General features: G+C 69.7%; 48 protein-coding genes, 5 tRNA genes and 1 other RNA gene (2 of these 54 cut by a window edge). 29 read left to right on the forward strand and 25 right to left on the reverse strand.

Annotated features, from left to right (window positions below):
- Positions 1-93: the beginning of a hypothetical protein gene (locus ACIHCQ_RS03500; RefSeq protein ID WP_399657341.1), read on the reverse strand. 450 nt of this gene lie to the left of the window's left edge; 93 of the gene's 543 nt are visible here — the first part of the coding sequence; its start codon is at positions 91-93; its stop codon lies off the left edge, out of view.
- Between the two features lie 217 nt (positions 94-310).
- On the opposite strand from ACIHCQ_RS03500, the gene upp reads away from it, so the two are divergent.
- Positions 311-946 carry a uracil phosphoribosyltransferase gene (upp, locus tag ACIHCQ_RS03505; protein ID WP_399657343.1) on the forward strand — a complete coding sequence of 212 codons (636 nt, stop codon included), beginning with the start codon at positions 311-313 and terminating at the stop codon, positions 944-946.
- A gap of 38 nt (positions 947-984) precedes the next feature.
- Here upp and ACIHCQ_RS03510 read toward each other — a convergent pair whose 3' ends face one another.
- The 4 genes from ACIHCQ_RS03510 to ACIHCQ_RS03525 form a co-directional block, all read right to left on the reverse strand.
- Positions 985-1,611, reverse strand: coding sequence for a LytR C-terminal domain-containing protein (locus ACIHCQ_RS03510; protein ID WP_399657345.1), 627 nt, complete (start codon positions 1,609-1,611; stop codon positions 985-987).
- Between the two features lie 145 nt (positions 1,612-1,756).
- Positions 1,757-2,053, reverse strand: coding sequence for a type II toxin-antitoxin system VapB family antitoxin (locus ACIHCQ_RS03515; protein ID WP_003955420.1), 297 nt, complete (start codon positions 2,051-2,053; stop codon positions 1,757-1,759).
- Between the two features lie 158 nt (positions 2,054-2,211).
- Positions 2,212-3,678 (reverse strand): M28 family metallopeptidase, encoded by a 1,467-nt coding sequence (locus ACIHCQ_RS03520; protein WP_399657347.1) that lies wholly within the window; start codon positions 3,676-3,678, stop codon positions 2,212-2,214.
- 8 nt (positions 3,679-3,686) lie between these two features.
- Positions 3,687-4,283, reverse strand: a complete 597-nt coding sequence (locus ACIHCQ_RS03525) for an HhH-GPD-type base excision DNA repair protein (RefSeq protein WP_399657349.1) — start codon at positions 4,281-4,283, stop codon at positions 3,687-3,689.
- 95 nt (positions 4,284-4,378) lie between these two features.
- Between ACIHCQ_RS03525 and ACIHCQ_RS03530 the strand changes: the two genes are divergently transcribed.
- Positions 4,379-6,529 carry an autotransporter-associated beta strand repeat-containing protein gene (locus ACIHCQ_RS03530; protein WP_399657351.1) on the forward strand — a complete coding sequence of 717 codons (2,151 nt, stop codon included), beginning with the start codon at positions 4,379-4,381 and terminating at the stop codon, positions 6,527-6,529.
- 212 nt (positions 6,530-6,741) lie between these two features.
- Here the strand turns inward: ACIHCQ_RS03530 and ACIHCQ_RS03535 are convergent, their stop codons facing one another.
- From ACIHCQ_RS03535 to ACIHCQ_RS03550, 4 genes are all read right to left on the reverse strand, one after another.
- Positions 6,742-8,502 carry a sigma-70 family RNA polymerase sigma factor gene (locus tag ACIHCQ_RS03535; RefSeq protein WP_399657353.1) on the reverse strand — a complete coding sequence of 587 codons (1,761 nt, stop codon included), beginning with the start codon at positions 8,500-8,502 and terminating at the stop codon, positions 6,742-6,744.
- Between the two features lie 30 nt (positions 8,503-8,532).
- Entirely contained in the window at positions 8,533-9,801 is a 1,269-nt protein-coding gene (locus tag ACIHCQ_RS03540) for an alginate lyase family protein (protein WP_399657355.1), read from the reverse strand.
- A gap of 109 nt (positions 9,802-9,910) precedes the next feature.
- Positions 9,911-11,203, reverse strand: a complete 1,293-nt coding sequence (locus ACIHCQ_RS03545; protein WP_399657357.1) for a sensor histidine kinase — start codon at positions 11,201-11,203, stop codon at positions 9,911-9,913.
- Positions 11,200-11,856, reverse strand: coding sequence for a response regulator transcription factor (locus ACIHCQ_RS03550; protein WP_399657359.1), 657 nt, complete (start codon positions 11,854-11,856; stop codon positions 11,200-11,202). The genes ACIHCQ_RS03545 and ACIHCQ_RS03550 overlap by 4 nt, the downstream gene beginning before the upstream one ends.
- Before the next feature lie 268 nt (positions 11,857-12,124).
- Here ACIHCQ_RS03550 and ACIHCQ_RS03555 point away from each other — a divergent pair, with 268 nt between their 5' ends.
- The 8 genes from ACIHCQ_RS03555 (at position 12,125) to ACIHCQ_RS03590 (ending at position 19,634) form a co-directional block, all read left to right on the forward strand.
- Positions 12,125-12,646 carry a hypothetical protein gene (locus tag ACIHCQ_RS03555; protein WP_399657361.1) on the forward strand — a complete coding sequence of 174 codons (522 nt, stop codon included), beginning with the start codon at positions 12,125-12,127 and terminating at the stop codon, positions 12,644-12,646.
- 242 nt (positions 12,647-12,888) lie between these two features.
- Positions 12,889-13,923 (forward strand): efflux RND transporter periplasmic adaptor subunit, encoded by a 1,035-nt coding sequence (locus tag ACIHCQ_RS03560; RefSeq protein ID WP_399657364.1) that lies wholly within the window; start codon positions 12,889-12,891, stop codon positions 13,921-13,923.
- Entirely contained in the window at positions 13,920-14,624 is a 705-nt protein-coding gene (locus ACIHCQ_RS03565) for an ABC transporter ATP-binding protein (RefSeq protein WP_399657366.1), read from the forward strand. The genes ACIHCQ_RS03560 and ACIHCQ_RS03565 overlap by 4 nt, the downstream gene beginning before the upstream one ends.
- Entirely contained in the window at positions 14,624-15,865 is a 1,242-nt protein-coding gene (locus ACIHCQ_RS03570; protein WP_399657369.1) for an ABC transporter permease, read from the forward strand. Before ACIHCQ_RS03565 ends, ACIHCQ_RS03570 begins: the two co-directional genes overlap by 1 nt.
- A gap of 499 nt (positions 15,866-16,364) precedes the next feature.
- On the forward strand, positions 16,365-16,769 hold the full coding sequence (locus tag ACIHCQ_RS03575; RefSeq protein ID WP_399657627.1) for a MerR family transcriptional regulator: 405 nt from the start codon (positions 16,365-16,367) through the stop codon (positions 16,767-16,769).
- Between the two features lie 294 nt (positions 16,770-17,063).
- On the forward strand, positions 17,064-17,267 hold the full coding sequence (locus ACIHCQ_RS03580; RefSeq protein WP_031090619.1) for a cold-shock protein: 204 nt from the start codon (positions 17,064-17,066) through the stop codon (positions 17,265-17,267).
- A 440-nt stretch (positions 17,268-17,707) separates the two neighbouring features.
- Positions 17,708-19,258, forward strand: coding sequence for a DEAD/DEAH box helicase (locus ACIHCQ_RS03585; RefSeq protein WP_399657373.1), 1,551 nt, complete (start codon positions 17,708-17,710; stop codon positions 19,256-19,258).
- A 67-nt stretch (positions 19,259-19,325) separates the two neighbouring features.
- Positions 19,326-19,634: an SCO5918 family protein gene (locus tag ACIHCQ_RS03590; protein WP_399657376.1), complete on the forward strand. Its 309-nt coding sequence runs from the start codon at positions 19,326-19,328 to the stop codon at positions 19,632-19,634.
- Positions 19,635-19,698: 64 nt separating this feature from the next.
- Here the strand turns inward: ACIHCQ_RS03590 and ACIHCQ_RS03595 are convergent, their stop codons facing one another.
- Both ACIHCQ_RS03595 and ACIHCQ_RS03600 read right to left on the reverse strand, forming a co-directional pair.
- A complete protein-coding gene (locus ACIHCQ_RS03595) occupies positions 19,699-19,827 on the reverse strand; it encodes a hypothetical protein (protein WP_399657379.1) in 129 nt (42 codons plus the stop codon).
- 24 nt (positions 19,828-19,851) lie between these two features.
- Positions 19,852-20,220: a hypothetical protein gene (locus ACIHCQ_RS03600; protein WP_399657382.1), complete on the reverse strand. Its 369-nt coding sequence runs from the start codon at positions 20,218-20,220 to the stop codon at positions 19,852-19,854.
- 145 nt (positions 20,221-20,365) lie between these two features.
- Between ACIHCQ_RS03600 and ACIHCQ_RS03605 the strand changes: the two genes are divergently transcribed.
- A complete protein-coding gene (locus tag ACIHCQ_RS03605) occupies positions 20,366-21,151 on the forward strand; it encodes an Fpg/Nei family DNA glycosylase (RefSeq protein ID WP_399657385.1) in 786 nt (261 codons plus the stop codon).
- 40 nt (positions 21,152-21,191) lie between these two features.
- Here ACIHCQ_RS03605 and ACIHCQ_RS03610 read toward each other — a convergent pair whose 3' ends face one another.
- Positions 21,192-24,401 (reverse strand): BTAD domain-containing putative transcriptional regulator, encoded by a 3,210-nt coding sequence (locus tag ACIHCQ_RS03610; RefSeq protein ID WP_399657629.1) that lies wholly within the window; start codon positions 24,399-24,401, stop codon positions 21,192-21,194.
- Between the two features lie 103 nt (positions 24,402-24,504).
- Here ACIHCQ_RS03610 and ACIHCQ_RS03615 point away from each other — a divergent pair, with 103 nt between their 5' ends.
- Positions 24,505-25,407, forward strand: coding sequence for an NAD(P)-dependent oxidoreductase (locus ACIHCQ_RS03615; protein ID WP_399657387.1), 903 nt, complete (start codon positions 24,505-24,507; stop codon positions 25,405-25,407).
- 117 nt (positions 25,408-25,524) lie between these two features.
- The gene (locus ACIHCQ_RS03620) at positions 25,525-26,760 is read left to right on the forward strand and encodes an alpha/beta hydrolase family protein (protein WP_399657390.1); all 1,236 of its coding nucleotides are present in this window, start codon (positions 25,525-25,527) and stop codon (positions 26,758-26,760) included.
- 310 nt (positions 26,761-27,070) lie between these two features.
- Here the strand turns inward: ACIHCQ_RS03620 and ACIHCQ_RS03625 are convergent, their stop codons facing one another.
- Positions 27,071-28,030 carry a hypothetical protein gene (locus tag ACIHCQ_RS03625; protein ID WP_399657393.1) on the reverse strand — a complete coding sequence of 320 codons (960 nt, stop codon included), beginning with the start codon at positions 28,028-28,030 and terminating at the stop codon, positions 27,071-27,073.
- Between the two features lie 573 nt (positions 28,031-28,603).
- Here ACIHCQ_RS03625 and ACIHCQ_RS03630 point away from each other — a divergent pair.
- Positions 28,604-29,560 carry an SMP-30/gluconolactonase/LRE family protein gene (locus ACIHCQ_RS03630; protein ID WP_399657396.1) on the forward strand — a complete coding sequence of 319 codons (957 nt, stop codon included), beginning with the start codon at positions 28,604-28,606 and terminating at the stop codon, positions 29,558-29,560.
- Between the two features lie 63 nt (positions 29,561-29,623).
- Here ACIHCQ_RS03630 and ACIHCQ_RS03635 read toward each other — a convergent pair whose 3' ends face one another.
- From ACIHCQ_RS03635 to ACIHCQ_RS03645, 3 genes are all read right to left on the reverse strand, one after another.
- A complete protein-coding gene (locus ACIHCQ_RS03635; RefSeq protein ID WP_399657398.1) occupies positions 29,624-31,270 on the reverse strand; it encodes a multicopper oxidase family protein in 1,647 nt (548 codons plus the stop codon).
- Between the two features lie 168 nt (positions 31,271-31,438).
- Positions 31,439-32,335: a phosphorothioated DNA-binding restriction endonuclease gene (locus tag ACIHCQ_RS03640; protein WP_399657401.1), complete on the reverse strand. Its 897-nt coding sequence runs from the start codon at positions 32,333-32,335 to the stop codon at positions 31,439-31,441.
- A 99-nt stretch (positions 32,336-32,434) separates the two neighbouring features.
- Positions 32,435-32,522 (reverse strand) — tRNA-Ser (locus tag ACIHCQ_RS03645).
- A 72-nt stretch (positions 32,523-32,594) separates the two neighbouring features.
- On the opposite strand from ACIHCQ_RS03645, the gene ffs reads away from it, so the two are divergent.
- The 6 genes from ffs (at position 32,595) to ACIHCQ_RS03675 (ending at position 40,923) form a co-directional block, all read left to right on the forward strand.
- Positions 32,595-32,691: signal recognition particle sRNA small type (gene ffs / locus ACIHCQ_RS03650), an RNA gene on the forward strand.
- Between the two features lie 119 nt (positions 32,692-32,810).
- A complete protein-coding gene (locus ACIHCQ_RS03655; RefSeq protein WP_399657405.1) occupies positions 32,811-34,895 on the forward strand; it encodes a DNA polymerase III subunit gamma and tau in 2,085 nt (694 codons plus the stop codon).
- A 95-nt stretch (positions 34,896-34,990) separates the two neighbouring features.
- Positions 34,991-36,241 carry a phosphoribosylamine--glycine ligase gene (gene purD / locus ACIHCQ_RS03660; protein WP_399657408.1) on the forward strand — a complete coding sequence of 417 codons (1,251 nt, stop codon included), beginning with the start codon at positions 34,991-34,993 and terminating at the stop codon, positions 36,239-36,241.
- Between the two features lie 212 nt (positions 36,242-36,453).
- A complete protein-coding gene (locus ACIHCQ_RS03665) occupies positions 36,454-38,250 on the forward strand; it encodes a hypothetical protein (protein WP_399657410.1) in 1,797 nt (598 codons plus the stop codon).
- A 228-nt stretch (positions 38,251-38,478) separates the two neighbouring features.
- Entirely contained in the window at positions 38,479-39,942 is a 1,464-nt protein-coding gene (locus tag ACIHCQ_RS03670) for a N,N-dimethylformamidase beta subunit family domain-containing protein (RefSeq protein ID WP_399657413.1), read from the forward strand.
- Positions 39,943-40,023: 81 nt separating this feature from the next.
- Entirely contained in the window at positions 40,024-40,923 is a 900-nt protein-coding gene (locus ACIHCQ_RS03675) for a phosphoribosylaminoimidazolesuccinocarboxamide synthase (RefSeq protein WP_399657416.1), read from the forward strand.
- Positions 40,924-40,985: 62 nt separating this feature from the next.
- Here ACIHCQ_RS03675 and ACIHCQ_RS03680 read toward each other — a convergent pair.
- The 4 genes from ACIHCQ_RS03680 to ACIHCQ_RS03695 all read right to left on the reverse strand — a co-directional run bounded on the left by ACIHCQ_RS03680 (position 40,986) and on the right by ACIHCQ_RS03695 (position 41,849).
- Positions 40,986-41,058 (reverse strand) — tRNA-Gly (locus tag ACIHCQ_RS03680).
- A 135-nt stretch (positions 41,059-41,193) separates the two neighbouring features.
- Positions 41,194-41,266 (reverse strand) — tRNA-Gly (locus ACIHCQ_RS03685).
- A 53-nt stretch (positions 41,267-41,319) separates the two neighbouring features.
- Positions 41,320-41,391: transfer RNA gene (locus tag ACIHCQ_RS03690), tRNA-Gly, on the reverse strand.
- A 122-nt stretch (positions 41,392-41,513) separates the two neighbouring features.
- Positions 41,514-41,849, reverse strand: coding sequence for an Lsr2 family protein (locus ACIHCQ_RS03695; protein WP_399657419.1), 336 nt, complete (start codon positions 41,847-41,849; stop codon positions 41,514-41,516).
- Between the two features lie 330 nt (positions 41,850-42,179).
- Here ACIHCQ_RS03695 and purS point away from each other — a divergent pair, with 330 nt between their 5' ends.
- From purS to purM, 7 genes are all read left to right on the forward strand, one after another.
- Positions 42,180-42,425 (forward strand): phosphoribosylformylglycinamidine synthase subunit PurS, encoded by a 246-nt coding sequence (gene purS / locus ACIHCQ_RS03700; protein ID WP_399657422.1) that lies wholly within the window; start codon positions 42,180-42,182, stop codon positions 42,423-42,425.
- Positions 42,422-43,102 (forward strand): phosphoribosylformylglycinamidine synthase subunit PurQ, encoded by a 681-nt coding sequence (gene purQ, locus ACIHCQ_RS03705; RefSeq protein ID WP_399657425.1) that lies wholly within the window; start codon positions 42,422-42,424, stop codon positions 43,100-43,102. Before purS ends, purQ begins: the two co-directional genes overlap by 4 nt.
- Entirely contained in the window at positions 43,099-45,348 is a 2,250-nt protein-coding gene (purL, locus tag ACIHCQ_RS03710; protein ID WP_399657428.1) for a phosphoribosylformylglycinamidine synthase subunit PurL, read from the forward strand. The genes purQ and purL overlap by 4 nt, the downstream gene beginning before the upstream one ends.
- Before the next feature lie 114 nt (positions 45,349-45,462).
- Positions 45,463-46,263 carry a sterol carrier family protein gene (locus ACIHCQ_RS03715; protein ID WP_399657431.1) on the forward strand — a complete coding sequence of 267 codons (801 nt, stop codon included), beginning with the start codon at positions 45,463-45,465 and terminating at the stop codon, positions 46,261-46,263.
- 71 nt (positions 46,264-46,334) lie between these two features.
- Entirely contained in the window at positions 46,335-47,186 is an 852-nt protein-coding gene (locus ACIHCQ_RS03720; protein ID WP_399657435.1) for an META domain-containing protein, read from the forward strand.
- Between the two features lie 209 nt (positions 47,187-47,395).
- Positions 47,396-48,916: an amidophosphoribosyltransferase gene (purF, locus tag ACIHCQ_RS03725; RefSeq protein ID WP_399657438.1), complete on the forward strand. Its 1,521-nt coding sequence runs from the start codon at positions 47,396-47,398 to the stop codon at positions 48,914-48,916.
- A gap of 79 nt (positions 48,917-48,995) precedes the next feature.
- Positions 48,996-50,066, forward strand: coding sequence for a phosphoribosylformylglycinamidine cyclo-ligase (gene purM, locus ACIHCQ_RS03730; protein ID WP_399657441.1), 1,071 nt, complete (start codon positions 48,996-48,998; stop codon positions 50,064-50,066).
- 91 nt (positions 50,067-50,157) lie between these two features.
- Here the strand turns inward: purM and ACIHCQ_RS03735 are convergent, their stop codons facing one another.
- A complete protein-coding gene (locus ACIHCQ_RS03735; protein ID WP_399657444.1) occupies positions 50,158-50,412 on the reverse strand; it encodes a DUF3073 domain-containing protein in 255 nt (84 codons plus the stop codon).
- Positions 50,413-50,703: 291 nt separating this feature from the next.
- Positions 50,704-51,795, reverse strand: coding sequence for a Leu/Phe/Val dehydrogenase (locus ACIHCQ_RS03740; RefSeq protein ID WP_399657447.1), 1,092 nt, complete (start codon positions 51,793-51,795; stop codon positions 50,704-50,706).
- A gap of 155 nt (positions 51,796-51,950) precedes the next feature.
- On the opposite strand from ACIHCQ_RS03740, the gene ACIHCQ_RS03745 reads away from it, so the two are divergent.
- Both ACIHCQ_RS03745 and bldC read left to right on the forward strand, forming a co-directional pair.
- On the forward strand, positions 51,951-52,808 hold the full coding sequence (locus ACIHCQ_RS03745; RefSeq protein WP_399657450.1) for a hypothetical protein: 858 nt from the start codon (positions 51,951-51,953) through the stop codon (positions 52,806-52,808).
- 568 nt (positions 52,809-53,376) lie between these two features.
- Entirely contained in the window at positions 53,377-53,583 is a 207-nt protein-coding gene (gene bldC / locus ACIHCQ_RS03750; RefSeq protein ID WP_003949541.1) for a developmental transcriptional regulator BldC, read from the forward strand.
- Positions 53,584-54,028: 445 nt separating this feature from the next.
- Here bldC and ACIHCQ_RS03755 read toward each other — a convergent pair whose 3' ends face one another.
- From ACIHCQ_RS03755 to hrpA, 3 genes are all read right to left on the reverse strand, one after another.
- Positions 54,029-54,199 (reverse strand): DUF6274 family protein, encoded by a 171-nt coding sequence (locus ACIHCQ_RS03755; RefSeq protein WP_399657453.1) that lies wholly within the window; start codon positions 54,197-54,199, stop codon positions 54,029-54,031.
- Positions 54,200-54,331: 132 nt separating this feature from the next.
- Positions 54,332-54,406: transfer RNA gene (locus tag ACIHCQ_RS03760), tRNA-Asp, on the reverse strand.
- Between the two features lie 90 nt (positions 54,407-54,496).
- Positions 54,497-57,671: the 3' portion of an ATP-dependent RNA helicase HrpA gene (gene hrpA, locus ACIHCQ_RS03765; RefSeq protein WP_399657456.1), read on the reverse strand. 776 nt of this gene lie beyond the right edge of the window; 3,175 of the gene's 3,951 nt are visible here — the last part of the coding sequence; the start codon falls outside the window, past its right edge; the stop codon is at positions 54,497-54,499.

Below are 57,671 nucleotides of genomic sequence, written 5' to 3' on the forward strand. Positions count from 1 at the left end.
GGTCAGATCCGACAGGGTCTCCACATCGTCGAGCTCTGTGTCGCTCGCTTCCCACCCGTCTTGAGTGCGCGCGAGCAGTGCGGCGAAGTACACCGTGACTCTCCCACTGATCAGAGGTGTGACGACCGGCGGTGCGTTGCTGTGTGCCCCGCCCACTCGGAATCGTGGCAGAAACGACGCCGTTGCGAGAGGTCTTCCGTCCTTGCGTCGGCCATCAGTTCTCCACCAGTTTTGACGACGAGGGCCCAGAAGCGGAAGGTCCGCAGGCTCGTCGCCCTGCCCGGATGCCGTCCGGGCTACTGTTGGCGGCATGCGGATCCATGTTGTCGACCACCCTCTGGTGGCGCACAAACTCACCACGCTGCGCGACAAGCGCACCGACTCCCCGACCTTCCGGCGGCTCGCCGACGAGCTGGTCACGCTGCTCGCGTACGAGGCCACCAGGGACGTGCGCACCGAGCAGGTCGACATCCAGACCCCGGTGACCGGGACGACGGGCGTGAAGCTCTCGCACCCGCGCCCGCTGGTCGTGCCGATCCTGCGGGCCGGTCTGGGCATGCTCGACGGCATGGTGCGGCTGCTGCCGACCGCCGAGGTGGGCTTCCTCGGGATGATCCGCAACGAGGAGACCCTGGAGGCGTCGACGTACGCCACCCGGATGCCGGAGGACCTCTCCGGGCGTCAGGTGTACGTACTCGACCCGATGCTGGCCACCGGCGGCACGCTCGTCGCGGCGATCCGGGAGCTGATCAAGCGCGGCGCGGACGATGTGACCGCTGTTGTGCTGCTGGCGGCGCCCGAGGGCGTCGAGATGATGGAGCGCGAGCTGGCGGGCACGCCGGTCACCGTGGTCACCGCCTCGGTCGACGAGCGGCTCAACGACCACGGCTACATCGTGCCGGGGCTGGGCGACGCGGGCGACCGTATGTATGGGACCGCGGTCTAGAAGTCAGTCCTTGGGGCAGTCCTCGGTCAGTCCTTGGGTCAGGTTTTGCAGGAGGGGCGCGGTGTGGGCTTGGCCAGGGAGGCCAGGGCCGCGTCCGCGTCCCTCTTCGTGTCCAGGGTCGTGAAGGCCGTCCCGAGGATCAGATCGATGTCCGCCGTCTCACGGGCGTCGGTCTTCAGCTGACTGCCCCGCAGCTGGGTCGCCAGGACGCGGAAGCTGCCTCCGTACGCCTTGGGCGCGCCGAGCAGCACTCCGGTGCCGGGGACCTTCTTGTCGTACGCCACCGGGGCGTTGCCCACCTTGCCGATCACGAAGCCGCGCTTCCGGAGCTCGTCGGCCGCCGCCTTGGCGAGGCCGCCGCGCGGGGTGGCGTTGTAGACGTTCACCGTGATCTGGGCCGGCTTGGGCGCCGGCGGCACGGCGGACACCACCGGGACGGCCTCGCAGCCCGCCGCCGTCCGGGTGTTCGCTCCGGGTTTCTTCTCGTCGCCCGCGAACACGTCGATGAGCTGCACAGTTCCCCAGCCCGCCAGAGTGAGGGCGGTCACCGCGGCGATGGCTGCCCCAACGATTTTGCGGCGATTGCGAGGGCGTCGCATCCGGGGGTACGCGTCGCCCGTGATGCGGTACTTTCCGCCCATGCCGGGTGGAGTAAGCATGCTCATGGGCGCAGCGTAGTGCGGCTTGGAGTTAATGCACTACTGGATGATCAACAGATTGCGTCCGTATGGTCAGGAATGGGCCCGAAAGGGTCAGCCCCCGACCTGCCGAACGGGCTCGGTCAGCCCCGTCCGAGGATCAGCCCGAGGATCAGCCCAGTTCGAGGACGCGGGCGTGCAGCACCTGGCGCTGCTGCAGCGCGGCGCGCACGGCGCGGTGCAGGCCGTCCTCCAGATAGAGATCGCCCTGCCACTTCACGACATGGGCGAAGAGGTCGCCGTAGAACGTGGAATCCTCGGCCAGCAGCGTTTCCAGGTCCAGCTGGCCCTTGGTGGTGACGAGCTGATCGAGGCGGACCGGGCGCGGCGCGACATCCGCCCACTGCCGGGTGGATTCCCGGCCGTGGTCGGGATACGGCCGCCCGTTACCGATGCGCTTGAAGATCACACGGAAAGCCTACCGGGCAAGCGGCTCCCGGCGCAGCCGGGCGCGGTCGGACAATAGTGTGCAAAGTGGAGCACACCCTGAGATAGAGGTGCGGGCGCCCGATTTTTGGGGCGCCCGGATATCTGCATATTGCTTACATACTGCTCGTTGCTATTCGGTCACGGCTGGCGCAGCGAGTTCAGGTCGTGGGCGTAGGTCCCCACGGCGTTGGCGATGACACCGATGTTGGCCGCGAACACCGACATGTCGATATTGCCCAGGGTGTCGCATGCGGCGTGATAGCAGGAGTCGTACGCGACCCCCGCCGTGCCGCCGAACTTCCGCGCCTGGGCCGCCGTCTTGACGCCCTCGGCGCCCGTGAACGTACCGCCGGAGGGGATGCCGGCCGCGATGAACGGCCCGTAGTCGGAGCGTCCGGTGAGGTCCGTGCCCTCGTGCTGCTTGCCCCGCCTGTCGAGGAACGCGCTGATGTCGCGCTCAAGCTGCGCCGAGCCCGCGGGTCCGGGGCCCGCGCCCGTGCTGTCGGAGTCGTCGCCGTCGTAGACGAAGAGCCCGGGGTTGGGCGAGGCGATCATGTCGAAGTTGAGGTAGAGCTTGATCTCTTTTCTGGCCGCGGAGCTCAGGTTCGCGACGTACGCCTTGGAGCCGAACAGGCCGTTCTCCTCGGCGGACCACCACGCGAAGCGGACCTTGTTGGCGGGCTTCGCCCTGGACTCGGCGAGTTCCTGGGCGACTTCGAGGAGTCCGGCGGAGCCCGAGCCGTTGTCGTTGATTCCGGGGCCCGCCGTCACCGAGTCGAGGTGCGCGCCGAGCATCACCGTACGGGCGGCATTGCCGCCGCGGGTCTCGGCGATGACGTTGTTGGTGGAGCGCTTCTCCTGGAGCTGGCGGAGTTCCAAGGAGAGGTTCACCGGGCGGGCCGGGCGCCTGGCGAGGGCGGCGGCGAGTTTCTCGCCCTCCGCCTTGGTGACTCCGCCGGTCGGGATCCGGCCGGCGGCCGGGTCGCCGAGGGTGCCGGTGAGCACGCCGTCGGCGTCGTTGTAGATGATCGCCCCGGCCGCGCCCGCTCCGGCTGCCGCCGTCTGCTTCTCGCCGAAGGTGCAGCCGCCGCGCTTGATCAGCGCGATCTTGCCGGTGAAAGCCCCCGAGGCGTAGTCCGCCGGCTGACAGCCGGTGGTGTCGTCCACCGGGACGGCCGCCAGACCGGCCTTGATGCCACCCACCGGAGTGGACTTGGTGTACGTCATCGCCGTGATCGCCACGTCGCGCGGCGCGGGCGAGAGCACTTTGAGGCGCTCGGCCCGCGTCTCGGTGTAGATGAAGTCGAACCGGTCGTACGAGACGTCGTAGCCGTATTTCTTCAGCTGCTGGTAGATGTACGCGGCGGAGGCGTCGTGGCCGGGCGAGCCGGCGGCCCGGTGGCCGCCCGCCGCGTCGGCCAGCTGCTGGAACTTCTTCAGGTGCGTGTAGGCGTCGTCGGCGGACGACGTACGGACCAGTTTCCCCGCGAGTCTGGTCGCGTTTCTTGCCGCGTCCGTTTCCGCCTCCGCCTCCGCCTCTGCCGGTGACAGCAGGAGCGGGGCCACGAGTACGGCTGCGGCCAGGGTGGTGGTTCGCTTCAGCACGGCGCTCGTCAGCCTCCTTTGGCAGCTTTCGCGGCTTTCGCCGCTTGCTTCATCTCCTGCTTGTGCGCGCGCACCTTGGCGAGCGATTCGGGCCCGGTGATGTCGGCCGCCGAGCGGTACGAGCCCTCCTCGCCGTACGCGCCTGCCGCCTCGCGCCAGCCCTCGGGCTGAACGCCGTACCGCTTGCCCAGCAGCGCCAGGAAGATCTTCGCCTTCTGCTCGCCGAAGCCGGGCAGCGCCTTCAGCCGCGCCAGCAGCTCGCCGCCGGTCTCGGCGTCCCGCCAGATGGCCTCGGCGTCACCCTCGTACTCCTGGACCAGGTACTGGCAGAGCACCTGCACGCGCTTGGCCATGTTCCCCGGGTAGCGGTGGACGGCGGGCTGCTGCTTCATCACCTCGGCGAAGGCGTCCGGGTCGAACGCGGCGATTTCGGCGGCGTCGAGGTCGTCGCCGCCGAGGCGCTGGGCGATGGTGTACGGGCCGGTGAACGCCCACTCCATCGGGATCTGCTGGTCGAGCAGCATGCCGATGAGCGCGGCGAGCGGGCTGCGGCCGAGGAGTTCGTCGGCCTCGGGCTGCTGGGCGAGATGGATCGCAGGGCTCATGTCCTGAGGATCACCCAGCGGGGGGCGCGCCGCCAGTTTCGAAATTTCTGTTATCGGCGCGGTCCCGGCACCGTCTCCTGCTCGTGAACAGCAGCATGAACAATGCAGCAGCAGGCACGGCATGGGCGGCAGCGCTGGCGGCGATGGTCATCGCGGCACCCGTACCCGACGCGGTGGCGGCTCCCGCCGGGGCGCGGGACGTCACGGCCGCCGTGCTGGCCGACCGCGATGTGACGCTCGACGGCGATGTGGTGGTGACCGTTCCGCCCGGCACCACCACGTACGACGGGGTGTTCCGCGGCGAGGGCACGCTCACCGTGCGCGGCAGCGGCACCCTGGTCCTCACCAAGGACAGCGATTTCACGCTCCCCCGGTCGAGGCAGCGGCAGGTGGTCACGACGCGCGGCGGCAACCATCCGTACACCACCGTCACCCATCCCGACCCGCCCGCCGTCACCGTCGAGCGCGGTGCGACCCTCCAGTACGGCACGGGCGGCGGCACCGGTCTCATCGGGCACTTTCCGTACCGGACTCCTGGTTACCGGCTCAACCAGGACAACATCAGGGTCGACGGCACCCTGCGGCTCTCGCTCGTACGGACCTTCAACATCGGCACCATCAGCGGCTCCGGGCTGGTCAGCCAGCCGCGCTTCATGTGGGGCACGCTCGATCTGGCGGGCACCCACCCGTTCTCCGGGGTGATCGACAACGGCACCGGCATGGCCGTCGGCCGCCCCGAGTACGCGGTGGCGCTGCCCCGGGCGCGCGCCGTCCTCAACCAGCGCTCGTGGATCATCGACACGCCGCTGTACCAGACGATCACACTGCGGCAGAACTTCTACCAACGCGAGTACGGCAGTGATGTCAACGTCCACAGCCGGCCCGGCAGCAAGGTCGTCCTGACCGGTCAGTACAGCTACTCCGACCGGGGCGGTGACACCAACCCGTCGCTCAGCGACCCCGCCGTCAACTGGCGGAAGATCCCGCACGACCTCAACAAGCGCGGCACCAATATCGAAGGCGCGAATGTGCAGTGGGGCGACGGCACGACGAGCGAGATCTTCATGCCGGGGACCAAGGACACGGTTTACATCAACCTGCACCAGCGGAGGGAGCGGTCCAGGCTTGCCTTCGACTACAACGGGCCCGTGACGCTGGGCGCACCCATCGGCGGCGGCATGTTTCACGACACCCTGGCCGCGCCAGGCGCGGGGGACATTGTCATCAAGGGGACCCGCGGCAACGACGTCACCTTCGCGGCCGAGCAGTACTACGACGGCTCCACGACGGTCGAGAAGCGCGCCGTGCTGCGCCTGGGCAGCGGAAAGGCGGGTGGTGACGGGAGCCTGCTCACCGGCTCCGAGCGGCGGCGGATCGTCAATGACGGCGCGCTGTTCGTCCGTAATGCCACGAAGCCGATCTCGTTGTCGCGGATCAGCGGCAGCGGCTCGTTCACCCAGGCCGGGGCCGCGACGACCACGCTCACCGGCGGGATCTCGTACACCGGGCCCACAACCGTCGCGCGCGGCACGCTCGCGCTGACCGGCGGCGGCAGCCTGGAGCGGAGCAGCGAGGTGCGGCTGACGGGTGCGGGGACCCGGCTCGACCTGCGCAAGGCGGGTGACCGGACGGTACGGCGGCTCACGGCGGCCAAGGGCAGCCGAGTCCTCGTTGGCGCGGGGCGGACGCTGGATGTATCCACCGGCCTGGGCGGTTACGGGACCGTCGAGGGCTCGGTGGCCGGCGGGGGCGCGGTGAGCTCCACGGTCACGGTGACGGGCGACTACACGCAGCGGGCGGAAGGTCGGCTGACCGTGCGGTCGGGGCAGCCGCTGCGGGTCGGCGGGCGGGTGCGGCTGGCCGGGAGGCTCGACGTCACGGGGGGTGCCGATCCCGCGAAGAAGTTCACGCTGATCGACAACACCGGCAAGAAGAAGGTTTCAGGCACCTTCACCGGGCTGGGTGATGGCGACACCGTCGAGGTCGCGGGCGTGGCCTATCGCATCAGTTACGGGGGCGGTGACGGCAACGACGTCGTACTCGAAGCGGCGGAGAAGACCACGGCGGGCCCGTCCGCGGAGGTTCGGTCCGATGCCGGGCCGAAGGCCGAGCAGGCGGCCGGTAGCAGTGAGGGTTCCCGTCCGTGGTGGGCTCTGCTGCTGGTGCCGCTGCTCGTGCCGCTGTCGATCATCGTCCGGCGTCCCCCTCGCCGTACCGGCGGCCATCGCGCCCATCGCCGCGGGTAGGGCGTGTTTGAGAAGTTCCTCCCCCCGGACGAAGTCCGGGGGGAGGACCCCCAGCCCGCGACGCCTGGCACGCGCACTCGCGGTGTTGTCGGAGTCGCCCAAGTACTCCCCCAGAGCTTCGCCTGGGGGTGCCCCCACCGCCTTGCGATTGCACGCACCAGACGCCGCAGGGCCCGCCCTGCGGGCGGACGGCGCTACCCCTAAAGCACGCCCTAGCCGCTGAGGGCCGAGCGCTGCTGCACCGTCGCCGCGTCGGCCGGGCGGCCCCGTGTGACGTACTGCGGCACCGGCGTCCCGTCGTCGCCGGTGTCGCGGACCAGGCCGTAGCGGACGAGGCCCTTCTCCGGGCTGCCGGGCTCGGGCGCGGTCCTGATGTCCTTGTCGGCCTCGGCCCAGCTCGACGGCATGACGCTGAGGTTGTAGTCGGCGCCGCGCTCGTTCTGGGTGAGGGTGACCGTGCCGTCGAGGTAGAAGTACTCGTTCTGCCACATCTGCTGGGTGCCGGGCGGCGGCTCGGCGTACCCGGTGGCCGGGCCGCCCATCCACGTACGGCCGTCGGACGTGCCCGGCAGCGCGTCGTCCATGCGGCGACCGCCGCCCGACGCGACATGGAAGAGCTTGCCGTCGAGGCCCGTCCAGGCGGGCATGACGAGCGAGCCGGGGCGCTCGGACGGTACGAGCTGCCAGCGCAGCAGTACGTAACCCCGGCCGCTGAAGGTCACGCTCTCCCCGCGGTGGGTCAGGACGGCCTTGTCGCCGTGGGTGCTGGTGAGGCTGGTCTCGGCGCGGCGGGGCAGTGGCCCTGGACGCCGGTTGGGGTCCGGCGCGCGGTCCACGGCGTCGACGACCGAGCCGTACCGCGAGGCCGGTGATGTGCTGGGCCGTGGCCTGGAGGTGGGGCTCGGCAAGGGGGGAACGGGCGCGGATGCGGCCGAGGGCGTGGGGGAAGCGGACCGGGGAGCGGACCGGGGAGCCGGCCGGGCGGGGGCCTCGTCCGGGAACTCGTGGATGACGAAGGCGCCGCCGCCCGCGACGAGCGTCGCGCCCGCCGTCACGGCGACGGCGGGCTTGGCCAGCAGGGTCAGCAGATGCGCGGACCAGCCCACCGGGTCGGCGCCCAGCGCGCTCGTACCGACGCCCGCACCGACGCCCGTACCCGCGGTTACGGCCGCGGCTTTGCCGCCCGCGCCACCCACCATGGCCAGCAGCCCCGAGGCCGCCAGCGTGAGCCCGGCGGGCACCGGCACCAGCGCGATGCCCACGAGCAGCCGCTCCGCCGGTACGAAGTCGGGCCGCGGCTCGCCGCAGTGGGCGCAGCCCCGCACATGCCGGGCCAGCCGTTTGCGCCATACGGAATCAGGGTGTCCGTCCCAGCGGGCGGTCAGCCGTGCCAGCTCGCGGCAGCGCGAGCGCGGTCCGAGTGCGCGCACGATCGAGCGCGCGGCCTCAAGCCGGGACTTGAGCCGCTGTACGCGTACGGCGGTGTGCTGCCGGGTCAGGCGCAGCGCCGCGGCGACCTCGCGCCGGCTCAGCTCGCCCGCGACCTCCAGCCACCACAGCGACAGCAGCTGCCGGTCCTCGTCCTCCAGCCAGCGCACGGCCTCCGCGACCTCGCGCCGCTGGCCCTCCAGCTGGAGGCGCAACACGGTGAGCTCGGCGAAGTCGGACGCGGCGGAGTCGGAGGCGGTGGACGTGGTGGTGGCCTGCTGCCGCCGGGCGCGGTCGCGTATCTGCCGCATGGCGATGGCGACCAGCCAGGACCGGAAGCTGTCCGGGTCGCGCAGGCTGTCGAGGCCGTGGACGGCGCGGAGCATGGTCTCCTGCACCACGTCGTCCACATCCGCGTGCCCGTTCAGCGCCCGGCCGACGATGTTGTAGACCAGCGGCAGCCAGCCCGCGACCAGCTCGTCGAGGGCTCTGCGGTCACCGGCCTGGGCGGCCGCGACCGTGCCGCGCCACTGCCGTCCGTCCACGTTCACTCCACACGTGTGTGTTCCGAGGTGCTAGCGCGAGTACAGCAGCGTCCCGAAGCCGGTCGTGTCATAGCCCCCGCTGTTGGGCCCGAAGTCCCCGCCGCCGCCCTCGGCCCGCATCTTCTCCGCGTACATGGTGAGGTACGGCACCGACAGGCGCCGACGCCGGGCGTAGTGGTTGTGGAGCAGCTCCCACACCGGGCGGGCCTGGCCGCGGCCGATGTCGGACACGACGGTCTGCTCTCGGTACGCGCCGGACTGGCCGGTGTGCCAGGCGTACTTCGTGAACGGAACATCCCCGCCGAGGTTGTACTTGGCGACGTACTGCGCGCCCTTCATGAACCGGTTGTCGTCGTATCCGTACAGGTCGACGCCCTGGTTCCAGGCCATCTCGCAGATCGAGCCCATCAGGCCGATGCCCATGACGCTGTGGCCCTGGTCGCGTCCGCTCTCCTGCCACTGCCCGAGGCCGCCCGGGTGCAGGAAGGGCACGGCGTGCTTGATCGAGCCGTTGCCCGCGCCGTTCTTGAAGTAGTCGACCGACCGGTCGAACAGGGCGCGGTCGTCGCAGAGGATGCCGATGGCCATGATGGAGGCCATATTGCACAGGTCCCAGTTCGCCCAGTAGTTCTCGATATGAGCATCATTGTGCTCGGTGAGGAACCGCTCGTTGAGGGGGTGGAAGACCGTCCGCATCATGGTCTTGAAGCGTTCGAGATCGAAGCCCTCGTAGCCGCGCATGAGCTCGGCGGCGTTGGCGAACTGGTAGCCGTAGATGCCCGCCGCGAGGAACCGGTCGGAGTTGCCTGTGATCTCCTTCAGCGTGCCTGACCAGGCGTTGAGGATGTCGCGGGCGGCGTCGCCGTGGGCCCTGGTGCCCGCGATCTTCCAGCGCAGCGCGTTCTGGTAGGCGGCGTGGATGTCGTTGTAGAGGCGCGGGTAGTTCTGTCCGGTGCCGCCGCGGATGACGGTCGCGAGGGGGTTCGCCTTCCAGGTGGACTGCGCGTGGCGGTTGACGGTGAGCTTGGTCCACCCCGCCGCCCAGGGGTTCGTACCGGCCTTGACGCGGACCTTGGCGCGGTTGAGCTCGCCGTACGCGTGGAGCATGCCCGGGTGGACGAAGGCGGCGGCCGTGGTGGGCGGCGTCAGCTTCGGCGTGGGGCTGGCGGGCGCGGCGGCGTCGGCGTTGTCGTCGGACAGCGTGATGGCGACACCGCCGGCCACTGCGGACGCGGCCAGCCCGCCGCCGATCTGGAGCATGCTGCGGCGACTGAACCTGTGCTTGTTGCGCTGGGCCATGAGAGGCGCTCCTGCGTACGCGTGGGGACGTTGGTGCACAGGAGACGATCGCGGAGACCTGGCGATAACACTTTTTCTTCTTCTGCTACATCGGGGTGCTACATCGGGGCTACGACTGGGGAGTCTGGGGCTCCGCGCCCGGCAGCTTCACCGTCACCGTGAGACCGCCCTCCTCGCGGGGCCGCGCGGTCACCTCGCCGCCGTGGCCGCGCGCCACCGCTCGTACGATCGACAGCCCGAGCCCGGCGCCCTTCGCCGTCACCAGCCGGTCGGCGCCCAGGCGGCGGAACGGCTCGAACAGCGCCGGGATCTCGTACGGCGGCACCAGCGGGCCCGTATTGACGACCTCCAGCTCCACGCCACCGCCGCCGCCCTGTGAGGTGCGACTGGCGACGCGTACCCAGCCGCCCTCGCCGGTGTTGTGCCGTACGCCGTTCTCCACGAGGTTCTGCACCAGCCGCTCCAGCAGCAGCGCATCGCCGACGGTGAGCGCCTCGTCCGCCTGCTCGTGGACGGTGATCCCGGACCGCTTCGCCTCCGCGGAGGTCTGCGCGACGACATGCCCGACCACATCGGCCAGATCGACCGGCAGCCGCTCGCTGATCTCGTTCTCGGAACCGGCGAGCAGCAGCAGGCCTGTGATCAGCCGTTCGTGCCGGGTGTTGATCAGGAGCAGGTTCTCGCCGAGCTGCTGGACGTCGTCGGAAGCGTTTTTGCGGTGCATGGCCACCTCGACCAGGGCGCGGCCCAGAGTCAGCGGCGTACGCAGTTCGTGCGAGGCGTTGGCGACGAAGCGCCGCTGCCCGTCGAAGGACCGGTCGAGCCGCTCCACCATCGTGTCGAAGGTGTCGGCGAGCTCCTTGATCTCGTCGTCCGGGCCGCGCAGTGCGATGCGCTCGTGCAGCCCCCGGTCGGCTGCCGGGGCCATGGAGATCCGCCGGGCGGTTTCGGTGACCTGGTGCAGCGGGGCGAGGACCCGGCCCGCGACCAGCCAGCCGAAACCGGCCGCCGCGCCGCCGACGACGAGGAGCGCGATCCCGCCCTGGGTGATCAGCGAGGTGTTGGCGGCGTCGTGCAGTGTGTTCCGCTCGCGGATCATCCAGCGCTCGGCGTCGGCACGGGTGACCGCGTCGGCGCCCGTGGGCCGGACTTTGGGCTCTGCCGGCGGCTCACTGGGCTCAAGGGGCTGGCCCCGGCTGCCGATGATCTTCAGGTTGCCTCCTCCCCCGAGCTGCTGGTTGAACAGGGCGTAGGTGACGCTGAGCAGCACCATCCCGGCGACGAGGAACATGCCGCCGTAGATCAGGGTCAGCCGGGTGCGCAGGGTGATGTTGCGCGGCAGCGGCAGCGGCAGCGGCCTGCGGATGCGCGGAAGCTTCCGTACCTTCTTCCGTACGTTCATGGGATCCGGTACCCCACTCCCGTCACCGTCTCGATGACCGGCGGGTCGGCGAGCTTGCGGCGCAGTTTGAGCACGGCGAGCCGGACGGCACCCGTGAACGGGTCGGTGTGCTCGTCCCAGGCCTTCTCCAGCAGGTGCTCGGCCGAGACCGTGGCCCCGTCGGCGCGCAGCAGCTCGGCCAGCACGGCGAACTCCTTCTTCGACAGCGGTACGTAGCGCCCGTCCCGGAACACCTCATGGCGCGCCGGATCCAGGGCGATGCCCGCCCGGCGCAGTACGGGCGGGGCCGCGGGGCGGGAGCGCCGCCCCAGCGCCTGGACGCGGGCGGCGAGCTCGGGGAAGGCGAAGGGCTTGGTGAGGTAGTCGTCGGCGCCCAGGCACAGGCCCGCGACACGGTCGGTCACCTCGGCGGCGGCGGTGAGCATCAGGACCCGGGAGGCCGAGTCGGAGGAGACCAGCTCGCGGCAGACGTCGTCGCCGTGCACGACGGGCAGGTCCCGGTCCAGTACGACCACGTCGTAGTCGTTCACGCCCGCGCGCTCCAGCGCCGCCCCGCCGTCGTGGACGATGTCGACGGCGTGTGCCTCGTCACGCAGCCACTCGGCGATCGCATCGGCGAGCATCGGTTCGTCCTCCACCACCAGCACTCGCACGCGCGGCTCGTCTCCTCCCATGGACGGGGGCCGCTTCGCATCCGGCGCGAGGCAGCCCCACGGGGTCATGGTCGCGGACGGCGTGTTTCCTCCCTGTTAGTGATCGCCAGTCGTGGTGGAAACAGAGGGGAAACGCGCCGTCGCGTTGCATCCCACTGCATACCGGCCGCCACACGACCGTGGCCGCCGTGACAGAGGGAACAGAGGGAGTTGACGCGCGATGGGAACGATGCGATCACTGACTCGGACTCGCGGCACGCTCGCGGCCTTGCCGCCTGCGCTGACCCTGGCCGTGGTCCTGGCCCTGACCGGATGCGGCTCGGACAGCGATGACAGCACGGTGGCGTCGGCCGCCGGAGACACGAGCGACAGTAAGAACAAGGACGCCGCCGACGGCGCCAACGCGAGCCTGAGCCCCGAGCAGATGGGCGTGAAGTTCGCGAGCTGCATGCGCGAGAACGGCATACCGATGGAAGACCCGGAGCCCGGCAAGGGAATCCGGTTCAAGATGGACAGCTCGATTCCCAAGGCCACGCGGGACAAGGCCATGGAGGCCTGCCGTGAGTATCAGCCGCAGGGCAAGGGTGGCGCCGGTGCGGATCCCAAGAGGGCCGAGGCCATGCGGAAGCACGCCGCCTGCATGCGCGAGAACGGCGTGGACGCCTTCCCCGACCCCCAGCCGGGCGGCGGGATCATGATCAACGAGGAGATCGCCAAGGACCCGGACTTCCAGGGCGCCCAGGAGAAGTGCAAGGACCTCATGGGTGGCGGACTCGCGGAGAAGAACTGATGGGTGAGTCGGCTCTTGAGAAGCGGGTGGATCAACGTCCCGTGACAACTCCGGACGCGACAACTCCGGACGCGACAGCTTCGGACCGGGCACCTTCGGACCGGGCACCTTCGGACCGGGCATCTTCGGACCCGGCGCCTTCGGATCAGGCGCAGGCCGCGGTCCCCGTACCCCGCCCATCCCCCCGGCGCCGCAAACGCCGCAGGGGCAGAAAGGCCGCCATCACCCTCGCCGTCCTGGCCGTGGCAGGCGCCGCCACAGCTGCCACCCTCGGCCTCGGGACCGGCTTCGGCAGCGGCGGCGAGTCCGACGGCGGTGCGGCGAGCGAGCTGCCGCCGAAGACCGCCGCCGTGAACCGGCAGACGCTCACCGACACCGAGAGCGCCGACGGCCAGCTCGGCTACGGCCCGACGACCACCGCGGGCAGCAAGATCCCCGGCACGCTGACCTGGGTACCGGCGACAGGTGACCAGGTCACCCGCGGTAAGCCGCTCTACCAGGTCGACAACCGCCCCGTAACGCTGATGTACGGCGCGATGCCCGCGTACCGCGCCCTCAAGGAGGGCGTCGAGGGCCCCGACGTGAAGCAGCTGGAGCAGAATCTCAGCGCGCTCGGCTACACCGGCTTCACCGTGGACGAGGAGTACACCGACGCCACGGCCGACGCCGTACTCGCGTGGCAGGAGGACCTGGGCCTGGAGGAGACCGGGAAGGTGGACCTCGGGCGCGTCGTCTTCGCGGCCGGCGCGGTCCGCGTGGACAGCCTGGCGGCGGCCGAGGGCGAGTCGGTCGGCCCCGGCGGCAAGGTGCTGTCGTACACCGGCACCGCCAAGGCCGTCACCGTAGAACTCGAAGCCACCGACCAGCGGCTGGCCAAGAAGGGCGCCGAGGTCACCGTGGAACTCCCCGACGACAGCACCGTCAAGGGCACCATCGCGGAGGTCTCCACGGTGATTGAGCAGGGCACCGGCCAGGAAGAGGCGCAGACGAAGGTCGAGGTGATCGTCGCCCTCAAGGACAAGAAGGCCCAGCAGGCCGCCAGCGCTTTCACCCTGGCCGCGGTGCATGTGAACTTCACCGCCGCCACGCGCGAGGGCGTGCTGACCGTCCCGGTCGCCGCGCTGCTGGCACTCGCCGAGGGCGGCTTCGGCGTGGAGGTCGTCAAGGGCTCGACCTCGTCGTACGTCCCCGTCACCACCGGTCTCTTCGCGAGCGGCCGGGTGGAGATCTCCGGCAACGGGATTGCCGAGGGTACGACGGTGGGGATGCCGAAGTGATCGCCCTGACGGATGTGACCAAGGTCTACGCGGGCGGGGTCACCGCCCTCGGCGGCGTCTCGCTGTCGATAGGCAGGCGCGAGCTCGTCGCGATCGTCGGCCCGTCCGGCTCCGGCAAGTCCACCATGCTCAATGTGCTGGGCACGCTCGACAAGCCCACGTCCGGGACCGTGCACATCGACGGATACGACGTGGGCGCGCTCTCCGACAGCGGGCTCTCCGCGCTGCGGGGGAGCCGGATCGGCTTTGTCTTCCAGCAGTTCCACCTCGCGGCGGGCACCACGGCGCTCGACAATGTGGCCGACGGGCTCCTCTACTGCGGGCTGCGGTCCGGCGAACGCCGCCGCCGCGCCGCGGCGGCCCTGGAGCGGGTCGGCCTCGGCCACCGTATGGATCACGAGCCGCACGAACTGTCCGGCGGCGAGCGCCAGCGCGTGGCCATCGCCCGCGCCGTGGCGGGCGAACCCCCGCTGCTGCTCGCCGACGAGCCGACCGGCGCGCTGGACTCGGTGTCCGGGGCCGGCGTGATGCGGCTGCTGCGCGAGCTGCACGCGGCCGGGACGACGGTCGTGATCATCACGCATGACCGGGAGCTCGCGGCGGCGCTGCCCCGGCAGGTACGGATGCGGGACGGCCTGGTGGTCGAAGACTCGACCGGACACTCGGCCGCGCACGGCTTCGCGGTAGCGGAGGCGGTCTGATGTCCGACGTACTCCAGCGGCCCGACGTACAGCGACGGCCGGCCGACGAGCTGCGCCCGGCCCGCATGTGGCCGGGCGATGTGGTCAAGGTCGGCGTGGTGGGCCTGCGCACCCGCCCGATGCGGGCGTTCCTGTCCGCGCTGGGCATCGCCATCGGCATCGCCGCGATGGTCGCGGTGGTGGGCATCTCGTCCTCGTCGCGCGCCGAACTCGACCGTACGCTCGCTTCGCTGGGCACCAATCTGCTCACCGTCACGCCGGGCTCGACGTTCACCGGCGATGCGGCCAAGCTGCCCACCGAGGCGGAGGCCATGGTCGGCCGGATCGGCCCGGTGGACTCGGTCTCGGCCATCGGCCGCATCGAGGGCGCGAAGGTCTACCGCAGCGACAAGATCCCCAAGGCGGAGACGGGCGGCATCGCGGCCTACGCCGCCCGCACCGACCTGCGCGCCGCCGTCGGAGCGAAGCTCCGCAGCGGCACCTGGCTCAACTCCGCCACCGGCTCCTACCCCGCTACGGTGCTGGGCTCGGCCGCCGCGGAACAGCTCGGGATCGGCCGTGCGGGCCCCGAGGTGCGGGTGCTCATCGGCGGCGAATGGTTCACCGTCATCGGCATCCTCGAACCGGCACCGCTGGCGCCCGAGCTCGACACGGCGGCGCTGACCGGCTGGGAGTCGGCCGAAACCGCGCTGGGCTTCGACGGGCACCCGACGACCGTCTACACCCGCTCCCCGGAGGCGCAGGTGGAGCAGGTCCTCTCGGTGCTCGGGGCCACCGCCAACCCGGAGGCGCCCAACGAGGTCAACGTCTCCCGTCCCTCCGACGCGCTCGCCGCCAAGCAGGCGGCCGGCGAGGCCTTCACCGGTCTGCTGCTCGGGCTGGGCGCGGTGGCACTGCTGGTGGGCGGCGTCGGGGTGGCCAACACCATGGTCATCTCGGTGCTGGAACGCCGCGCGGAGATCGGCCTGCGCCGCTCGCTGGGCGCGACCCGGGGTCAGATCCGCACCCAGTTCCTGGCGGAATCGCTGCTCCTGTCCGCCCTGGGCGGCGCGGGCGGGGCGCTGCTGGGCATGGGGGTGACCTTCGGGTACGCCATCTTCCAGGGGTGGCCGCCGGTAGTCCCGGCCTGGGCGGTGCTCGGCGGTATCGCGGCGACGCTGGGAATTGGCGCGCTGGCGGGGCTCTACCCGGCGATCCGGGCCTCGCGCCTGTCGCCCACGGAGGCGCTGGCCACGACATAGGCCGGACGGGGGAAATGGCGGGGATAACCGCAGGTGAGGGCGCGTAACGGCAAAATCTGTCCTGACGGACGTAGACATTCGGGGCTCGTGTGGCTAGGGTTTTTCCTGTAGCCAAGGAAGTGACCGATACCAGCCCTACAGCGATACGCGTCACACGTCCCGGACGGACTGGCGCGGGCGCTTGTAGAGAACGGTACGGCTCGAAGTCGGATGAGAGAGGAGAAGACGCCATCAGGATCCCCCGAGTGAGATGCACTGCGCTCGGGTACCGCAGACCCCGGATTGGAAGGTGGTCCCCGGTCACGAATCCACGAAATCCGCGCCAACGGCCCTTCGGGCGGACGCGCGGAAAACGAAGGTCGGCGTACAGCGCCGACGGATGGTGTTGAAACCGCTCGGGGCCCCGTTGCCATAGGCACGGGGCCCCTCGTCACGTCCCCGGAAGTTCTCAGAAGAGGTGCAGGTGTCCCCAGAAACCAAATCGCAGCCCCCCACGGCCCTGACCGACCGGACCGACCGGACGGAGCGGACGGAGCGGACCGACCGATTTGATGACGACGACTACCCCGCGTACACCATGGGGCGTGCTGCGGAGATGATCGGCGCCACGCCCGGCTTCCTCCGGGCTGTCGGCGAGGCCCGGCTGATCGCCCCGCTGCGGTCCGAGGGCGGCCATCGCCGCTACTCCCGCTACCAGCTGCGCGTCGCCGCACGCGCCCGGGAACTGGTCGACAGCGGCACCCCGATCGATGCCGCGTGCCGCATCGTCATCCTGGAGGACCAGCTGGAGGAGGCCCTGCGGCTCAACGAGCAGCTGCGCGGGCGCACAGCGGGCTCGGCCGCCTCCACCTCCACCTCCACCTCCGCCTCCACCTCCGCCTCCGGTGAGGCGCCCGACTCCTGAGCGCGGGCGAAATGTCTGCGTCGGCAGGCATAGAAATCCGGCTAACACACGATGAGGGTTTATGGCGCGGACGGCGGAGTGATATTACTCGCCGCGCCCGGCCGCTCGCCCCGTGCTACCGTAGATCTCGGTTGCAGTTGTGGTTCCCAAAGACTTCAAGTGCACGTATCCGGCCTTCATGTGCGGTGGTGCACTTTTAATTTTTTCCGGTTTTTCCGGACGGGGCGATCATCGCGGCGACACGGAGTCCGCACAGTGCGGGCTTCCGGGCACTGCCCCAGAAGGAGATATGACATGGCTACTGGCACCGTGAAGTGGTTCAACGCGGAAAAGGGTTTCGGCTTCATCGAGCAGGAGGGTGGCGGCGCTGACGTCTTCGCCCACTACTCGAACATCGCCGCCCAGGGCTTCCGCGAGCTGCAGGAAGGCCAGAAGGTGAACTTCGACGTCACGCAGGGCCAGAAGGGCCCGCAGGCCGAGAACATCACTCCCGCCTGACGCTGAAAACGCCGACGCTCACGCGTAGGACGTAGCAGACGTAGCTGGGGCCCGCACCTTGGGTGCGGGCCCCAGCTCGCTGCATTCCCCGGCTTGCCCAGTCACCCGCCGCACCGGTTTCCCGTGTGGCGAGGCGAGCGGCAACGCCCGCTGAAGGCTTCGCGCTTCGCAGTTTTTTCACCGTATCGCGGATGCTTCCGATGCTTCCGCCCATGGCTCCGGCCGGACACCGTCCGCCCCGAGCCCCCGTGGTTCGCCACCCCAGCCGCGCTGGGCGCAGGCCGGCCATTCTGAGTGCCGGCCTCTGGCCTTTTTGCCCAGCGGTCCGGCTTTTATTCCGATTTTCCGATTTTCGGCTCGTTCTTGCGATTCCTTGCGCTGCTCACCGCTGCGCCGCTCCGGGAATTCCTCGATACGCGCCATATCGAGGAAGGTTCCGCATGAACCGCACAGCTCGTACGAACGACCGCTATTCCCGCACCCGCACCGGCGGTTCGGGTGGCTCCGGCAGCTCCGCCGGTGCCGGCCGCGGCGGTTTCCGCTCGCAGGGCGGCCAGGGCGGTCGCCCCGGCGCTCCGGCCCGTTCGGGTGGCTCCGGCCGCTCCGGTGGCTACGGCGGGCGTCGTCCCGCCGCGCTCCAGGGGGAGTTCGCGCTCCCGGTGACGATCACCCCGGGCCTGCCCGCCGCCGAGGACTTCGCCGAACTGGACATGCCCGCGCCCCTCTTGGCGGCGCTGGCCACCGAAGGCGTGACCGTTCCGTTCCCGATCCAGGCCGCGACCCTGCCGAACTCGCTGGCCGGTCGTGACGTCCTGGGCCGCGGGCGCACCGGCTCCGGCAAGACGCTGGCCTTCGGCCTCGCCTTGCTGGCCCGGACCGCCGGCCTGCGTGCCGAGCCCCGCCAGCCGCTGGCGCTCGTCCTCGTACCCACCCGGGAACTGGCCCAGCAGGTCACCGACGCGCTCACCCCGTACGCCCGGTCGCTGAAGCTGCGGCTGACCACGGTGGTCGGCGGCATGTCCATCGGCCGCCAGGCGAGCGCGCTGCGCGGCGGCGTCGAGGTCGTCATCGCGACCCCGGGCCGGCTGAAGGACCTCATCGAGCGCCGTGACTGCCGCCTGGACCGGGTGAGCATCACCGTGCTGGACGAGGCCGACCAGATGGCCGACATGGGCTTCATGCCGCAGGTCACCGAACTGCTCGACCAGGTGCAGCCCGGGGGCCAGCGGATGCTCTTCTCCGCCACCCTGGACCGCAACGTCGACCTGCTGGTGCGCCGCTACCTGCACGACCCGGTGGTCCACTCGGTCGACCCGTCCGCGGGCACCGTCACCACGATGGAACACCACGTCCTGCACGTCCACGGCGCGGACAAGTACGCCACCACCACGGAGATCGCGGCGCGTGACGGCCGGGTGCTGATGTTCCTGGACACCAAGCACGCCGTGGACCAGCTCACCAAGCACCTGCTGAACAGCGGCGTACGCGCCGCCGCGCTGCACGGCGGCAAGTCGCAGCCGCAGCGCACCCGGACCCTGACCCAGTTCAAGTCCGGCCATGTCACGGTGCTGGTGGCCACGAACGTCGCGGCCCGCGGCATCCACGTCGACAACCTCGACCTCGTCGTCAACGTCGACCCGCCCAGCGACCACAAGGACTACCTGCACCGTGGCGGCCGGACCGCGCGCGCCGGGGAGTCGGGCAGCGTCGTCACGCTCGTACTGCCCAACCAGCGCCGCGAGATGAGCCGTCTGATGGCCGACGCCGGCATCACCCCGCAGTCCGCGCAGGTACGCTCCGGTGACGCCGAGCTCAGCCGTATCACCGGGGCTCAGGCGCCCTCGGGTGTGCCGGTCACCATCACCTCGCCGGTGCCGGACCGCGCGAAGCGCAGCTCCTCGTCGTCCTCGTCCCGTGGGCGGCGCGGTCGCCCCGCGCAGGGCGGCGGCCGTCCGGCACAGCGCAACTCCTCCGCGACCAGGGCGGCCTAGGGTACCCCCAAGCCTCCGGCTCCCGCCTTCCTTCCTGGCTTCCTTCCTTCAACCCTGCTGAGGCACCATGCGTTGTGTGATCGCCCGCTTCCCCTTCGACTTCGTCAAAGCTGACGTGCAGGCACTGATGAAGGGCATCAAGCCCGAACCCATCACGGGCGAGTCCGTGATCATCGGCCGCCGCTCCTACCCCGTCAAGCAGGTGGGAGAAGTCATCACCCGACAGGACCGCCGCGACTTCTCGGCCGGTGAGGTGACCAGGGCGCTCTCCCGCCTCGGTTTCACCTGCCGCGCGACGCCCGAGCCGGTTGCCGCTCCGGTCGCGACCCCGCTGGAGACGGCGTCCGAGCTGCTCGGCTCCCCGGCGCCCAGCTAATCGCAGCTGATCACAGGTACGACGATGGCCCCGACCAGCTTCTGGTCGGGGCCATCGTCGTACCTCAGCCGCTCGTAGTGTGCGCGACCCGCAGGAAGGGCCGGTCCTCCTGAGCGATCCGGCCGGCCGGCCCGGCGGCGCGCAGGATCACGTCCAGGGCCGGCGGATCGGCGAACGGGCGCAACGCGCGCACCTCCATGCCGCGCCGGGCAGCTGCCTAGGCCGACCGGAACTCGTGCACGACCTCGATCGGGCCGAGGATGTGCTCATTGAACTCCGTCAGCTCCTCCGCGGGCACCCACAGCTCCAGGATCGTCCGGCCGCCCGCCTGGCGTACGGGGTACCGGGCCAGAAACTCGGTGTCGGTCTCGAACTTGGTGACGTAGCCGACTCCGGAGGCGGGCACGTTCCAGTCGCGGGCGATCCGTATCGCGTAGTCCTCGTTCAGTACGGGATAAAAGATCGGCTGCTCGGGCAGGCGTGGCGGCCAAGCGGTCCAGCCCGACTCCGCGACCAGCGCGAGCTCCTCGGGCCCGGTCGGCCGCCACAGCGTCGTCGTCGTCCGCGTCGTCTGCTCCCTGCTCATCGCTGCCCCTCCTCGGACGTACGGAAAGGGATCACCGTACTTACTTGAACGCGATCGGCCCACCGAATTCCGTGGTCGGACGCGCAGGCTTCTCCGGGAGGGTATTTTCGGACTGAAAGGGTCAAAAGTATTGGTGGTTATCGGTATGCCTGAACTGCCGGATGTCGAGGCGTTTCGGCAGGTCCTCGCCTCCTGTGCGCAGGGCAGGCGGATCGAGCGCGTCGAGGTGCGTGACGCGGGCGTGCTGCACGGGGTGAGCGGGCAGCAGCTGCGCAACGACCTGGAAGGCCGGAAATTCGCCGAGCCCGAGCGGCACGGAAAGTGGCTCCTCGCCCGCACCGACGACGGCCCCACGCTGATGCTGCACTTCGGCATGACCGGACAGCTGCTGTGCTGCCGGCCCGAGGACGCGGCCGAGGCCCATGACCGCGTCGTGTTCTCGGTGGCCGGAGACCGCCAGCTCCGCTACCGCGATCAGCGCAAACTCCAGGGCGTCTGGCTGACCGACGACTCCGGCGTGGCGGGGATGCTGGACGACCAGGGCCCTGACGCGATGGCGGTGAACCGTACCGACTTCGACGCCGCCCTCGCCGGACGGCGCGGCAGGATCAAGTCCGTCCTCACCGACCAGTCGGTACTGGCCGGGCTCGGCAACCTGCTTGCCGACGAGATCCTGTGGCGAGCCAGGGTCCACCCCGCGAGGCCGGCCGACGGTCTGACGGACGCCGAACGCCGCCAGCTGTACACGGTCATGCGCCGCACCCTGCGCTCGGCGGTGGACGCCGGCTGCGTACCGCCGCGTAAATCGTGGCTCACGGGCCGTCGCGACGACCCCGAGGCGGCCTGCCCGCGCTGCGGTGAACCACTGCGCCGCGAGCGCATCGCGGGACGGGGCACGGTGTGGTGCCCCCCATGCCAGCCGGACAGCTGATCTGTCACGGCGAGCTGTCACGGCGATCCGAGGCGATCTGTCAGGCCGTGGACAGAGCCCGTGCCTGGTCGAAGCCCAGCAAGGTGCCACGGTCGAACTCGGCAGTGAAGGCCTCCCGCCCCAGAGTGTCGCGTATCCCCGCCGCGATACGGTCCACATCCCGCCGCTCGGCGGGCGGCAGCGGAGCACCGACCGACTCCCGGGCCGCCGCCGCCGCGCCCAGCAGCAGCGCCGACCGCCGGTGGTGACCGCCAACGGCCTGGGCGCCGGCCAGCCCCTCCAACGACAGGGCGACCGCCCGGGGGTCGCCGAGCTCACGCGCCGCGTCGAAGCCCTCAAGGTGCAGCGCGTGCGCGGTGGTCGCGTCGCCGCGCAGTTCCGCGACGAAACCCAGTTCGGCCAGCGCCAGGGTGGTGCCCGGCCCGTAACCCACCTCGCGGAACCACGAGAGCAGAGCGCGCATATGGGTCTCGGCCAGGTCGTAGTCACCTTCCCGGCGTGCCCCGAGTCCGAGCCCGATCTCGGCGTCGACCTCTCCGGACCTGAAGTTCTGTTCGCGGGACAGCTTGAGGGCCCGCTGGTGATACGTACGGGCCTGTGAGCAGTCGTCCATCAGCAGGGCGAGCCGCCCGAGACCGGACAGCCGCTTGGCGGCCTCCGCCCACAGTCCGATCTGCTCCGCGATGTTCAGCCCTTCGCGCTGCAGCTGAACAGCTCGTGCGTAGTCGCCGGTGATCTCGCTCAGAGCCGCCAGGGGGAAGACGGTCTGCAACCGTCCCCACGGGTCACCGAGCTCATGGAACAGAGACGCGCTCCGCTCGCCGTCGAGTCTGACCGCGTCGAGGTCGCCCCGGGCCATCGCGTGCCTGGCCCGTACGCTCAGGACCGCGGCCGTCCCCCAGGTGTCACCGAGCGCACGGAAGCCCTCCAGGGCCTGGTTCACCAGGGTTTCCCCGGCCGCCACCGCCCCCGATCCCATCTGAGTGGCGCCGAGGAACCACAGTGCCGTAGCACGGCCCGAAGGGTCGTCCACCGCCTCGTACGCGGACAGCGCGGCGCGGATGCGTGTCGCTCCGTCGGTAGCGGTGCCTTCCAGCAGCGCGGTGCCCGCCTGCCAGGCCATGGCCAGAGCGCGAGGCGGCGTGAGGTGTGCCGGGGCGGCGGCGAGGACAGTCTCCAGTGACCTCCTGGCCTCCGAGAACCGCCCGCGCAGCACCCAGTACCAGGCCAGCGCGTTCACCGTCCGCAGCTCACGGTCCGCCGCCCCCCGCTGTACGGCGAAGTCGATCGCCCGGCGCAGGTTGGCGCCTTCCTGGTCCAGCCGCTCCAGCCAGTGCCGCTGTTCGGCCTTGCGCAGCAAGGGACCTGCGCGCAGAGCCAGTTCGACGTAGTGGTGGCTGTGCCGTTCCCGTACGGCGTCGAACTCGTCCGCCGCGCGGAGTTGTTCGAGGCAGTACTCCTTCACGGACTCCAGCAGCCGGTACCGGGGTCCGTCCGGACGGTCGTCCAGAACGACCAACGACCGGTCCACCAGGCGCGCCAGGAGATCGAGTACCGCCGCGGACTCCAGACCGTCTCCGGCGCAGACCGCTTCGGCCGCCTCCAGGGTGCAGCCCTCGGCGTGTACGGCCAGTCTGCGCAGCACGATGCGCTCGGCGGCCGTCAGCAGCTGCCAGCTCCAGTCGATCACCGCGCGCAGGGTCCGCTGTCGGGCGGGCGCGTTACGGGTTCCGCCCGTCAGCAGTCCGAACCGGTCGTCGCCGAGGCGGGCGACAAGACCGTGTACGCCGATGGTCCGCACCCGGGAGGCCGCGAGCTCCAGGGCCAGCGGAATACCGTCGAGGCGGGTGCAGAGTACGGCGACGGCCTCGGCGCCCGCCACGTCGAGAGTGAAACCGGGCGCCGTGGCGGCGCGTGCCAGAAACAGGTCTACGGCGCTGGGCAGTTCGAGCGGCGGCACCGGCCAGACGTGCTCGCCGCCGATACCGAGCGGCTCCTGGCTGGTCGCCAGGATCGTCAGCCCGGGTGTGTTCCGCAGGAGCGTCTCGACCAGTTCGGCGGCCGGATGGATCAGGTGTTCGCAGTTGTCCAGGACGATCAGCAGCTGCCTGCCGCGCAGCGCCCCGGCCAGCCGGCCGACCGACGACGACACCTGTTCTCCGGCCTCGCCCGTCTGCCGTATGTCCAGGGCTTTCATCACGGTCTCGGCCAGCGCGCCGACGGCGTGTGGTGCGTCGAGTGGTGCCAGCTCGACGAACCACACGCCGTCGGGGAAGCTGTCGGCCGACTGCCGCGCGATCTCCACGGCCAGGCGCGTCTTGCCCACCCCGCCGGGCCCTGTGAGCGTCACCAGGCGTGAGCGTGAGGCCGTCAGCAGGTGACGTACGCCGGGGAGGGCCTGGTCGCGTCCGATGATTTCCGCGATGGGCACGGGCAGGTTCGTACGGGTGGCGGGTAGAGAGGAACCGGGTAGAGAGGAACCAGGTAGAGAGGAACCCAGTACGGAGTCCTGGCGCAGGATCGCCTGCCGCAGGGCGACCAGCTCACCGCCGGGCTCCAGCCCGAGATCGTCGGAGAGGCGACGCCGGAGATCTTCGTAGCTGTCGAGCGCCTCGGTCTGCCGCCCCGCCCGGTACAGGGCACGCAGCTGCAGGGAGCGGAGGCGTTCCCGGAGCGGGTACCTGGCCACCAGGCTGCCGAGTTCACCGACGAGCGGACCGTGCTCGCCCAGCTCCATGCGTACCTCGGCCTGTTCCTCCAGCGCCGCGAGCCGTTCCTCCTGGAGCCGGATGATCTCCGCGCGGGCGAATGGCTCATCGGCGAAGTCCGCGTACGCCTCTCCCCGCCACAGCCCGAGTGCCTCGGACACCAGCGCTGCCTTCGCACGGGGCTCGGCGGTGGCCCGCGTCCGGTCCAGTAGAGCGCTGAACCGCCCCGCGTCGACGGCGGCGGCATCGATCCGCAGCAGATACCCCGCGGGCCCGGACACGACGAGCTCCCGGCCCCCCGGCTCGACCCGCTCCAGAACGCGGCGCAGCTGGGAGACCTTCCCCTGCAGCGTGTTGCCCGGATGATCCGGCAGCGCGGAGCCCCACAGATCGTCCACCAGGCGCTCCACGGACACCGGGCGGCCCGGGTGCACCAACAGCTGGGCGAGCAGAGACCGGACTTTCGCTCCGGGTACGGGTACGGGTATCGGATCGCCGTCCGCCGTCCACAGCGCGAGCGGACCGAGCACCCCGAATCGCATGGCGCTCACCCTAACCCCGCCTGCACGGCAGCCAGTCGACAGCCGATCGACAGTGCCTGCCAGCAAGGTGTCCTCATCAGCCGGAACGCGACGGAGGACCGAAATGAACATCGAGCCCAAGCAGTCGGACAAGCAGTCGCCCAAGCAGTCGGTCACGGTCATCGGCCTTGGCAACCTGGGGCAGGTACTGGCCGAGGCCTTCCTCAAGCAGGGCCACCGCACGACCGTGTGGAACCGCTCCCCGGCCAAGGCGGACAGCCTCGTCGCCAAGGGCGCGATCCGGGCGGCCACCGCGGCCGAGGCCGTCGCGGCGGGCGACCTCGTCATCGTCTGCGTACTGGACTACGAGGCGGTACGGGAGGTCCTCGCGCCTGCCGCCGACGCCCTTGCCGGCCGCATCTTGATCAACCTCACCTCCGGCACCCCGAACCCGGCACGCGAGCTGGCGGCCTGGGCGACGGGACATGGCGCCGAGTACCTGGACGGCGCGGTCTACGCGGTTCCGCAGACCATCGGGACGGACGAGGCGTTCGTCCTCTACAGCGGCTCGCCGGCCGTCTTCGAGACGTACCGGGAGCAGCTGAACCTTCTGGGCTCCAGCACCTTCGTCGGAACGGATGCCGGTCTCGCGTCGGTCTACGACGTCGCGCTGCTGAGCGGCATGTACGGGATGTTCGCGGGCTTCTTCCAGGCGGTGGCCCTGGGCGACTCGGCACACATCAAGGCCACAGAGATCACGACCCTGCTGGTGCCGTGGCTGAACGCGGCGGCAGCCGCCCTGCCCGGTTTCGCACAGGAGATCGACTCCGGTGACTACACGACCGAGACGTCCAACCTGGACATCAACACGGTGGGGCTGGCCAACATCCTGAGCGCCACCAGGGCTCAGGGCGTCGATGTGGAATTGCTCGCTCCGCTCCACGCTCTCTTCGAGCGCCAGATCGAACAGGGCCATGGCGCGGCCAGCCTCTCCCGGGCGATCGAGTCGCTGAGGAAGACGGCATAAGGCGGGCACGTCAGACCCTGCGGCTCTTCGTCAGGCCGCGTGCCCTGACGAAAGTCAAGGTTCACCGTTGCCGTTCGCTCAATGAACCGGACGGCTCGGGGATCGTAGCGTCGCCGCATGATCTCGCTCAGGGAACGACTCACCCAACTCTGTCGCGGCAGGGCGGCGGCCGGCCGTCGCACGAACAGAACGCGTCGCGCATCGATCGCCACCGTGCTGGCGTTCGGCCTGTCGATGCCGTTGGCGGCGGAAGGCATGGCCGCCGCCGCACCGACGCCCGGCCGCGCCTCCGCCGTACAGCTTGAACTGCTCCGCCCGACCGGGCCGTACGCGGTCGGACGCGACTCGCTTCACCTCATCGACAAGAGCCGCCGGGATCCATGGATGCCTCAGGCGGGCGCGCGCGAGCTGATGGTGTCGATGTACTACCCCGCACGTCCCGGAACCGGCCGTTCCGCGACGTACATGACAGCTGAAGAGGCGCAGTTGCTGATGGAGGGCATCGGGCGGGAGGGAGTGATACCGGCGAAGACGGTCAGCGAGACCCGCACGCACGTGCAGGCCGCCGTCCGGCCCCTGTCAGGCAGATTTCCGCTGGTGGTGCTCTCACCCGGTTTCACTCTGCCCCGTGCCACGCTCTCCGGTCTCGCGGGAGAACTGGCCGGGCGCGGATACGTCGTCGCCACGGTCGACCATGCCTACGAATCCTTCGGCACGCTCTTCCCGGGCGGGCGGATGCTTACCTGTGCCGCCTGCGAACAGGTCGACACCGGCGACGGCGCTGGGCAGAAGGCCGCCGCCGAAGGCCGTGCCAAGGACATCGCTTTCGTCCTGGACCGGCTGACAGGCCGTGATCCGTCCTGGCAGCACGCCCGGATGATCGACGCCCGGCGGATCGGAGCGGCCGGGCACTCCATCGGCGGCAACAGCGCCGCCCAGGCCATGGCTACCGATCAGCGGGTGCGGGCCGGCGTGAACATGGACGGGTCGTTCTTCGCCCCGGTGCCCGATTCCGGACTCGGTGGCAGGCCGTTCCTGATGCTCGGTACGAAGGGCGGCCACAGCCCGGGTATCGGCGTGCGCCCCTGGGACGGCGCCTGGGCGCACCTGGACGGCTGGAAGCGCTGGCTGACCGTGGCCGACTCCGGGCACTTCTCCTTCATCGACCTGCCGGTTCTCGGCGAACAGCTGGGGCTGACCGACCCCGCGGCGCCGCTGCCGGGAAGACGTTCCGGGGAGATCACCCGTGACTACGTCGGGGCGTTCTTCGATCTGCACCTGCGCGGCATTCGACAGCCCCTGCTCGATGGACCGTCGTCGGCCAACCCGGAGGTGGAATTCCAGCAGCCCTGAGCCTGGCGCCGATCAGTCCGCAAGGGGTGGGCGCTGCCCGCCGCCTCACCCGGTCCGCAGCCGGGTCGCCCGGCATCGGCGGGGAGAAAATGAGGGTGTGCTCAGACGTGAGCGGCTGCGGTGCCCGGGCAGGGGCTCACTCACCCTGTGCAGACCAGATGCCTGCAAGGCGTGCCGCCGTGCTCGTGCCAGGAACGGCACAGCGCCACGCCGTAACGGCTGTCAGCGGGTGATGGCCACGAGCACGGCCATCACCACGACCGTTGCCTCGGGGGCACAGGCGGTGGTCCTGGCCGCCTAAAGTCCGCGTCTATTCAAAGAGCTTTCCACTGTCGTCCCCGAGCCACTTATCGCTGACCTTGATGGTGGGCGGAACGACCTCCGGATAGCGGTCCGCCAAGTATTCCTGCTGGACCTCCTCCCCGGTCCGCCGATCCGCGATGATCTTGACGCCGCCCATCTTCATCTTCTTCAGGGTGCCGATGGACTCTCCCGACACCAGAGCGTTGAACGCCTTGATGGCCTGCGCCGACTGCTGCACGCTGTCCCGGCTTACGATCCCCCGATTCACATTGAGCATGGTGTTCGTGTACATGGCCCGGGGGTCACGTCCGACAAATTCGCGACTGATGTCACCGATGGAGTTGAAGAACAGGTCCGCGAAGTGCTCCGCCCACTCTTCCGTGATGATCGTGTAGGCGACGGCCAGGCCTGTCGCGCTGGCGTGGCACTGCTTTCCTTTGCCCACCATGCGGAGGATGCGCTCCTCGTCGACCGGCCATTTCACCACCAGCTCCTGCAACTGCTCGGCGGTGAGCCGCCCGCTGGTCCACCGTGTCCAGTGGAGGCCTGCCGCACGGTTGGCAAGAATCTTCAGCGTGGCCCCGTACACGTTCGAGTTGCTCTGCCTCATCTCGGTGATCTGCGCGATGAAGTCGCCCGCAGTGCGGACACGGCCCCCGTCGATAGCGGCGAACGTGTCGGGGGGCAGGTTGTACGTGACCTGCGCGGTTACCGTCATATCGGTCTCGATGAGCGCGGCGGCGCGGTGTTGTCCGTCGATGAGGCAGCCGTGCCAGTCGAGAGCAAACCCCTGATGCGTGGTGCGGAACTGCCCCCCGCGCAGAATGTTCTTGAACTTGTCGACGTTGGAGCGCTTCAGGGGAACGCGATTACACGTCCGCTTGCCCATCCAGCTCGAGCACTTCTCGGGCGTCACCTCGACAATCTCGGTGTACACAGGCGGATTGTCGTCGCTTTCGCTTGCCATGATGCTGCTTCCTCCCGCGCATACGGCGATGTTCTCTCCGATACGAGAAGCGTGACGACTACTCGCCTCGCCCCCCTTCCTCGGAAGGCTAGGAAGAGGCACCATCGCCCAATACCTGATGGCGTAATCTCGCCGCAACTTGATCACGTGATCATCCAAGGCGACGTCTATACAGTCCTTCTCGACCGAGTGTGTCCGTTGATGGCGGTAGTGCACCGGGAACTCGCTCGCATCAAAGCTGGTGCAGGGGCGCAGGACCGAGGAAGTCTCCGCGCGGCACTCTGTGCGCCGAGCGCGAGACTCTTGGGCCGCTCTCCTGCCCTGCGTGGCGTCCGGGGGAACGCCACCCGGAATTGCAACCAGAGGGCGGTCTGTCCTTGCTGGTCAGGGGGTGCAGTGCCGGTTGAGTGTGGAGGTGCGGGCGGGGCGCCGGGGAACTCCGGCAGGCGGCAGTCCGTTACGAACGGACAGAACCTGGAGCCGAGTTGAATCGCAGTTCCCCGAGTTCCCCGAGTTCGCTGAGTTAATGAGTTCGCAGAGTCATACCCCCACTCTTCACGGAGGCCTGGAACCATGACCCGGAACCACCCCCTGCCGTCCCGGCGCACCCTCCTCGGCGGTGCCGCCGTCGCCGCGTTCACCGTGGCGGCGGGCGCCGGCACGGCGAATGCCGCTTCCGCCGCCCCGGCCGCCGCCGCGTGGCCGACCGAGTTCCCGCTCCCCAACGGTTTCCTCCCCGAGGGGATCGCCATCGGCGGAAAGCCGTACGCCTACATGGGCTCGCGCGCCAACGGCGCCATCTACCGCACCGATCTGCGCACCGGTAAGGGCGGGTTCATCCACGAGGGCGCGACCGGCACAGCGTCCATCGGGCTGAAGCTGGACCGCGACGGCCTGCTCTACGTCTCCGGAGGCGGCGGAGGGTCCGCGCGGGTCATCGACTCCCGCACGGGTGCGCTCGTGACCTCGTACCAACTGACCGATTCGACCGGCCACTTCATCAACGATGTCGTCCTGCTCGGCGACCGCGCCTGGTTCACCGACTCGCGCGACGCGGTGCTCTACGGCGTACCGCGCGGCCGCGAAGGCGCGACCCGCGCCCTGCCGCTCAGCGGCGACTGGGTACAGACGCCCAATGTGAACAACGCCAACGGCATCGTCACCACCCCCGACGGCCGCGGTCTGATCGTCGTCAGCAGCTCGCCGGGCAAGCTCTACCACGTGAACATCAAGACCGGTCACGCCACCGAGATCGCCCTGAACGGCGCGGACAACGTCGCCAACGGCGACGGCCTCTTCCGCATCGGCCGCACGCTGTACGTCGTACAGAACCGGCAGAACCTCATCGGCGTGTTCGACCTCGACGCCAAGGCCCGCTCCGCCACCCTGCGCCGCACGATCACCGACCCGCGCTTCGACGTCCCCACCACCGCCGCCCGCTTCGGCAACCGCCTCTACCTTGTCAACGCCCGCTTCACGAGCCCTCAGACGCCCGAGACGACGTTCACCGGCGTCGCCGTCTCCCTCTGACGCATCGGTGCCGTCGGGCGCTTGGGAGATGGTGTCCGTGACTCCCATCTCCCGAGGGCGCCGTCACTTTCGGTAGCCGAGGATGGTCATCATGCCGGATTCGGAGTGGTACTGGTTGTGACAGTGCAGCATCCACAGGCCCGGGTTGTCGGCGTAGAAATCGACGACGAGTTTGCGGTGCGGCAGTACGTAGGCGGTGTCTTTGCGCGCTCCGGCCCCGTTGATGCCGGTGAGGGCGAAAGTGTGGCCGTGCAGGTGCATGGGGTGCCACATGTCGGTGGCGTTGATGAGGGTCAGGCGGACCCGTTCACCCTCCCGGACCGGATGGCGCTGTTCGATGGAGAAGGGCTTGTGGCCGAAGCTCCAGTCGAAGTCCTTCATGCCACCGGTCAGTCTGATGCGCAGCTCGCGGTCCGGGTCGCGGTCGCTGAGGGCCACGGATTCGTCCGGCACGAGCCGTCTGGCGGGTACGACCCGGCCGTCGAGCTCGTCCGGATGCACGGAGGGCCGGGGGAGTTTTCCGCTGCTGGTGCGCAGGACTCCCAGGGCTCTCGCCTTTTTGCCCTCGGCGAGCGCGACCAGCGGGAAGACCCCGTCCTTGGCGGTGATCAGCACGTCGTAGCGTTCGGCCATGCCGAGCAGCAGCGCGTCCGTCTTCTTGTGCTCGACCGGGTAGCCGTCCGTGTGCGTCACCGTCATCTTGTGATCGCCCAGCGCCACCCGGAAGGCCGTGTCACCGCCGGCGTTGATGATCCGCAGCCGGACACGGTCCCCGGGGCGGGCCCGGAAAACCGGGGGATCCTCTGGTAGGCGGCCGTTGACCAGGTAGTACGGGTAGTCGACGTTGCCTCCCGCGCCGTGCAGCATGCGGCTGCGGGAGTGCCGCAGGATGCGTGAGGGTCCTGCGGACATGTCGTGGTCGGCACCGTCGTGTGCGGCGTCCTCACCCTCACCCATGTCCATCGGCGAGGCCTTGCCGTCGCGCAACTGCGCGAGCACGCCGTCCGGGGTGGAGCCGGCCACGCCGTCCAGCCAGTCGTCCAGGACGACGACCCACTCCTTGTCGTAGGACAACGGCTCCTTGGGGTCCTCGACGATCAGCGGGGCGTACAGGCCGCGGTCGAGCTGCATGCCCGAGTGTGAATGCAGCCAGTACGTGCCCGGGTGCTCCATGGCGAAGCGGTAGGTGAAGTCCGCGCCGGGCTTGATGGAGTGCTGGGTCAGGTCCGGTACGCCGTCCATGTCGCAGCGCATCCGGACACCGTGGGAGTGCAGCGTCGTCGCCACGCGCAGATGGTTGGCGAGCGTGAGATCGAGGATGTCGCCCGCGGTGACCCGGATCTCCTTGCCGGGCAGGGTGTCGCCGTACGCCCATGACCTGACGGTCCGCCCACCGAGGTCGAGGGACGTCTCGGTGGCGGTGAGCGTAAACCTGCGGACGGGGCCGGACCCGCGTTTCTTCTCGGCGGCGAGGACCTCGGGATCGGACGGGTTCACATATCCCTTGGGTCCCTTGGGGACGAACCCGCCGCCGCTGTGGCTGCCGCTGTGGCTGCCGCTGTGGCTGCCGCCGGGGTCGCCGGTGGCCCCGGCCCCCGATTGCGCGCCGGACTCCGGGCGGGAGTCGGATCCGGAACAGGCGGCCAGGGCTCCCGAGCCGGCGGCCACGATCGAGGCACCGAGGATGCTGCGCCGCGTATGTGTGTGCATGAACGAATAACACACGTTTTGTGGGGTTATATGCGTGAACTGAAGCGGCGCGTCTCGTGAATCCCCTGCGCCGCCCAACACGTACAACACGTACGACGGAGCGTCGGCCTGCTTTGAGGTGTCCCGGCTCCAGGCCGAGCCCGGCGGTGCGAAGCGTCGGGCTCGCGATCAGGCCACAGACGCGGGGCGTGGGGTGCCGTGGAAGACCTGGCTGCTGTGCCAGGACCGGTGGGCCGCCGCGATGGGGCGGGTGCCCGGTTGAGGGCCTATGAGCGGGCGGCCCGCGAGCGCTGTCACGTGTTCGCGGGCCGTCGCGCTCCGTCCGACGAAGCGCTGGGACACCAGGATGCGGTGGCCGTCGCCGACACCGAGGACGCCTTTGTCGAAAAGCTTGTGGTGCAGCGCGCACAGGCACAGGCCGTTGTCCACGTCGGCCGGGCCCTCGAACGCCCACCAGCGCACGTGCGCGGCTTCCAGCCCGACCGGCACCGCCCCGATACGGCCGTCGTAACCGCAGAAGGCGCACTGGTACTCGTAGGCGGTCAGCACCAGCTCCCGCATCCCCCGGTCCCGCTGCCGCCGCCCGGCCGACGCAAGGTGCTCTGTCTCCGCCGGCTCCAGTGCCAGACCGACGGCCTCGCAAAGCTCGCCGTGGAGCGACGGCGGAAAGTGCTGATCGAGCAGCATCCGTGCCATTCCGCCGAGCAGCGAGGGCTCCCGCCGCAGCGCCGCCCTCAGCTCGGGCGCCAGCCGTCCCGTGGCACCCGTCGACCGGAGTGCCCCCACTCCGCTGCCGGGGCTTCCAGGCCCGCGGTCGGTACGTACTTCCCACACCCCGTCGCTGGTCAGGTGGTGGAAGGGGCAGGCGGGTGTCGTCCTGTTGGCCGGGCCGTACTCGGTCAGCAACCGTTTGAGGTCTTCCTCCACCGCGGTGTACCGCAACTCGCCATCGGCGTCTTCCTGGAACCGGCCAAGTGCGTACAGGAGCAGGAGAGGCTTGTGCGGAGCGTGCGTCCCGTTTCCGGCCCACTGCTTCAGCTTCGCGGCGCGCTCAAGCCAGTCCATGACCGGTGATCGTAGCGGGAGCGATCACGAGCGGAGCGCGACGAAGGCCCCGGCCGGTTTCCCGGCCGGGGCCTTCGTCGTATTGCCCGGTGAGAGCAATGGCGGAGGATACGAGATTCGAACTCGTGAGGGGTTGCCCCCAACACGCTTTCCAAGCGTGCGCCCTAGGCCACTAGGCGAATCCTCCGCCGCAAACAATACAAGACGCCAGGCAGTGCTAGCGAACTCGTTCCCGACCCCGGCCATCAGGTACTGTGGGCGCAGCCCCTCACGTGGCGCTATCTGACTGAACTCCCCCAGGGCCGGAAGGCAGCAAGGGTAGGTTGGCTCTGGCGGGTGCGTGGGGGGCCCTTGCGTTTGCGAGCGCCGCCGTCCGTGCGGATCGCAGGCTGCCGCGCCCGTGTGGATCGCCGGGTGACCGGTCAGTCGCCCGCGGCGGCGTCGTTTGTCAGTCCGCCCCGATAACCTCGTAGGCGTGTCGTCCCTTGCGTTGTACCGCCGCTACCGCCCCGAGTCCTTCGCCGAGGTCATCGGGCAGGAGCATGTCACCGACCCGTTGCAGCAGGCCCTGCGGAACAACCGGGTCAATCACGCGTACCTGTTCAGCGGGCCGCGCGGGTGCGGGAAGACGACCAGTGCGCGCATCCTCGCCCGCTGTCTGAACTGCGTGAAGGGGCCGACGCCGACCCCCTGCGGAGAGTGCCAGTCCTGCCAGGACCTCGCGCGCAACGGCCCCGGGTCGATCGATGTCATCGAGATCGACGCCGCCTCGCACGGTGGTGTCGATGACGCCCGTGACCTGCGGGAAAAGGCCTTCTTCGGGCCCGCGAGCAGTCGTTACAAGATCTACATCATCGACGAGGCGCACATGGTCACCCCGCAGGGCTTCAACGCCCTGTTGAAGGTGGTCGAGGAGCCGCCGGAGCATCTCAAGTTCATCTTCGCGACCACCGAGCCCGAGAAGGTCATCGGCACGATCCGGTCGCGTACGCACCACTATCCGTTCCGGCTGGTGCCCCCGGGGACCCTCCGTGAGTACCTGGGCGAGGTGTGCGGCAAGGAGAACATCCCGGTCGCGGACGGCGTGCTGCCGCTCGTCGTGCGGTCCGGCGGTGGGTCTGTGCGGGACTCGATGTCCGTCATGGACCAGCTCCTCTCGGGCGCGGCCGAGGACGGTGTGACGTACGCCATGGCGACCGCCCTCCTCGGATATACGGACGGGTCGCTGCTCGACTCGATCGTGGACGCCTTTGCCGCGGGCGACGGAGCCGCGGCCTTCGGTGTGGTGAACGAGGTCATCGAGGGCGGCAACGACCCGCGGCGCTTCGTCGCCGATCTGCTGGAGCGGCTGCGGGATCTGGTGATCCTGGCCGCCGTGCCGGATGCCGGGAGTACGGGACTGATCGATGCCCCGGCCGATGTGGTCGAGCGGATGCAGGCGCAGGCCTCCGTGTTCGGGGCGGCCGAGCTGAGCCGGGCCGCTGACCTGGTGAACACCGGGCTCACGGAGATGCGCGGGGCCACCTCGCCGCGGCTTCAGCTGGAGCTGATCTGTGCGCGGGTCCTCCTGCCCGCCGCCTTTGACGACGAGCGGTCCGTACGGGCCAGGCTGGACCGGCTGGAGCGCGGGGTTGCGACCTTCTCGACCAGCGGCACCGGGCCACCCATGGGGTACGTCCCCGGGCCCGAGGCTCAGGCACACGCGCCCCTGCCGCCCGTACCGCCGGTGCCGCAGGCAAGCGTGCCCGCCCCCGTCGCGGCCCCTGCACCCGCCCCGGTGCCCGCAGGCGAGCCCGCCCGGCGGCCCGGTGGGTGGCCCACCGCGTCGAGCCCCGGACAGGGCGGGCGGGCCGCCGCACCCCAGCAGGCCGAGGCCCGACCGGCCGCAGCCGCGCCCGTCGCACCCGCTGCCGCTGCTCCCGCATCCGCCGGGCAGGGCGCCCAGCAGGTACGGAACATGTGGCCGCAGATCCTGGAGGCCGTCAAGAACCGCCGCCGCTTCACCTGGATTCTGCTCAGCCAGAACGCCCAGGTCGCGGGGTTCGACGGCACCACCCTCCAGATCGGCTTCATCAACGCCGGAGCCCGGGACAACTTCACGAGCAGCGGCAGCGAGGGCGTGCTGAAAGAGGCGCTCGCCGAGCATTTCCACGTGCAGTGGAAGGTCGAGGCGATTGTCGATCCCTCGGGCGGCGCGGGCGGCCCGGCCCCCGGCTCCGGACCGGCTACCGGCTCCGGCCCCAGCGGCGGCGCCCAGCCGCCCTCCAGCGGCGGTGGCGGTGGCGGGTACAGCGGCGGCCGGGCGGCCCCGGCAGCACCTGCCCCGCAGGCTCCCCCGCCTCGCCCCAACTCGCCGGGTTCCCCGCCCGCCGCCTCCGCCCCGCCCGCCGCGCCCGAGCCCCCGCGCCCGGCTCCGGCGTACACCCCGCCCCCCGTCGCCCCCGAGGACGACACCGCGGAGGCGGACGACCCCGACCTCGTCGACTCCGCCCTCTCCGGGCACGAGCTCATCGTCCGCGAGCTCGGCGCCACCGTCGTGGAGGAATATACGAACGATTAGGGGGAAGTTCCTCGGACCTCCCTACGGAGGCCGGTACGGGGCCCGCACGGAGGCCCGTACAGGCACGGCCGACCCCGGCGGCTAGGCTGACTGCCGTGAAGGTCCTTGTCATCGGCGGCGGCGCCCGCGAACACGCCCTGTGCCGCTCTCTCTCCCTCGACCCCGACGTCACCGCTCTGCACTGCGGGCCCGGAAACGCCGGCATCGGCGAGGTCGCCCAGCTGCACCCGGTCGACGCGCTGGACGGCGCCGCCGTGGCGCGGCTCGCCACCGAGCTGGCGGCCGAGCTCGTCATCGTCGGCCCCGAGGCGCCCCTCGTCGCCGGAGTCGCCGACGCCGTACGGTCCGCGGGCATCCCCTGCTTCGGCCCCTCCCGCGAGGCCGCCGTGCTGGAAGGCTCCAAGGCCTTCGCCAAGGACGTGATGGCGGCGGCCGGAGTGCCCACCGCCCGCAGCTACCTTTGCACGACCCCCGAACAGATCGACACGGCCCTCGACGCCTTCGGCGCTCCGTACGTGGTCAAGGACGACGGTCTCGCCGCAGGCAAGGGCGTCGTCGTCACCCACGACCTCGCCGCCGCCCGCGCGCACGCGCTGGCCTGCGGTCGCGTCGTCATCGAGGAGTTCCTCGACGGCCCCGAGGTCTCCCTCTTCGCCATCACCGACGGCCGTACGGTCCTCCCCCTGACCCCCGCGCAGGACTTCAAGCGCGCCCTCGACGGCGACCAGGGCCCCAACACCGGCGGCATGGGCGCGTACTCCCCGCTCCCCTGGGCCGACCCCAAGCTGGTCGACGAGGTCATGGCCACCGTCCTCCAGCCCACCGTCGACGAGCTGCGCCGCCGCGGTACGCCGTTCTCCGGGCTGCTGTACGCGGGGCTGGCGATCACCAGCCGCGGCGTACGGGTCATCGAGTTCAACGCCCGCTTCGGCGACCCGGAGACCCAGGTGGTCCTGGCCCGCCTCAAGACCCCGCTCGCGGGCGTACTGCTCCATGCCGCCCAGGGCACCCTTGACCTCCAGCCGCCCCTGCGGTGGAGCGACGACGCCGCGGTCACCGTGGTCATCGCCTCGCACAACTACCCGGACACCCCCCGCACCGGTGACCCGATCGAGGGTTTGGCGGACGTCGCGGAGAAGGACGCGCCCCATGCGTACGTCCTGCACGCCGGGACCAAGCACGACGGGGACGCGGTCGTGAGCGCGGGCGGCCGGGTGCTGTCGGTCACGGCGACCGGCAAGGACCTCACCCAGGCCCGCCAACGCGCGTACGAAGCGGTGGCCCGGATCCGGCTGGACGGTTCGCAGTACCGTACGGACATCGCACGCGAGGCCGCTGGGGAGTGAACCCCCAGCGCCTGAAAACCGTCATCACCTTTACCCAAAGCCATTCCATCGAGTGACGGCTGATCCATCCGGATGACGCCTGCGGAACCCCCAACTAGGGTGCGGCGCATGCGTTCCGGCACTTGGCTCACCGGCATTTGCGATGTCAGTGGTGGGTGCCACAGTGGGGGAGTGAGCAACGCCGTCGCAGGGCAGAGGGGGTGAATCAGGCCATGTCAGGTCTCGGTACGGGTATCGGGAACGGAAGCGGGAGCCAGAGCGGAGAGCCGCTGGGCGCACAGGCCCCGCGCTCCCGGGCGCTGGCCGTCCTCCGTATCCGCAGCAGGGCGCTGGCCGTGGCGCTGCTGCCCGCGGCCGTCGCCGTCGTTCTGCTCGCCGGCGGCGCCATGGGCCGTATGCGCGGCGGTGGCTGGGACGCGGCGCGCTGGGCGGTGACCGTCTTCGCGGTGATCGTGCTGGTGCTCGCCTCGGCCGTCGCCGCCGTGATCGTACGGGCGAGCCCGGCCCTCAGCCCGACCGTCGAACTCCCGGAGCGGGCCGCCCCCGATCTGTACCGGCTGGTGCGGGACCTTGCCGAGCGCCTCGGGGTGCCCGCCCCGTCCGCCCTCGCCCTCACCCCCGACTGCGACAGCTGGCTCGAGGACCGTACGCACCCGGCCCATGCGATACGGGGCGGGCGCCGCCGTCGTACGGCAGAGGCGCCCGTGCTGGTGATCGGCTCACCGTTCCTGTGGTGGATGCGGGTCGCCGAGCTGCGGGCGGTGCTGGCGCCTGTCGTGGCCGGGACCGCGCCCTCCGCGCACCCCGACATAGCGGCGGCACGCCGTTTCGTACGAGGGCTGGACGCCGCGGTCGCGGTCGCCGCGCGCCCCGGGCAGGGGCTGATACGCGGGCTCGCGCTCGGCTTCGTCGGCAAGATAACCCGGCTGCTGCTGCGCGGCTGCCAGGTCCATGTCGCCGAGATGGAGCGCGGGGTCGCAGCTGCCGCGTCCGAGCGTGCACAGGCTGTGGATTACGGACTGCGGATCGTCGCCCAGGAACAGGTCGGCCTCGCCTACGCGGGCTGGGACCGGCTGCTGACCCGGGTCGCGCTGCCCGCCTGGCGCATGGGGCGCTGGCCCTCCCGCCTGGACGCGGGCGTCGTCTCCGCCCTGACCGAGCTCTCCCGCCGTGACCGTCTCGCCGAGGGTTTCGCCTCCCGGCTGGGCGAGCGCCCCGCCTGTGACCTGCTGGAGGAGCCCGGCGCGGTGGACGAGGCGGCGTCGCTGCTGGCCGCCCGGCTGTTCCACGGCGGCCCGGCCGAGGCGGGCCCCGACTGGTCCCCGGTGGACTGGCATCAGTACCCGGAAGAAGTGGTCGACCGGAAGTGGCGTACGGAAGCGGCCCGCCTCCACCGGGTCCTGGACGGCCTGGGTGTGCCGCCGTCGCCGCGGACCGGACCCGACGGGCCGACACTCACACGCGTCATGGACCACATGTCCGGCCGGAGCGCCCACCCGACCGACCTCACCGACCTCACCGAACGTGCCGCACCTGCCGATCCCGCCCATCCTGCCCATCCCGCCGAGCAGACCGGACAGACCGGACAGGCCGCACGGACCCAGCAGCCCGCGCCCACCGACATCGCCGACGCCCTTGCCGCCGGGATCAGCGCGGAAGTCGCCCGCGAGGAGGCCGCGGCCCCGTCCGTACCGCACAGCCCGGGAGACGCGGTGAGCGGCTGGGGCGCGGACCCGCTGCCACTGTTCCCGCTGCAGCCGCCGCGGACGGACCGCGAGTTGCTCGCCGACCATGTCACCGCGATGGTCTGCTGCGCCGCGGTCGACACCGCGGGCGCGGCCCCCGGCCTCGACTGGCTCGACGGCCCGGCCCTCCTGGTCAACGGCCGGCGCCGCGCGGACCTGGGCAGCCCCGTCCTGAGCCTGGTCGAGGACGGCGACCCGACACCGCTGCGCGACTGGCTGAGCTCGCTGGGCGTCCGCCCGGAAAAGCCGGTCAGGCTCGTGTAGTGGCTGATACCTCTGGGAGCCATGTGAGTGGAGTTAAGCGGAGATTCGCCTGTGCCGAAGGCCCCGGAGCGGACAGTGTCCGCTCAACTCGCCCTGGAACCGCAGGTTCCGTTAACGTCAATTCCCGACGAACGCTGACGGAGTGCGTCCGATATGTGATGTGCTGGAGACCGGCGCTGAACAAGTCGGCGCCACAGATTTGTTCCGGGTCACGAGGGAGGGCGCATCATGGGGGCGGAACACACCCGGCGGTGGGAATCAGGCGCTCTCGCGCACGCGGTCACGGACCCCTTCGGGCAAGGCCCTCTCCCCTGGCTGCGCGGCAGCGAGCACTACTTCGGCGAAACCGGGAAGGTCGTCCCCTGGTACGCCGATCCCACCCTCGCCCAGGGCCGTTCCGGCGGACCCCGTGCCGCCGACGACGTACACCGCCAGATTAAAGGATTCGCCTCCACCGGAGCCGCAGCCCCGGGTGAGTCCATCGATCTCCACGTCACCGTCGACCCGCCCCAGCAGTTCTCCGTCGACGTCTACCGGATCGGGCATTACGCGGGCGACGGGGCCGCCAAGATCACCACCAGTCCCCGGCTCGCCGGCATCGTCCAGCCGCCCCCGCTCACCGCCGACCGCACGGTCTCCTGCCATCACTGGTGGCTCTCCTGGCGGTTGCAGATCCCCGACTACTGGTCGGTCGGCGCGTATGTCGCCGTGCTCACCACCGTCGACGGCCACCGCTCCCACATCCCCTTCACGGTCCGCGACGACCAGCCCGCCGACCTCCTGCTCCTCCTCCCCGACATCACCTGGCAGGCGTACAACCTCTACCCGGAGGACGGCCGCACCGGCGCCAGCCTCTACCACGCCTGGGACGAGAACGGCCGCCTCCTCGGCGAGGAGGACGCCGCCACCACCGTCTCCTTCGACCGTCCCTACGCGGGCGCGGGCCTGCCCCTCCATGTGGGCCACGCATACGACTTCATCCGCTGGGCCGAGCGTTACGGCTACGACCTCGCCTACGCCGACGCCCGCGATCTGCACGCCGGCCGCGTCGACCCCACCCGCTACCGCGGACTGGTCTTCCCGGGCCACGACGAGTACTGGTCGGCCGCCATGCGCCGTACCGTGGAGCTCGGCCGCGACCAGGGCACCTCGCTCGTCTTCCTCTCCGCCAACACCATGTACTGGCAGGTCGAGCTCGGGCCCTCCGCCTCCGGCGTCCCCGACCGCCTCCTCACCTGCCGCAAGCGCCGCGGCCCCGGAAAGCCCGCCCTCTGGCGCGAAATCGACCGGCCCGAGCAGCAGCTGATGGGCATTCAGTATGCGGGACGGGTCCCCGAGCCGCGCCCCCTGGTCGTACGGAACGCGGAGCACTGGCTGTGGGAGGCGACCGGCGCGGGCGAGGGTGACGAACTGCCCGGACTGGTCGCGGGCGAGGCGGACCGTTACTTCCCGCGCACCGTCCTCCCCGACCACCAGGACCGGATCCTGCTCGCCCACTCCCCCTACCCGGACAGCGACGGCACGGTCCGCCACCAGGAGACCTCCCTCTACCGGGCACCCTCCGGCGCGCTGGTCTTCGCGTCGGGCACCTTCGCCTGGTCCCCGGCGCTGGACCGGCCCGGCCATGTCGACACCCGGGTGCAGAAGGCGACCGCCAACCTTCTCGACCGCATCTGCAAGCGCTGGCCTTAGCGCCTAGTACCCCCTGATCAGGCCCGTCTTTCCCGCATACGGGAGAATTGGATCCGTTGCACAGAACCGCGGGGAGGAACCGTGTCCGGATTCGTAGAAAAGCCCGAGCCGCTTCAGGTGCCGGGCCTGGTCCATCTGCACACCGGCAAGGTGCGTGACCTGTACCAGAATGAGGAGGGCGACCTCGTCATGGTCGCCAGCGACCGCATTTCCGCGTACGACTGGGTGCTGCCCACCGAGATCCCCGACAAGGGGCGCGTCCTCACCCAGCTCTCGCTCTGGTGGTTCGAGCGCCTTGAGGACCTTGTCCCCAACCACGTCATCTCCACCGAGCTGCCCGCCGGCGCCCCCGAGGACTGGGCCGGCCGCACCCTCGTCTGCAAGTCCCTCCGCATGATCCCCGTCGAGTGCGTCGCCCGCGGCTACCTCACGGGTTCGGGACTCACCGAGTACGACGACTCCCGCACCGTCTGCGGCCTCGCGCTGCCCGAGGGCCTCAGCGACGGCTCCGAACTCCCGGCCCCGATTTTCACGCCCGCCACCAAGGCCGCCGTCGGCGACCACGACGAGAACGTCAGCTACGAGGTGGTGGCCCGCCAGGTCGGCGCCGACGTCGCCGCCCAGCTGCGGCAGACGACCCTCGCCGTCTACGGCCGGGCCCGCGACATCGCCCGCGAGCGCGGCATCATCCTGGCGGACACCAAGTTCGAGTTCGGCTTCGACGGCGACCGGCTGATCATCGCCGACGAGGTGCTGACCCCGGACTCCTCGCGCTTCTGGCCCGCCGCGACCTGGGAGCCGGGCCACGCCCAGCCGTCGTACGACAAGCAGTACGTCCGCGACTGGCTGACCTCGCCCGCCTCGGGCTGGAGCCGCAAGAGCGAGCAGCCGCCGCCCGCGCTCCCGCCGGAGATCGTCGCCGCGACCCGCGCCAAGTATCTGGAGGCGTACGAGCTGCTGACCCGCACCACCTGGCAGTAGCAGCGCAGTAGCGACCACGTACGAAGAAGGCCCCGGTCACCAGGACCGGGGCCTTCACTCTGAGCGGACGACCAGGTTCGAACTGGCGACCTCAACCTTGGCAAGGTTGCGCTCTACCAACTGAGCTACGTCCGCATGCGCCGCAGCGCGATGCCTACTATACCCAACCCCGCGGGGGAAGGAGACGTACCGCCGTACGACGAGTGTGGCCACAGTCACACACGCCGTACGAAGAAGGCCCCGGTCACGAGGACTGGGGCCTTCACTCTGAGCGGACGACCAGGTTCGAACTGGCGACCTCAACCTTGGCAAGGTTGCGCTCTACCAACTGAGCTACGTCCGCATTGCTCCCACCACTCTACCCGAACCACCTCGGTGGCCGGTAAAGCGATGCAGAGCGGGTGACAGGAATTGCACACTGCGCCTTCCCCCTGGAAGGGGGATGTTCTACTACTGAACTACACCCGCACGCTGCGTGAGGCGGGACCTTTCGGCCTCGCCCCTCGGCGTGCTCCGAACTCTAGCCGATCAGCAGGGGTGCTTTGCAACTCGGAGTCGGGCGACCCACCCCATGAGCCCCCGCGGGCCCCTCAACTGGCCTCGCGGAACGCCTCGTAGACCCGCTTGGGGATCCGGCCGCGCGCGGGCACGTCCATCTTGTTGGACTGTGCCCACGCCCGCACGGCCGCCGGCGCGGGCTCGAGCGTGGTGTGCCGGTAGGAGATGCGGGACCTGTCGTGCCTGCTTACGTTGGGCAGCCTGCGGCCCGCCGCCATGTACGGCGCCAGCGCCTTGCGCAGTTTCTTTGCATTGGACGGATTGAGGTCGATCTCGTACGACTTCCCGTCCAGCGCGAACGCGACCGTTTCCGCCGCTTCTCCGCCGTCCATGTCGTCGGAGAGCGTGACCACTACTCGCTGAGCCACGGATATCGGTCCTTTCCTGCGGTATCACCGGTTCTGGCGTCGGCTCCGCCGTCGCTTGCGACGTCGCTTCCGACATGCGGAGATACCGGCTTTCCGGCTGTTGAGGGGCAATGCTGCTTTCCTCTGTATTCCTTTGTACAGCGGTCGGTAGCGCATTGTGAAGCCCAGCCAATTACATCCGCGTGTCCGGCGGCAATGGGCAGGGCGGTTTTTCGCTGGATTTTTGCACGGTGTTCCGGTGTTATCCATGGATATCTACTCGCGTAGATTTCTCAGCCGGGTACGCTGAGGGAACCGCCATCGCCTCGCTACACACCACCGGGAGTGCCCGTGGCACGCGTCGTAGTCGACGTCATGCTCAAGCCCGAGATCCTCGACCCGCAGGGACAAGCGGTGCAGCGCGCACTGCCGCGCCTCGGTTTCGAGGGGATCGCGGACGTACGTCAGGGAAAGCGCTTCGAACTGGAGGTAGAGGGTCCGGTCGATGATGACGCCCTCGCCCGCATCCATGAGATGGCCTCCACTTTCCTCGCCAACACCGTCATCGAGGACTTCATCGTGAAGGTGGAGTCGTGACCGCCCGTATCGGCGTCGTCACTTTCCCCGGCACGCTCGACGACCAGGACAGCCTGCGCGCCATCCGGCTGGCCGGCGCCGAGCCGGTTTCGCTCTGGCACCGTGACAAGGACCTCAAGCAGGTCGACGCCGTTGTGCTGGCCGGAGGTTTCTCCTACGGCGACTATCTGCGCGCCGGAGCGATTTCCCGCTTCTCGCCGGTGATGGACACCATCATCGACCAGGCGCGTGCGGGTATGCCGGTACTCGGCATCTGCAACGGCTTCCAGATCCTTACCGAGTCGCATCTGCTGCCGGGCGCGATGCTCCGCAACAATCACCTGCACTTCATCTGCCGCGACCAGAAGCTGCGGGTGGAGAACGCGGACACCGCCTGGACCTCGGATTACGAGACCGGCCAGGAAATCTCAGTACCCCTGAAGAACATCGAGGGCCGGTACGTCGCCGCCGAGCACGTCCTGGACGAGCTCGAGGCCGAGGGCCGGGTCGCTTTCCGCTACCTGGACGGCAACCCCAACGGCTCGCTGCGCGACATCGCGGGCATCACCAGCGCCGCGGGCAATGTCGTCGGACTGATGCCGCACCCCGAGCACGCCGTGGAGCCGCTCATCGGCACCGGCCGTACCGACGGCCTCGGATTCTTCACCTCGATCCTGAAGAAGCTGGTCAACGTATGACTCTGGACACCGTCAAGCACGCGGGCCAGACGCCCGACGCCGAGCAGCCCTGGAAGGACCTCGGCCTCAAGCAGGACGAGTACGCGCGCATCCGCGAGATCCTGGACCGCCGCCCGACCGGCGCCGAGCTCGCCATGTACTCCGTCATGTGGTCCGAGCACTGCTCGTACAAGAGCAGCAAGGTCCATCTGAAGCAGTTCGGCGAGAAGATGCCGGAGAACGACGCCCTGCTCGTCGGCATCGGCGAGAACGCGGGCGTCGTGGACGTCGGCCAGGGATACGCGGTCACCTTCAAGGTCGAGTCGCACAATCACCCCAGCTACATCGAGCCCTACCAGGGCGCGGCCACCGGCGTCGGCGGCATCGTCCGCGACATCCTCGCCATGGGCGCCCGCCCGGTCGCCGTGGTCGACCCGCTGCGCTTCGGCGCCGCCGACCACCCCGACACCAAGCGGGTGCTGCCCGGCGTCGTCGCGGGCATCGGCGGCTACGGCAACTGCCTGGGCCTCCCCAATATCGGCGGCGAGGTCGTCTTCGACGCCTGCTACCAGGGCAACCCGCTGGTCAACGCGGGCTGCATCGGCGTGATGAGGCACGAGGACATCCACCTCGCGCAGGCGTCGGGCCCCGGCAACAAGGTCATCCTGTACGGCGCCCGGACGGGCGGCGACGGCATCGGCGGCGTATCGGTGCTCGCGAGCGAGACCTTCGACTCCACGGGCCCGGCCAAGCGGCCCGCCGTCCAGGTCGGCGACCCCTTCCAGGAAAAGCTCCTCATCGAGTGCACGCTCGAAATCTTCAAGGAGAAGCTGGTCGCGGGCATCCAGGACCTCGGCGGCGCCGGGCTCTCCTGCGCGACGAGCGAGCTGGCGAGCGCCGGTTCCGGCGGTATGCGGGTCGAGCTCGACACCGTCCCGCTGCGTGACGCGACCCTCTCGCCCGAGGAAATCCTCATGAGCGAGTCGCAGGAGCGCATGTGCGCGATCGTGGAGCCGGACAAGGTAGCCAGGTTCATGGAGATCTGCGAGAAGTGGGACGTCATCGCCACCGTCATCGGTGAGGTGACGGAGGGCGAGCGGCTGGAGATCTTCTGGCACGGCGAGCAGATCGTGGACGTACCGCCGCGGTCGGTGGCCCACGAGGGACCGACGTACCACCGTCCGTACGCCCGTCCGGAGTGGCAGGACGCGCTCCAGGCGGACCACGCGAACAACCTGCCCCGCCCCGCCACCTCGGAGGAGCTGCGCAAGCAGGTGCTCCAGCTGGTCGCGTCGCCGAACCAGGCGTCGAAGGCGTGGATCACCGACCAGTACGACCGTTTTGTGCAGGGCAACACCGTGCTGGCCCAGCCCGAGGACGCGGGCATGATCCGGATCGACGCGGTGTCGAATCTGGGCGTGGCCATGGCGACCGACGGCAACGGCCGGTATACGAAGCTCGACCCGTACACGGGCGCACAGCTCGCGCTGGCCGAGGCGTACCGCAATGTCGCCGCCTCCGGCGCCACGCCGCTCGCGATCTCGGACTGCCTGAACTTCGGCTCGCCCGAGGACCCGGACGTCATGTGGCAGTTCGCGGAGGTCACACGCGGTCTCGCGGACGGCTGCCTCCAGCTGGGCACGCCGGTGACGGGCGGCAATGTCTCGCTCTACAACCAGACGGGCGAGGCGGCGATCCACCCGACGCCGGTCGTGGCGGTCCTCGGCGTGATCGACGACGTGTCCCGCCGTACGCCGATCGGCTTCGGCGAAGAGGGCCAGCTCCTCTACCTGCTGGGCGACACACGCGAGGAGTTCGGCGGCTCGGCCTGGTCGCAGGTCGTCCACGACCACCTCGGCGGGCTGCCGCCGGCCGTGGACCTGGACCGGGAGAAGCTGCTCGGCGAGATCCTGATCTCGGCCTCGCGCGACGGCATGATCGACGCGGCACACGATCTGTCGGACGGCGGTCTGATCCAGGCGGTCGTGGAATCGTGCCTGCGCGGCGGTACGGGCGCGCGGCTGATCGTGCCGGACGGGCTCGACGCCTTCACCTTCCTCCTCAGCGAGTCGGCGGGGCGTGCGGTCGTCGCCGTGCCGCGGAGCGAGGAGCTCCGGTTCAACGACATGTGCGGGGCGCGGGGTCTGCCCGCGACGCGCATCGGAGTCGTGGACGGGGACGAAGTCGAGGTCCAGGGCGAGTTCAGCCTGCCGCTGAGCGAGCTCCGTAAGGCGCACGAGGAGACCATCCCCGGTCTGCTGGTGTGATCCGCTGATCGATCCGGTGACCGGATTCGTCGTCTGAGCCCCTGCCCGGGTGTGTGCCCGGGCAGGGGTTCAGTTGATCGACCGAGTTCGAAGGCCTCGCACTACCCTCCCGGTATGCCACCGGCCAAGAAGCGCACACGCAGTTACGACCCCGCCCGGACACGCGCCGCCGTCCTCGCCCAGTTCGAGCACGTACGGCAGGCTGTTGGCTCGCTCGCGCCCGCGCAGTTCGACCTGCCCACCCGCCTGGGGGACTGGACCGTGCGCGAGCTGGCCGCGCACATCGCCATGACCATCGGGAGCATCAGCAGGAGCCTCGCGCTGCCGGAGCCCGCGGCCCAGGAGGTCACTCTGCTGGACTATCCGTTCGCGACGGTCAGGTTCGCCGGACAGGTCGATGAGGGCGTCAAGGAGATCGCGGCCGCATCGACCCTCGCGGAAACCGTCGAGCTGTACGCGCGTACGGTCGCCCGCCTCCGGGAGCTGCTGCCCGCCGTCCCCGACGACCGGCTGCTGGCGAGCCGCCTCGGCGCGATGCGGTTCGGCGATTTTCTGGTGACCCGCACCGTCGAGTTGATCGTCCACACCGACGACCTGAACGACGCGGCGGGGCTCTCCATCCCGTACGACCGCCAGGCGCTCGCCGCCTGCACCCGGCTGCTCGCCGACGCGCTCGCGGTCAAGGCACCGGGCGCGTCGACGGAGGTGCGCGTACCGCCGTTCGCGGTCGTGCAGTGCGTTGAGGGGCCGCGGCACACGCGCGGCACCCCGCCCAATGTGGTCGAGACCGACCCGCTGACCTGGATACGTCTCGCCACCGGGCGTACGCAGTGGAGCGAGGCCGTCGAAGCGGCGAAGGTGAGCGCGAGCGGCGAGCGCGCCGATCTGTCGGGTCTGCTGCCCATCCTCGGCTGAAGCGGCGAGAGGAGCGGAACCGGCGCGGAACCGGCGCGGAACCGGAGCCCGGCCTCCTCCGTCCCACCGGTATGCGTAAGCAGCTGAGCATTCCCATGAACGCCGTGACCGCCGTGGCCGCTGTTCTCGCCCTGGCCGCCTGCGGCTCGGAGTCGGGCTCCGGGCCGGCCGACAGTGCCGACGGCGCAGACGGCGGCGGACCGACCCCGACCGCCCTGCCCCTCACCGGCGTCCACTGGTCCGTCGACAGCCTCACCGTCGACGGCAAGAAGTCCGCGGCCCCGGCCGGCGCCCATGTCGAGATCACCCCCAAGGGCCGCGCCGAGGGCAACTACGGCTGCAACCACTTCGGCGCCGATGTCACCGTCAAGGGCGACACGATCACGGTGGGCCCGGGCGAGATGACCGAGATGGGCTGCGAGGAGAACATCCAGAGCTTCGAGAACGCCCTGCGGGCCGCCTTCTTCGGCAAGCTCAAGGCGAAGCTCAGCGACGGCACGCTCACCCTGACCACCGAGAAGGGCGACGCGATAGCGCTGACCGCCGAGCGCCCGGCCCCGCTGGTGGGCACCGAGTGGTCGGTGACCTCCCTCGTCTCCGGCGAAACCGCGTCCTCACTGCCCGCCGGTACGGAGAACAAGGCTCACCTGACCTTCGGCAAGGACGGCACCGTACGCGGCAGCCTCGGCTGCAACACCTTCACCAGCACCGCGAAGGTCTCCGGCTCGAAAATCACCTTCGGCAGCCTCGCCACCACGCGCATGCTGTGCCCGGGACCGGAAATGAACCTGGAGCGCGAGCTGATCAAGGTCCTCGACGACGGGACGGTCACCTACGAACTGGGACACCGCGGGCTCACCCTCACCGCGGCGAACGGCAAGGGAATCGGGGCGACGGCCACGACCCCCGCCCCACAGAAGTAACCGACAGCAATCAACCGGGATCGGCCGGGTCAACCGGGATCAACCGGGTTCCGCACCCCCGTCCCACACTGTGGACAGCAATCCGGATCGCCGCCCACCCGGCCCCACACCAGCCCAGAAGCCGTTGAGCACCGCTGGGCAACCCCCCGAGCGGGCCCCTACGTATCCCCAATTCGGACCAGTGGTCGATCTCGCCTACACTCGGTGGCGTGCCACGTGGTGACGGACGACTCAACCACGACCTGCTCCCCGGTGAGAAAGGCCCCCAGGACGCTTGCGGCGTCTTCGGTGTCTGGGCTCCGGGTGAAGAGGTCGCGAAGCTCACTTATTTCGGGCTCTACGCCCTCCAGCATCGAGGCCAGGAATCCGCGGGAATCGCGGTCAGCAACGGCTCCCAAATCCTCGTCTTCAAAGACATGGGACTGGTCTCCCAGGTCTTCGACGAAACCTCTCTCGGCTCCCTCCAAGGTCATATAGCGGTCGGTCACGCCCGCTACTCGACCACCGGAGCCTCCGTGTGGGAAAACGCGCAGCCGACTTTCCGGGCCACCGCCCACGGCTCCATCGCGCTCGGCCACAACGGAAATCTCGTCAACACCGCCCATCTCGCCGAGATGGTCGACGCGCTCCCCAAGGTAGACGGCAGGCCGACCACCCGGATCGCCGCCACCAACGACACCGATCTGATCACCGCGCTCCTCGCGTGCCAGGTCGACGACGACGGCAAGCCGCTCACCGTGGAGGCAGCCGCCCCCAAGGTGCTCCGCGAGGCCATGGGCGCGTTCTCCCTCGTCTTCATGGACGAGTCCACCCTGTACGCCGCCCGCGATCCGCAGGGCATCCGCCCCCTCGTCCTGGGCCGCCTGGAGCGCGGCTGGGTCGTCGCGAGCGAGTCCGCCGCCCTGGACATCTGCGGCGCCAGCTTCGTCCGGGAGATCGAGCCCGGCGAGCTCATCGCCATAGACGAGAACGGTCTTCGCACCTCCCGCTTCGCGGAAGCGAAGCCCAAGGGCTGCGTCTTCGAGTACGTCTATCTGGCCCGCCCCGACACCGACATCGCCGGGCGGAACGTCTACCTCTCCCGCGTGGAGATGGGCCGGAAACTCGCCAAAGAAGCGCCTGCCGACGCGGATCTGGTCATAGCGACGCCGGAGTCGGGCACGCCCGCCGCCATCGGCTACGCCGAGGCGAGCGGTATCCCCTACGGCTCCGGCCTGGTGAAGAACGCCTATGTCGGCCGCACCTTCATCCAGCCGTCCCAGACCATCCGCCAGCTGGGCATCCGGCTCAAGCTGAACCCCCTCAAAGAAGTCATCCGGGGCAAGCGCCTGGTCGTCGTGGACGACTCGATCGTCCGCGGCAACACCCAGCGCGCTCTGGTCAAGATGCTCCGCGAGGCGGGTGCGGCCGAGGTCCACATCCGGATCTCGTCCCCGCCGGTGAAGTGGCCCTGCTTCTTCGGCATCGACTTCGCGACCCGCGCGGAGCTCATCGCCAACGGCATGAAGGTCGATGAGATCGGCAAGTCGCTGGGGGCGGACTCCCTCTCGTACATCTCGCTCGAGGGCATGATCGAGGCGACCACCATCGCCAAGCCGGACCTGTGCCGCGCCTGCTTCGACGGTGAGTACCCGATGGACCTGCCGGACCCCGAGCTGCTCGGCAAGCAGCTGCTGGAGACCGAGCTGGCGGGCGGCACCGACGCCGCCGACGCGCTCCGTCGCCCGTAGATCCGCAGACCCCGAGATCTGCGGATCCGTAGAACAGCGCGCTACACGACCCTCTCCACGACACGAAAGTTCTCCAGCAATGTCTGCTGAATCTTCTGGTGCCAGTTACGCAGCCGCCGGCGTGGACATCGAGGCCGGTGACCGCGCCGTCGAGCTGATGAAGGAGTGGGTGAAGAAGACCCGCCGCTCCGAGGTCCTCGGCGGCCTCGGCGGCTTCGCCGGCCTCTTCGACGCCTCCGCCCTCAAGCGCTACGAGCGCCCGCTGCTCGCCTCCGCCACCGACGGCGTCGGCACAAAGGTCGATCTTGCCCGAAAAATGGGTGTGTACGACACGATCGGCCACGACCTGGTCGGCATGGTCGTGGACGACCTGGTCGTCTGCGGCGCCGAGCCGCTCTTCATGACCGACTACATCTGTGTCGGCAAGGTCCACCCCGAGCGGGTCGCCGCCATCGTCAAGGGCATCGCCGAGGGCTGTGTATTGGCAGGCTGCGCGCTCGTCGGCGGCGAGACCGCCGAACACCCCGGTCTGCTCGGCGAGGACGACTTCGACGTCGCCGGCGCCGGTACGGGTGTGGTGGAGGCCGACCGCCTGCTGGGCCCGGATCGTATCCGTACGGGTGACGCGGTCATCGCGATGGCCTCCTCGGGCCTTCACTCCAACGGGTACTCACTGGTCCGCCATGTCGTCTTCGACCGGGCGGGCTGGTCGCTGGACCGCGAGGTCGAGGAGTTCGGCCGGACGCTCGGCGAAGAGCTGCTGGAGCCGACCAAGATCTACTCACTGGACTGCCTGGCGCTGACCCGCACCGCCGAGGTGCACGCTTTCAGCCACATCACCGGAGGCGGCCTTGCCGCCAACCTGGCGCGTGTGATTCCGGACAATCTGCACGCGACGGTCGACCGTTCCACCTGGACTCCCGGCGCGGTCTTCGACCTCGTAGGCACGGCCGGCCGGGTCGAGCGGCTGGAACTGGAGAAGACCCTCAACATGGGCGTCGGCATGATCGCCGTCGTCCCCGGGGATTCGGTGGACGCGACGCTGACCACCCTCGCGGACCGCGGCGTCCATTCCTGGGTCGCGGGAGAGATCACCGCGCGCGGCGATCACGCCACGGGCGCGACGCTCACGGGCGACTACCACAGCTGAGCAGCTTGGCCGCGCGGCTTGCCGACGCAAGCTGAACAGCACAGAACCCGGTCCGGGAGGCCCGGACCGGGTCAGCGTGACTAGTACAGCGTCAAGCGCCGCGGCGCTGTTGCGATGACGGGCCGGACTCGTCGTCCTCATCCTCGTCGTCGTTGTACAGCTCCGCGTACTGTGCGTACGGGTCGTCTTCCTCGTCGTCGTCCTCGAACGGCTCGCCGTTCGGAGGCTGACTCGAAGTCGATGCGCCCAGCTCGTTGGCCAGGCGCGACAGGTCAGTCCCGCCGCTGTTGTACTTCAGCTGGCGGGCGACCTTTGTCTGCTTGGCCTTGGCCCGGCCGCGCCCCATGGCTCGACCCCCTCGGTGACGGGGCTCGACGGCCCCAGAGTCTTGACACGCGTTCATGATTCAGAACGGGCTCTCCGTGGAGAGACCGGTCTGTAGGGCTTCAACGGTACCTGCTTCCGCGGCCATACGGTACGCCGCCCGCATGACGTGCCACTTCACAGAACCCGCAAGGAGCCCCGTCCTCGCTGGTCACCTGCGATTTTAACCTCTTCTCAGCAGTCGACCCGCCGACCGGGGGTGAGTCTTGTCTCGCAGAATTCCCCAGGACGGCGGGTCGGGCACCCGGCCGGATCAGTGAAGACGGCCCTCCGCCATGCGCTGTTCGGCGATCCGATCGGCCGCCGCGGCCGGCGGAATGCCGTCCGTCTTCGCACGTGCGAATATCGAAAGCGTGGTGTCGAAGATCTTGGACGCCTTCGCCTTGCACCGGTCGAAATCGAAGCCGTGCAGCTCGTCGGCGACCTGGATCACTCCGCCGGCGTTGACGACGTAGTCCGGGGCGTAGAGGATCCCGCGGTCGGCGAGATCCTTCTCCACGCCCGGATGGGCGAGCTGGTTGTTGGCCGCTCCGCAGACGATCTTCGCGGTGAGCGCGGGCACGCTGTCGTCGCTGAGCGCGCCGCCGAGCGCGCAGGGCGCGTAGACGTCCAGGCCCTCCGTGCGGATCAGCGTGTCGGTGTCCGTGACCACGGTCACCTCGGGATGCTTGTCGAGGATTCGGCGCACGGACTCGGCCCGTACATCCGTGATCACGACCTCGGCGCCGTCGCGCAGCAGATGCTCGACCAGGTGGTGCCCGACCTTGCCCACGCCCGCGACGCCGACCTTGCGGCCGTTCAGCGTCGGGTCGCCCCACAGGTGCTGGGCCGAGGCCCGCATGCCCTGGAAGACGCCGTACGCGGTCAGGACGGACGAGTCGCCGGCGCCGCCGTTCTCGGGAGAGCGGCCGGTGGCCCACCGGGTCTCTTGCGCCACGACGTCCATGTCCGCCACGTACGTGCCGACATCGCAGGCCGTGACATAGCGCCCGCCCAGGGAGTCCACGCAGCGTCCGTAGGCGAGCAGCAGCGCTGTGCGCCGGTCACCCTGGATCTTGGCGGAGTCACCGATGATCACGGCCTTGCCGCCACCGTGGTCCAGCCCGGCCATGGCGTTCTTGTACGACATCCCCCGGGACAGGTTCAGCGCGTCGGCGACGGCCGCTTCCTCGGTGGCGTACGGGTAGAAACGGGTACCGCCCAGGGCGGGGCCCAGGGCAGTGGAGTGAATGGCGATGACGGCCCTCAGTCCAGAGGCGCGGTCCTGGCAGAGCACGACTTGCTCGTGCCCGCCCTGGTCCGATTGGAACAGGGTGTGCAGGACGCCGTCGGTCGGATCGGTCACGGTGGTGACTCCCAAATTCGAGGCGGCGGATGCGGGCACTCCTGTGGGTGGGGAACGCCCGGTTGGGCAAGAGAGTAAGTCCTAGCTTGGCGTAGATCCGACGCAGTGCCGAGGATCACCCCCTGGCGGAGTAAGCGCGTGGAAGGATTCGCGACATGCCCGCGCTGTCCTCCGTCCTCGTCCCGTACGCCGCCTACCTGCGGGTGTACGAACCGCTGGCGGCCTTTCCGGAGCCCGAAAGGGCTCACTGGGCCCGCTATGCGCGCCGTGGGGACACGCCCACGGCCCAGGAGGAACTGAGGCGGTCCCTGGCCGATCTGCTGCCGACCCCGCCGGTCCCTGTGCCGGTTCACGAGAGCGCCGACGCCTTTGTCACGGAGGCGGACGGGGTGCTGTGCGTCTGCCCGTGGCGGACCCGGCTGCGCGGCTGGCTGGCGCTGGAGGAGCTCACGGAGCAGCTTCCGCCGCCGCTGCTGGACGCGGTGCTGCCGCCGGTGGTGCGCGGGCAGGCAGCGGCGGACTACGAGCGGTGGCGCGAACGGAACCCGGACGCGCGCCCGTGGATCAAGACGGCGGTCTGGCAGGTGCCGGTGCGCTGGTTCGTGCTGTTCTCCGACGAGGAGCGCGCGTACGAGCCGGCGGGCGGTCCGGGCCCCGGGCCCGGTGTGGGGCCCGCGCTGCGCTACCGGACGCCGATGGTGGAGGCGCGCCGGCGGGTGGCCCGGGCGCTGAAGACGCTGCGGGAGACGATCGACGAGGGGCAGCTGACCGAGGGCCTGGTGGACGTGGGGCGGTGGCTGGAGGAGTTCCACCCGCGCTCGCTGGTCGAGCTGGACTACGGCGGTCTGGTGCACGCCATGAGCGGGAAGCAGCTGGCCGAGGACCGGTCGGCGGCGGATGTGGCCGAGGGGATCGCGGCGCTGCGGGCCGGGGACGGCGAGGGGGCGGGGGAGGCGTACGCGCGTCTGGCGGAGCGCTGGCGCACCGTGAGGGACCTTCAGTTCGCCAACTGAGCCCGCCGCTGTCGCGTTCGGCGGCTTTGACAACGTTGACGCGGCACTGCCGCGGCATTGACCCGGAGTCTACGGGCGTTGACGTGGTCTTGCCGTGGCCTTGACCTGCGGTGCGCCGGCTCGGGACGTACAGCCCGTTCCGGGCCTTTGCCCGCAAGCGTGACGGACGGCACTAACGGGGCTCTTGCGCTCATCACCCACCCTCGTGTCAAAATAGGACAAGGAGTCCGCAGTGGGCTCCTTCCGTCCAAGTAAGGGCGGAATGCTCGGCATTGCACTCTATGAGGGGTCTCATGGCTCCTGGTCACCATGTGACTGATCGTCACTGCGGTGTGACTGTCCGCTATGGCATGGTCCATCGGCGTTCCGCCGCTGATGAACACCTCAGAGGGCAATTCCGTCGGTTTGGCCGACGTGGCTGGACGGATGGTGTAGTTGTAGTGCCGAGGACAAGCCGTTCGTCCTATAACCGACTCGGCCCGCGTCCGCCATTTCGGGCAACGTGGGTCAAGGTGCAGAATTTAGAGGAAAGAACCGAGATGGTTCGGTTCTCCCGAGGAGGCCGCTCATGACCGCTCGCACCCCTGATGCCGAGCCGCTGCTGACCCCGGCTGAGGTCGCCACGATGTTCCGCGTGGACCCGAAGACGGTCACCCGTTGGGCCAAGGCTGGCAAGCTCACGTCCATCCGCACGCTCGGTGGACATCGTCGGTATCGCGAGGCAGAGGTCCGCGCGCTGCTTGCGGGTATTCCGCAGCAGCGCAGCGAGGCCTGACCCCCCATTGATTGGGCATTTCTGGGACCCCATCCCGGTAGGCCCCCCTATAGCGCCACATGACGGTTGTCTGCCCCAACGGACTTCGTCATTGACCGCGCTGGACTCCGCCGGGTCCAGCGCGGTCTTTTTTTGTGCCCGAAGGGGCAGTCAAGGGGGCGCGCCGACGCGCGGTGGTGCGATGTGGGCGCGAGGCGGATCCAGGTTGGAAGCGGTCCCTGTGGGGCGGCTGTGGCGGGCGGTGGGGGTGGTTGAGGGGAGTGGTTCTGGGGTGTCCGGGGTGGCGCTCAGGATCGAGTGCAATTGCACATATTAAATTGGTTGGGTGCAAGAAGGGGGTAAATTCCCCACTTCTGAAAACCCGTCTGGTGACACCCGTCACACCACAGAGCTCTTGCCAAAGATGCGGCTCCCACTGAAAAACCGGCGAGTGGGGGGCAGTTGTTCACTCGGTGGTCGGACCTTTGTCCACGTCCACGGAAGCTTCCATGGCGAGCCGCTGGAGGCGATGGCAGATGGGGCAGTGGCGGGTGAGGTGCCGGTAGCCCGAAGCGGCCTTCAGATGGGCGCGCAGAAGCGCCCTGGTCTCGTGCTGCCGAGCGGTGGTCGTAGCCATGTACGTCGCCTCCGGGTGCGTGCTGTTCCCTAATGACTGCGTACCGGTGGCAGATGACGCAGTCAAGAGCCCGCGGCTACGACGAAGGCCCGCGTCCCCTGAGGGGCGCGGGCCTTCGGTTACTGCCTATTGCGGTCCTGACGGGATTTGAACCCGCGGCCTCCACCTTGACAGGGTGGCGAGCACTCCAAGCTGCTCCACAGGACCAGAACTCGCGGCCTCACTTCCGTGCGCCGCGAAGCCAGACTCTACAGCAGGTCAGACGGTCAGGTCGAACTCAATCCCGCGAGGGCCGCATTACGGCGCCGCCGCGTCGATCGCCTTCACGATGCGCTTGTCCGAGACCGGCTGCGCCGTGCCCAGCGCGTGCGCGAAATAGCTCACCCGCAGCTCCTCGATCATCCAGCGGATGTCCAGGACCTCCTGCGGGACCGGACGGCCCTGCGGCAGCTGTTCCAGCAGCCAGGCGTACTCGTCCTGCATCTCGTGGACCTTCTCCATGCGCGTCGTGTCGCGCTGGACGTTCGTCGGCATCTGCTGGAGGCGGCGGTCCACCGCGACCAGATACCGCATCAGGTCCGGCAGCCGTCGCAGCCCCGTCCGGGTGACGAAGCCCGCCGGCATCAGGGCCGCCAACTGCCTCTGTACGTCCTGGACGTTCGCCACCAGGGTCAGGCTGTTCGTGGCCTTCAGGCGCCGCTCACAGGACTGCCAGGCGGCCAGGATCTGCTCGACCTGGCCCACCGTCCGTACGGTCGCGTCGACGAGGTCCGCGCGCACCTTGTCGTACAGCTTCCGGAACGATTCCTCGTCCCACACCGGACCGCCGTGATCGGCGATCAGCTTGTCCGCCGCGGCCATGGCGCAGTCCTCGAACAGCGCCTGGATCGACCCGTGAGGGTTACGGGACAGGGCGAGCTTCTGCTGGTTGGTGAGCTTGTCCGAGGCGAACTTGGCCGGGTTCACCGGGATGTTGAGCAGGATGAGCTTGCGCGTGCCCCGCCACATGGCCTGCTGCTGTTCGGCCTCGGTGTCGAAGAGTCGTACGGCGACGGTCTCACCCGCGTCGACAAGCGCCGGGTAGGCCCGGACCGGCTGGCCCGCCCTGCGGGTCTCGAAGACGCGCGTCAGCGCGCCGATCGTCCAGTCCGTCAGGCCCGTGCGCTCGATGCCCTCGCCGCCCGTGGGGCCGGAGGTGGCCGCCGCGGCGGCCTGGGAGAGCGCCTGGCGCGCCTTCGGCTTCAGCTGGAGCTTCAGCGCCTCCAGGTCCTTGTCCTCGGCGAGATTCCTGCGGCGCTCGTCGCTGATCCGGAACGTGATCTTCAGATGGTCCGGGATCCGGCTCAGGTCGAAGTCGTCCGCCGTGACCGGGACGCCGACCATGCGCTTCAGCTCGCGCGCCAGCGTGACAGGCAGCGGCTCCTGGAGCGGAACGGCGCGCTCCAGGAAGGCCTTGGCGTAATTCGGCGCGGGCACGTAGTGACGGCGGATCGGCTTGGGGAGGGAGCGGATCAGCTCGATCACCACCTCCTCGCGCAGGCCCGGGATCTGCCAGTCGAACCCCTCGGAGGTGACCTGGTTCAGCACCTGAAGGGGGATGTGGACGGTCACCCCGTCCGCGTCCGCGCCCGGCTCGAACTGGTACGTCACGCGGAACTTCAGCGGGCCCTGACGCCACGAGTCCGGATAGTCGTCCTTGGTGATCGACCCGGCCTTCTCGTTGATGAGCATCTCGCGCTCGAAATCGAGCAGGTCGGGCTCTTCCCGGTGCTTGTTCTTCCACCAGGAGTCGAAGTGCGCGCCCGACACGACGTCGGCGGGGACCCGCTGGTCGTAGAAGTCGAAGAGCGTCTCGTCGTCCACGAGGATGTCGCGGCGGCGGGCCCGGTGCTCCAGGTCCTCGACCTCGGTCAGCAGCCTGCGGTTGTCGGCGAAGAACTTGTGGTGCGTACGCCAGTCACCCTCGACCAGCGCGTTGCGGATGAAGAGGTCCCGGGAGGTCTCCGCGTCGATCCGCCCGTAGTTCACCTTGCGCTGGGCGACGATCGGCACCCCGTACAGCGTGACGCGCTCGTACGCCATCACCGCCGCCGCGTCCTTCTCCCAGTGCGGCTCGCTGTACGTCCGTTTGAGCAGGTGCGGTGCGAGCGGCTCGATCCACTCCGGCTCGACCTTGGCGTTGACGCGTGCCCACAGCCTGGACGTCTCGACGAGCTCCGCCGACATGATGAAGCGCGGGGGCTTCTTGAAGAGCGCGGAGCCGGGGAAGATGGCGAACTTGGCGTTGCGCGCGCCCAGATATTCGTTCTTGTCGGTGTCCTTGAGGCCGATGTGCGAGAGCAGGCCCGCCAGCAGGGAGGTGTGCACGGCCTGTTCGGGAGGGCCGCTCTCGGCGCCGGCGGCGGGCTCCTCCAGATGCATGCCCATCTGCTTGGCGACCGTACGCAGCTGCGCGTAGATGTCCTGCCATTCGCGGATGCGCAGGAAGTTCAGATACTCCTGCTTGCACATCCGGCGGAAGCTGGAGGAGCCGCGCTCCTTCTGCTGCTCGCGGATGTACCGCCAGAGGTTGAGGAAGGCGAGAAAGTCGGAGGTTTCGTCCTTGAAGCGCGCGTGTTGCTGGTCGGCCTGCGTCTGCTTCTCGGCGGGCCGCTCGCGCGGATCCTGGATGGAGAGCGCGGCGGCGATCACCATGACCTCGCGTACGCAGCCGTTCTTGTCGGCCTCGATGACCATACGGGCCAGCCGCGGGTCGACGGGCAGCTGCGACAGCTTGCGGCCGAGCGGCGTCAGCTTCTTCTTCGGATCCTTCTCGGCCGGGTCGAACGCACCCAGTTCCTGGAGGAGCTGCACGCCGTCGCGGATATTGCGGTGGTCCGGCGGGTCGATGAAGGGGAACTTCTCGATGTCGCCGAGGCCGGCGGCGGTCATCTGCAGGATGACGGAGGCCAGGTTCGTACGGAGGATCTCGGGGTCCGTGAACTCGGGACGCGAGAGGAAGTCGTCCTCGGAGAAGAGACGGATACAGATGCCGTCGGAGGTACGGCCGCAGCGGCCCTTGCGCTGATTGGCGCTCGCCTGCGAGATCGCCTCGATGGGGAGGCGCTGGACCTTGGTGCGGTGGCTGTAGCGGGAGATACGGGCGGTGCCGGGGTCGATCACGTACTTGATGCCGGGGACGGTCAGCGAGGTCTCGGCGACATTGGTCGCGAGGATGATCCGGCGGCCGGTGTGCTGCTGGAAGACACGGTGCTGCTCGGCGTGCGACAGGCGTGCGTACAGGGGGAGCACTTCGGTGAATCTGTACGCCCTCTTGTTGAGGGCGTCGGCGGTGTCGCGGATCTCGCGCTCGCCGGAGAGGAAGACGAGGATGTCGCCCTTGCCCTCGCTCTGGAGCTCTTCGACAGCGTCGCAGATCGCGGTGATCTGGTCGCGGTCGGAGTCGTCCGCAGCGTCTTCGCCGTCTTCCAGG

It is taken from the genome of Streptomyces sp. NPDC052236 (assembly GCF_044548015.1).
Classification (GTDB): domain Bacteria; phylum Actinomycetota; class Actinomycetes; order Streptomycetales; family Streptomycetaceae; genus Streptomyces.

Bases quoted from the DNA above. Each gene is read 5' to 3' on its own strand.
- ACIHCQ_RS03615 (WP_399657387.1), top strand. From the start codon at position 24,505: ATGAACATCGAGCCCAAGCAGTCGGACAAGCAGTCGCCCAAGCAGTCG.
- ACIHCQ_RS03525 (WP_399657349.1), bottom strand. From the start codon at position 4,283: ATGAGCCCTGCGATCCATCTCGCCCAGCAGCCCGAGGCCGACGAACTC.
- ACIHCQ_RS03640 (WP_399657401.1), bottom strand. From the start codon at position 32,335: ATGGACTGGCTTGAGCGCGCCGCGAAGCTGAAGCAGTGGGCCGGAAAC.
- bldC (WP_003949541.1), top strand. From the start codon at position 53,377: ATGACCGCTCGCACCCCTGATGCCGAGCCGCTGCTGACCCCGGCTGAG.
- ACIHCQ_RS03585 (WP_399657373.1), top strand. From the start codon at position 17,708: ATGAACCGCACAGCTCGTACGAACGACCGCTATTCCCGCACCCGCACC.
- ACIHCQ_RS03665 (WP_399657410.1), top strand. From the start codon at position 36,454: ATGTCAGGTCTCGGTACGGGTATCGGGAACGGAAGCGGGAGCCAGAGC.
- ACIHCQ_RS03735 (WP_399657444.1), bottom strand. From the start codon at position 50,412: ATGGGGCGCGGCCGGGCCAAGGCCAAGCAGACAAAGGTCGCCCGCCAG.
- purM (WP_399657441.1), top strand. From the start codon at position 48,996: ATGTCTGCTGAATCTTCTGGTGCCAGTTACGCAGCCGCCGGCGTGGAC.
- ACIHCQ_RS03540 (WP_399657355.1), bottom strand. From the start codon at position 9,801: ATGGCCCAGCGCAACAAGCACAGGTTCAGTCGCCGCAGCATGCTCCAG.
- ACIHCQ_RS03530 (WP_399657351.1), top strand. From the start codon at position 4,379: ATGAACAATGCAGCAGCAGGCACGGCATGGGCGGCAGCGCTGGCGGCG.
- ACIHCQ_RS03720 (WP_399657435.1), top strand. From the start codon at position 46,335: ATGCGTAAGCAGCTGAGCATTCCCATGAACGCCGTGACCGCCGTGGCC.
- ACIHCQ_RS03605 (WP_399657385.1), top strand. From the start codon at position 20,366: ATGCCTGAACTGCCGGATGTCGAGGCGTTTCGGCAGGTCCTCGCCTCC.
- ACIHCQ_RS03580 (WP_031090619.1), top strand. From the start codon at position 17,064: ATGGCTACTGGCACCGTGAAGTGGTTCAACGCGGAAAAGGGTTTCGGC.
- ACIHCQ_RS03745 (WP_399657450.1), top strand. From the start codon at position 51,951: ATGCCCGCGCTGTCCTCCGTCCTCGTCCCGTACGCCGCCTACCTGCGG.
- ACIHCQ_RS03510 (WP_399657345.1), bottom strand. From the start codon at position 1,611: ATGAGCATGCTTACTCCACCCGGCATGGGCGGAAAGTACCGCATCACG.
- ACIHCQ_RS03625 (WP_399657393.1), bottom strand. From the start codon at position 28,030: ATGGCAAGCGAAAGCGACGACAATCCGCCTGTGTACACCGAGATTGTC.
- ACIHCQ_RS03635 (WP_399657398.1), bottom strand. From the start codon at position 31,270: ATGCACACACATACGCGGCGCAGCATCCTCGGTGCCTCGATCGTGGCC.
- upp (WP_399657343.1), top strand. From the start codon at position 311: ATGCGGATCCATGTTGTCGACCACCCTCTGGTGGCGCACAAACTCACC.
- purL (WP_399657428.1), top strand. From the start codon at position 43,099: ATGACTCTGGACACCGTCAAGCACGCGGGCCAGACGCCCGACGCCGAG.
- ACIHCQ_RS03570 (WP_399657369.1), top strand. From the start codon at position 14,624: ATGTCCGACGTACTCCAGCGGCCCGACGTACAGCGACGGCCGGCCGAC.
- ACIHCQ_RS03590 (WP_399657376.1), top strand. From the start codon at position 19,326: ATGCGTTGTGTGATCGCCCGCTTCCCCTTCGACTTCGTCAAAGCTGAC.
- ACIHCQ_RS03620 (WP_399657390.1), top strand. From the start codon at position 25,525: ATGATCTCGCTCAGGGAACGACTCACCCAACTCTGTCGCGGCAGGGCG.
- ACIHCQ_RS03670 (WP_399657413.1), top strand. From the start codon at position 38,479: ATGGGGGCGGAACACACCCGGCGGTGGGAATCAGGCGCTCTCGCGCAC.
- ACIHCQ_RS03755 (WP_399657453.1), bottom strand. From the start codon at position 54,199: ATGGCTACGACCACCGCTCGGCAGCACGAGACCAGGGCGCTTCTGCGC.
- ACIHCQ_RS03600 (WP_399657382.1), bottom strand. From the start codon at position 20,220: ATGAGCAGGGAGCAGACGACGCGGACGACGACGACGCTGTGGCGGCCG.
- ACIHCQ_RS03545 (WP_399657357.1), bottom strand. From the start codon at position 11,203: ATGAACGTACGGAAGAAGGTACGGAAGCTTCCGCGCATCCGCAGGCCG.
- ACIHCQ_RS03630 (WP_399657396.1), top strand. From the start codon at position 28,604: ATGACCCGGAACCACCCCCTGCCGTCCCGGCGCACCCTCCTCGGCGGT.
- ACIHCQ_RS03610 (WP_399657629.1), bottom strand. From the start codon at position 24,401: ATGCGATTCGGGGTGCTCGGTCCGCTCGCGCTGTGGACGGCGGACGGC.
- ACIHCQ_RS03715 (WP_399657431.1), top strand. From the start codon at position 45,463: ATGCCACCGGCCAAGAAGCGCACACGCAGTTACGACCCCGCCCGGACA.